This is a genomic window from Rhodococcus sp. NPDC006774, assembly GCF_040636045.1.
In the GTDB taxonomy this organism is placed as follows: Bacteria; Actinomycetota; Actinomycetes; order Mycobacteriales; family Mycobacteriaceae; genus Rhodococcoides.
Genome location: NZ_JBEYIW010000011.1, coordinates 115,344 through 171,202, shown reverse-complemented (window position 1 = coordinate 171,202; position 55,859 = coordinate 115,344). Strand labels below are relative to the sequence as shown.

At 64.7% G+C, this 55,859-nt stretch carries 59 protein-coding genes (2 of these 59 cut by a window edge); 42 read left to right on the top strand and 17 right to left on the bottom strand.

What is annotated here, in order from left to right; translation table 11 throughout:
* The 3 genes in view from ABZ677_RS18130 to ABZ677_RS18120 are tightly spaced (at most 17 nt apart) and all read left to right on the top strand, a layout consistent with a single transcriptional unit that may run on beyond the window.
* A protein-coding gene (locus tag ABZ677_RS18130; protein WP_358371771.1) for an MlaD family protein crosses the window boundary here: on the top strand, positions 1-1,014 show its 3' portion. The gene continues 486 nt to the left of window position 1, outside the view; only the last 1,014 of its 1,500 coding nucleotides appear in the window; the start codon falls outside the window, past its left edge; the stop codon is at positions 1,012-1,014.
* Between the two features lie 17 nt (positions 1,015-1,031).
* A complete protein-coding gene (locus tag ABZ677_RS18125) occupies positions 1,032-1,562 on the top strand; it encodes a hypothetical protein (RefSeq protein ID WP_358371767.1) in 531 nt (176 codons plus the stop codon).
* Positions 1,559-2,065, top strand: coding sequence for a hypothetical protein (locus ABZ677_RS18120; protein WP_358371764.1), 507 nt, complete (start codon positions 1,559-1,561; stop codon positions 2,063-2,065). The genes ABZ677_RS18125 and ABZ677_RS18120 overlap by 4 nt, the downstream gene beginning before the upstream one ends.
* A gap of 1 nt (position 2,066) precedes the next feature.
* On the opposite strand, the gene ABZ677_RS18115 is transcribed toward ABZ677_RS18120, so the two are convergent.
* Positions 2,067-3,116, bottom strand: coding sequence for an MBL fold metallo-hydrolase (locus ABZ677_RS18115; protein WP_358371761.1), 1,050 nt, complete (start codon positions 3,114-3,116; stop codon positions 2,067-2,069).
* Positions 3,117-3,268: 152 nt separating this feature from the next.
* On the opposite strand from ABZ677_RS18115, the gene ABZ677_RS18110 reads away from it, so the two are divergent.
* Positions 3,269-4,132 carry an SDR family NAD(P)-dependent oxidoreductase gene (locus tag ABZ677_RS18110; protein WP_037194368.1) on the top strand — a complete coding sequence of 288 codons (864 nt, stop codon included), beginning with the start codon at positions 3,269-3,271 and terminating at the stop codon, positions 4,130-4,132.
* Positions 4,125-5,273, top strand: coding sequence for a CaiB/BaiF CoA-transferase family protein (locus ABZ677_RS18105; RefSeq protein ID WP_032367171.1), 1,149 nt, complete (start codon positions 4,125-4,127; stop codon positions 5,271-5,273). Before ABZ677_RS18110 ends, ABZ677_RS18105 begins: the two co-directional genes overlap by 8 nt.
* Here the strand turns inward: ABZ677_RS18105 and ABZ677_RS18100 are convergent.
* Positions 5,264-5,875, bottom strand: a complete 612-nt coding sequence (locus ABZ677_RS18100) for a TetR/AcrR family transcriptional regulator (RefSeq protein ID WP_052047992.1) — start codon at positions 5,873-5,875, stop codon at positions 5,264-5,266. The genes ABZ677_RS18105 and ABZ677_RS18100 overlap by 10 nt on opposite strands.
* Before the next feature lie 206 nt (positions 5,876-6,081).
* Here ABZ677_RS18100 and ABZ677_RS18095 point away from each other — a divergent pair, with 206 nt between their 5' ends.
* Genes ABZ677_RS18095 through ABZ677_RS18060 form a run of 8 tightly spaced genes read left to right on the top strand, consistent with a single transcriptional unit; the run spans position 6,082 to position 15,153 of the window.
* Entirely contained in the window at positions 6,082-6,483 is a 402-nt protein-coding gene (locus ABZ677_RS18095; protein ID WP_032367170.1) for an SCP2 sterol-binding domain-containing protein, read from the top strand.
* Positions 6,484-6,500: 17 nt separating this feature from the next.
* Positions 6,501-8,048 carry an acyl-CoA synthetase gene (locus ABZ677_RS18090; protein WP_052073953.1) on the top strand — a complete coding sequence of 516 codons (1,548 nt, stop codon included), beginning with the start codon at positions 6,501-6,503 and terminating at the stop codon, positions 8,046-8,048.
* On the top strand, positions 8,045-9,304 hold the full coding sequence (locus tag ABZ677_RS18085) for a cytochrome P450 (RefSeq protein ID WP_358371756.1): 1,260 nt from the start codon (positions 8,045-8,047) through the stop codon (positions 9,302-9,304). Before ABZ677_RS18090 ends, ABZ677_RS18085 begins: the two co-directional genes overlap by 4 nt.
* Positions 9,305-9,323: 19 nt before the next feature.
* Entirely contained in the window at positions 9,324-10,115 is a 792-nt protein-coding gene (locus ABZ677_RS18080; RefSeq protein WP_358371753.1) for a coniferyl-alcohol dehydrogenase, read from the top strand.
* 6 nt (positions 10,116-10,121) lie between these two features.
* Positions 10,122-11,516, top strand: a complete 1,395-nt coding sequence (locus ABZ677_RS18075; RefSeq protein WP_358371750.1) for an aldehyde dehydrogenase family protein — start codon at positions 10,122-10,124, stop codon at positions 11,514-11,516.
* A 54-nt stretch (positions 11,517-11,570) separates the two neighbouring features.
* Entirely contained in the window at positions 11,571-12,578 is a 1,008-nt protein-coding gene (locus tag ABZ677_RS18070; RefSeq protein ID WP_037194373.1) for an ABC transporter ATP-binding protein, read from the top strand.
* Between the two features lies 1 nt (position 12,579).
* Complete coding sequence (locus tag ABZ677_RS18065; RefSeq protein WP_358371747.1) at positions 12,580-13,917, top strand: FAD-dependent oxidoreductase; 1,338 nt, start codon at positions 12,580-12,582, stop codon at positions 13,915-13,917.
* Positions 13,918-13,974: 57 nt separating this feature from the next.
* Positions 13,975-15,153 carry an acyl-CoA dehydrogenase family protein gene (locus ABZ677_RS18060; protein WP_358371744.1) on the top strand — a complete coding sequence of 393 codons (1,179 nt, stop codon included), beginning with the start codon at positions 13,975-13,977 and terminating at the stop codon, positions 15,151-15,153.
* A gap of 200 nt (positions 15,154-15,353) precedes the next feature.
* Here ABZ677_RS18060 and ABZ677_RS18055 read toward each other — a convergent pair whose 3' ends face one another.
* Positions 15,354-15,740, bottom strand: coding sequence for a VOC family protein (locus ABZ677_RS18055; protein ID WP_358371741.1), 387 nt, complete (start codon positions 15,738-15,740; stop codon positions 15,354-15,356).
* 42 nt (positions 15,741-15,782) lie between these two features.
* Here ABZ677_RS18055 and ABZ677_RS18050 point away from each other — a divergent pair, with 42 nt between their 5' ends.
* Entirely contained in the window at positions 15,783-16,754 is a 972-nt protein-coding gene (locus tag ABZ677_RS18050; protein ID WP_358371738.1) for a WYL domain-containing protein, read from the top strand.
* 16 nt (positions 16,755-16,770) lie between these two features.
* Here ABZ677_RS18050 and ABZ677_RS18045 read toward each other — a convergent pair whose 3' ends face one another.
* The 4 genes from ABZ677_RS18045 to ABZ677_RS18030 all read right to left on the bottom strand — a co-directional run bounded on the left by ABZ677_RS18045 (position 16,771) and on the right by ABZ677_RS18030 (position 21,259).
* The gene (locus ABZ677_RS18045) at positions 16,771-18,276 is read right to left on the bottom strand and encodes a protein adenylyltransferase SelO (RefSeq protein WP_358371735.1); all 1,506 of its coding nucleotides are present in this window, start codon (positions 18,274-18,276) and stop codon (positions 16,771-16,773) included.
* 60 nt (positions 18,277-18,336) lie between these two features.
* Entirely contained in the window at positions 18,337-19,158 is an 822-nt protein-coding gene (locus ABZ677_RS18040) for an ABC transporter ATP-binding protein (RefSeq protein WP_358371732.1), read from the bottom strand.
* Positions 19,155-20,120: an iron chelate uptake ABC transporter family permease subunit gene (locus tag ABZ677_RS18035; protein WP_358371874.1), complete on the bottom strand. Its 966-nt coding sequence runs from the start codon at positions 20,118-20,120 to the stop codon at positions 19,155-19,157. Before ABZ677_RS18035 ends, ABZ677_RS18040 begins: the two co-directional genes overlap by 4 nt.
* 92 nt (positions 20,121-20,212) lie before the next feature.
* A complete protein-coding gene (locus ABZ677_RS18030; RefSeq protein WP_358371730.1) occupies positions 20,213-21,259 on the bottom strand; it encodes an ABC transporter substrate-binding protein in 1,047 nt (348 codons plus the stop codon).
* 165 nt (positions 21,260-21,424) lie between these two features.
* Between ABZ677_RS18030 and ABZ677_RS18025 the strand changes: the two genes are divergently transcribed.
* Positions 21,425-21,844: a nitroreductase/quinone reductase family protein gene (locus ABZ677_RS18025; protein WP_358371728.1), complete on the top strand. Its 420-nt coding sequence runs from the start codon at positions 21,425-21,427 to the stop codon at positions 21,842-21,844.
* A gap of 15 nt (positions 21,845-21,859) precedes the next feature.
* Here ABZ677_RS18025 and ABZ677_RS18020 read toward each other — a convergent pair whose 3' ends face one another.
* Positions 21,860-22,528, bottom strand: a complete 669-nt coding sequence (locus ABZ677_RS18020; protein WP_052047995.1) for an NAD(P)H-dependent oxidoreductase — start codon at positions 22,526-22,528, stop codon at positions 21,860-21,862.
* A 78-nt stretch (positions 22,529-22,606) separates the two neighbouring features.
* Here ABZ677_RS18020 and ABZ677_RS18015 point away from each other — a divergent pair, with 78 nt between their 5' ends.
* The 5 genes from ABZ677_RS18015 (at position 22,607) to ABZ677_RS17995 (ending at position 27,192) form a co-directional block, all read left to right on the top strand.
* On the top strand, positions 22,607-23,179 hold the full coding sequence (locus ABZ677_RS18015; protein ID WP_037194388.1) for a TetR/AcrR family transcriptional regulator: 573 nt from the start codon (positions 22,607-22,609) through the stop codon (positions 23,177-23,179).
* A 58-nt stretch (positions 23,180-23,237) separates the two neighbouring features.
* Complete coding sequence (locus ABZ677_RS18010; protein ID WP_358371725.1) at positions 23,238-23,768, top strand: hypothetical protein; 531 nt, start codon at positions 23,238-23,240, stop codon at positions 23,766-23,768.
* A gap of 181 nt (positions 23,769-23,949) precedes the next feature.
* Positions 23,950-25,425, top strand: a complete 1,476-nt coding sequence (locus tag ABZ677_RS18005) for a PepSY domain-containing protein (RefSeq protein WP_358371722.1) — start codon at positions 23,950-23,952, stop codon at positions 25,423-25,425.
* Complete coding sequence (locus ABZ677_RS18000; protein ID WP_358371720.1) at positions 25,422-25,976, top strand: copper chaperone PCu(A)C; 555 nt, start codon at positions 25,422-25,424, stop codon at positions 25,974-25,976. The genes ABZ677_RS18005 and ABZ677_RS18000 overlap by 4 nt, the downstream gene beginning before the upstream one ends.
* Positions 25,969-27,192: a Dyp-type peroxidase gene (locus ABZ677_RS17995; RefSeq protein WP_094656922.1), complete on the top strand. Its 1,224-nt coding sequence runs from the start codon at positions 25,969-25,971 to the stop codon at positions 27,190-27,192. The genes ABZ677_RS18000 and ABZ677_RS17995 overlap by 8 nt, the downstream gene beginning before the upstream one ends.
* Before the next feature lie 28 nt (positions 27,193-27,220).
* On the opposite strand, the gene ABZ677_RS17990 is transcribed toward ABZ677_RS17995, so the two are convergent.
* The 3 genes from ABZ677_RS17990 to ABZ677_RS17980 are packed head-to-tail and all read right to left on the bottom strand — an operon-like array spanning position 27,221 to position 29,751.
* Positions 27,221-27,823 (bottom strand): TetR/AcrR family transcriptional regulator, encoded by a 603-nt coding sequence (locus ABZ677_RS17990; RefSeq protein WP_037194399.1) that lies wholly within the window; start codon positions 27,821-27,823, stop codon positions 27,221-27,223.
* A gap of 26 nt (positions 27,824-27,849) precedes the next feature.
* On the bottom strand, positions 27,850-29,010 hold the full coding sequence (locus tag ABZ677_RS17985; RefSeq protein WP_358371716.1) for a TIGR03364 family FAD-dependent oxidoreductase: 1,161 nt from the start codon (positions 29,008-29,010) through the stop codon (positions 27,850-27,852).
* Positions 29,011-29,037: 27 nt separating this feature from the next.
* Entirely contained in the window at positions 29,038-29,751 is a 714-nt protein-coding gene (locus ABZ677_RS17980; protein WP_037194403.1) for a GntR family transcriptional regulator, read from the bottom strand.
* 108 nt (positions 29,752-29,859) lie between these two features.
* Here ABZ677_RS17980 and ABZ677_RS17975 point away from each other — a divergent pair, with 108 nt between their 5' ends.
* Genes ABZ677_RS17975 through ABZ677_RS17950 form a run of 6 tightly spaced genes read left to right on the top strand, consistent with a single transcriptional unit; the run spans position 29,860 to position 35,815 of the window.
* Positions 29,860-30,558: a phosphonatase-like hydrolase gene (locus ABZ677_RS17975; protein WP_358371713.1), complete on the top strand. Its 699-nt coding sequence runs from the start codon at positions 29,860-29,862 to the stop codon at positions 30,556-30,558.
* A gap of 56 nt (positions 30,559-30,614) precedes the next feature.
* Complete coding sequence (locus ABZ677_RS17970) at positions 30,615-31,583, top strand: phosphate/phosphite/phosphonate ABC transporter substrate-binding protein (protein ID WP_358371710.1); 969 nt, start codon at positions 30,615-30,617, stop codon at positions 31,581-31,583.
* Complete coding sequence (phnC, locus tag ABZ677_RS17965; RefSeq protein WP_358371708.1) at positions 31,583-32,389, top strand: phosphonate ABC transporter ATP-binding protein; 807 nt, start codon at positions 31,583-31,585, stop codon at positions 32,387-32,389. Before ABZ677_RS17970 ends, phnC begins: the two co-directional genes overlap by 1 nt.
* Positions 32,386-33,978 carry a phosphonate ABC transporter, permease protein PhnE gene (gene phnE, locus ABZ677_RS17960; protein WP_358371705.1) on the top strand — a complete coding sequence of 531 codons (1,593 nt, stop codon included), beginning with the start codon at positions 32,386-32,388 and terminating at the stop codon, positions 33,976-33,978. Before phnC ends, phnE begins: the two co-directional genes overlap by 4 nt.
* The gene (locus ABZ677_RS17955) at positions 33,954-34,970 is read left to right on the top strand and encodes a zinc-binding dehydrogenase (RefSeq protein WP_358371703.1); all 1,017 of its coding nucleotides are present in this window, start codon (positions 33,954-33,956) and stop codon (positions 34,968-34,970) included. The genes phnE and ABZ677_RS17955 overlap by 25 nt, the downstream gene beginning before the upstream one ends.
* A 47-nt stretch (positions 34,971-35,017) precedes the next feature.
* Positions 35,018-35,815 carry a DNA-formamidopyrimidine glycosylase family protein gene (locus ABZ677_RS17950; RefSeq protein ID WP_358371700.1) on the top strand — a complete coding sequence of 266 codons (798 nt, stop codon included), beginning with the start codon at positions 35,018-35,020 and terminating at the stop codon, positions 35,813-35,815.
* Positions 35,816-35,934: 119 nt separating this feature from the next.
* Here the strand turns inward: ABZ677_RS17950 and ABZ677_RS17945 are convergent, their stop codons facing one another.
* On the bottom strand, positions 35,935-36,654 hold the full coding sequence (locus ABZ677_RS17945) for a GAF and ANTAR domain-containing protein (protein ID WP_358371698.1): 720 nt from the start codon (positions 36,652-36,654) through the stop codon (positions 35,935-35,937).
* Positions 36,655-36,874: 220 nt separating this feature from the next.
* Positions 36,875-37,045, bottom strand: coding sequence for a CsbD family protein (locus tag ABZ677_RS17940; protein WP_027495724.1), 171 nt, complete (start codon positions 37,043-37,045; stop codon positions 36,875-36,877).
* Positions 37,046-37,194: 149 nt separating this feature from the next.
* Here ABZ677_RS17940 and ABZ677_RS17935 point away from each other — a divergent pair, with 149 nt between their 5' ends.
* From ABZ677_RS17935 to ABZ677_RS17880, 12 genes are all read left to right on the top strand, one after another.
* Positions 37,195-38,178 (top strand): YhjD/YihY/BrkB family envelope integrity protein, encoded by a 984-nt coding sequence (locus ABZ677_RS17935; RefSeq protein ID WP_037194691.1) that lies wholly within the window; start codon positions 37,195-37,197, stop codon positions 38,176-38,178.
* A 558-nt stretch (positions 38,179-38,736) separates the two neighbouring features.
* Positions 38,737-39,735, top strand: coding sequence for a substrate-binding domain-containing protein (locus ABZ677_RS17930; protein ID WP_358371693.1), 999 nt, complete (start codon positions 38,737-38,739; stop codon positions 39,733-39,735).
* Positions 39,736-39,769: 34 nt separating this feature from the next.
* A complete protein-coding gene (locus ABZ677_RS17925; protein WP_037194422.1) occupies positions 39,770-40,759 on the top strand; it encodes an ABC transporter permease in 990 nt (329 codons plus the stop codon).
* Positions 40,756-41,538, top strand: coding sequence for an ATP-binding cassette domain-containing protein (locus ABZ677_RS17920; protein WP_037194425.1), 783 nt, complete (start codon positions 40,756-40,758; stop codon positions 41,536-41,538). The genes ABZ677_RS17925 and ABZ677_RS17920 overlap by 4 nt, the downstream gene beginning before the upstream one ends.
* Positions 41,519-42,442, top strand: coding sequence for a PfkB family carbohydrate kinase (locus ABZ677_RS17915; protein ID WP_358371690.1), 924 nt, complete (start codon positions 41,519-41,521; stop codon positions 42,440-42,442). The genes ABZ677_RS17920 and ABZ677_RS17915 overlap by 20 nt, the downstream gene beginning before the upstream one ends.
* Positions 42,432-43,082 carry a nucleoside/nucleotide kinase family protein gene (locus ABZ677_RS17910; RefSeq protein WP_358371687.1) on the top strand — a complete coding sequence of 217 codons (651 nt, stop codon included), beginning with the start codon at positions 42,432-42,434 and terminating at the stop codon, positions 43,080-43,082. Before ABZ677_RS17915 ends, ABZ677_RS17910 begins: the two co-directional genes overlap by 11 nt.
* A gap of 45 nt (positions 43,083-43,127) precedes the next feature.
* Complete coding sequence (locus ABZ677_RS17905) at positions 43,128-44,162, top strand: LacI family DNA-binding transcriptional regulator (RefSeq protein WP_358371684.1); 1,035 nt, start codon at positions 43,128-43,130, stop codon at positions 44,160-44,162.
* Positions 44,163-44,170: 8 nt separating this feature from the next.
* Positions 44,171-45,193, top strand: a complete 1,023-nt coding sequence (gene fbaA / locus ABZ677_RS17900; RefSeq protein ID WP_358371681.1) for a class II fructose-bisphosphate aldolase — start codon at positions 44,171-44,173, stop codon at positions 45,191-45,193.
* Between the two features lie 93 nt (positions 45,194-45,286).
* The gene (locus ABZ677_RS17895) at positions 45,287-45,694 is read left to right on the top strand and encodes a YciI family protein (RefSeq protein ID WP_358371678.1); all 408 of its coding nucleotides are present in this window, start codon (positions 45,287-45,289) and stop codon (positions 45,692-45,694) included.
* 8 nt (positions 45,695-45,702) lie between these two features.
* Positions 45,703-46,854, top strand: a complete 1,152-nt coding sequence (locus ABZ677_RS17890; protein ID WP_358371675.1) for a DUF6596 domain-containing protein — start codon at positions 45,703-45,705, stop codon at positions 46,852-46,854.
* A 124-nt stretch (positions 46,855-46,978) separates the two neighbouring features.
* On the top strand, positions 46,979-47,941 hold the full coding sequence (locus tag ABZ677_RS17885) for an alpha/beta hydrolase family protein (protein WP_358371672.1): 963 nt from the start codon (positions 46,979-46,981) through the stop codon (positions 47,939-47,941).
* A gap of 63 nt (positions 47,942-48,004) precedes the next feature.
* Complete coding sequence (locus ABZ677_RS17880; RefSeq protein WP_037194440.1) at positions 48,005-48,220, top strand: DUF2945 domain-containing protein; 216 nt, start codon at positions 48,005-48,007, stop codon at positions 48,218-48,220.
* Positions 48,221-48,276: 56 nt separating this feature from the next.
* On the opposite strand, the gene ABZ677_RS17875 is transcribed toward ABZ677_RS17880, so the two are convergent.
* Both ABZ677_RS17875 and ABZ677_RS17870 read right to left on the bottom strand, forming a co-directional pair.
* Complete coding sequence (locus tag ABZ677_RS17875) at positions 48,277-50,283, bottom strand: hypothetical protein (protein WP_358371871.1); 2,007 nt, start codon at positions 50,281-50,283, stop codon at positions 48,277-48,279.
* A 41-nt stretch (positions 50,284-50,324) separates the two neighbouring features.
* Positions 50,325-51,566 carry a carboxylate--amine ligase gene (locus ABZ677_RS17870; protein ID WP_094739900.1) on the bottom strand — a complete coding sequence of 414 codons (1,242 nt, stop codon included), beginning with the start codon at positions 51,564-51,566 and terminating at the stop codon, positions 50,325-50,327.
* A gap of 178 nt (positions 51,567-51,744) precedes the next feature.
* Between ABZ677_RS17870 and ABZ677_RS17865 the strand changes: the two genes are divergently transcribed.
* The 3 genes from ABZ677_RS17865 (at position 51,745) to ABZ677_RS17855 (ending at position 53,708) form a co-directional block, all read left to right on the top strand.
* On the top strand, positions 51,745-52,086 hold the full coding sequence (locus tag ABZ677_RS17865; protein WP_358371668.1) for a GNAT family N-acetyltransferase: 342 nt from the start codon (positions 51,745-51,747) through the stop codon (positions 52,084-52,086).
* Positions 52,087-52,168: 82 nt separating this feature from the next.
* Positions 52,169-53,104 carry a pirin family protein gene (locus ABZ677_RS17860; RefSeq protein ID WP_037194448.1) on the top strand — a complete coding sequence of 312 codons (936 nt, stop codon included), beginning with the start codon at positions 52,169-52,171 and terminating at the stop codon, positions 53,102-53,104.
* A 28-nt stretch (positions 53,105-53,132) separates the two neighbouring features.
* The gene (locus ABZ677_RS17855; RefSeq protein WP_037194450.1) at positions 53,133-53,708 is read left to right on the top strand and encodes a hypothetical protein; all 576 of its coding nucleotides are present in this window, start codon (positions 53,133-53,135) and stop codon (positions 53,706-53,708) included.
* A 13-nt stretch (positions 53,709-53,721) separates the two neighbouring features.
* Here the strand turns inward: ABZ677_RS17855 and ABZ677_RS17850 are convergent, their stop codons facing one another.
* On the bottom strand, positions 53,722-54,654 hold the full coding sequence (locus tag ABZ677_RS17850; RefSeq protein WP_358371663.1) for a hypothetical protein: 933 nt from the start codon (positions 54,652-54,654) through the stop codon (positions 53,722-53,724).
* A gap of 80 nt (positions 54,655-54,734) precedes the next feature.
* Between ABZ677_RS17850 and ABZ677_RS17845 the strand changes: the two genes are divergently transcribed.
* Positions 54,735-55,349 (top strand): TetR family transcriptional regulator, encoded by a 615-nt coding sequence (locus ABZ677_RS17845; protein ID WP_052047997.1) that lies wholly within the window; start codon positions 54,735-54,737, stop codon positions 55,347-55,349.
* Positions 55,350-55,364: 15 nt separating this feature from the next.
* On the opposite strand, the gene ABZ677_RS17840 is transcribed toward ABZ677_RS17845, so the two are convergent.
* On the bottom strand, positions 55,365-55,859 hold the 3' portion of the coding sequence (locus ABZ677_RS17840; protein WP_052047998.1) for a YoaK family protein. It continues 231 nt past the right edge of the window; the window shows 495 of its 726 coding nt (coding positions 232-726); its start codon lies off the right edge, out of view — the gene reads right to left on this strand; it ends in the stop codon at positions 55,365-55,367.

Here is a 55,859-nt window from a genome sequence, read left to right as displayed (position 1 = left end):
TCGTTCGACGCCTTCAACGGTCTCGGGCCGGATCTGGCGCGGCTGCTCGACTCGTCGCAGTCGTTGGTCTCACTCGCGTTGGCGAACGTCGATCCCACGGTTCGCCTGATCGAGGACTCGGAACCGTTGCTGGACACCGGCATCGACGTTCGCCCACAGACGCTGTCCTCGGTGTCGGATCTGAACGGGTTCTCCGAGCAGTTGGTGGCGAACGACGCGCAGATCCGCGACACCCTCGACGTCGGTCCCGGCTTTGCCGACACGGTGAGCTCTGCGTTCACCCAACTCCAGCCGGCCCTACCGATGATGCTGGCGAACCTGCAGACCGTCGGTCAGGTTGCGCAGGTCAATCTCCCCGGGATCGAACACGTTCTGGTCGTCTACCCGGCACTGTCCTCGGCTGTGGGCAACGTGTTCCGCGAATTCCCGCTCGGGGGAGATCCCGATCGGGGTCAGGGTCCACTGGATGTCAAGCTCGGCAGTACACAGCGGCCCGCACCCTGCACGGAGGGGTTCGGTGGTATCGAGCGCCGCGACCCGTCCGACACCTCGCCCATGGACCCCGACACCAATGCGTATTGCACACTCCCTCAGGATGATCCGCGTGCGGTGCGCAGTGCGCGAAACCAGCCGTGTGCAACCGATCGGTCGGTGCGGACAGCAGAGGTGGCCAATTGCCCCCGCGGGCTGCCCTCGACCTGGGCCGAGATGTTGGCACGCCCGAACGGTGCCACCGGCCCCGGCCAGACCGTGCCTGCGCCCGTGGTCGCTCCGATCGCTCCGGCTGCGCCCGTTGCCGAGTCGGTACCGGCCGCAACGGAACCCACGACCGAAGCGGAGGAGGGAATGTTGGGGTTCCGTGACACGGGTGAATCGGTGCCGTACGACCCGTCCACGGGCAACTTCTTCGCTCCCGACGGAAAGATGTACACGCTCTCCGGCGTCGACGACACGAACAATGGAAAGGAGCTTCGAACATGGCAGGATCTGTGGTTGACCCCACTGAGGAAGTAGCGACACAGGATGAGCCGGTGGAGGATTCGAGTGCAGAGAGCACGTCCACCGCAGGCAACGGCGCCGGCCGACGGCTGACCGCGCTGTGCGCGGTGTTGCTCGTACTGTTCGTGAGTGCAGTGGCCGCGGCGGCGGTGTTCACCGTCCAGAGCCGCGACGGTCGTGAGGTCACCGCTCGCAACGACGCGGTGCTCAGCACTGCCCGCGCCGCTGCGGTCAATCTCGTCACGCTTCGATATTCGTCCGCTCGTGACGACCTGGACCGCATTCTGGCATCGACGACGGGTGATTTTCGGAACCAATTCTCCGATGTGTCCGGCAGTTTCGAGGAGGTGCTCGGTGACGGGCAGGTCGACTCGACGGGACAGGTGAACGAAGCAGGCGTCGTCACGTCGGACGAGAACGCCGCGACGGTGTTGGCGGCAGTGACGTCCACCGTGAAGAACACGGAAGCTCCCGATGGGGAGGAAAGGACGTATCGCATGAAGATCAGCCTGGAACACATCGACGAGTCCTGGCTCGTGTCGAACGTGGAGTTCGTCGCATGAGGCGTCCTGGGCGGTGGTCGCGACGAACCGCGAAGGTCACCGCGTCGATTCTCGGAGTGCTGACGGTCGGAGCGATCACAGGAGCGGCCTGGACCTGGTCCGAGGCGCGTACGGACGAGCAGATCAGTGCCGCACGGACAGCGGCGACGGCGGTTGCAGGCGAACAGGTTCCGCGTCTGCTCTCCTACACACCCGACACGGTCGATACTGCCTTGACCGACGCGTCCGATGCTCTCACCGGGGAGTTCAAGGACCAGTTCGGTGAGCTCTCGACGACGGTGATCGCTCCGACCTCCAAGGACAAGAGCGTGACGACCGACGCCACCGTGGTGGAGACCTCGATCGTCGACGTCGACGTCGATTCCGCGACCCTGCTCATGTTCGTCAACCAGACGACGACCACCACCGCGGATCCGGCACCCGCTCTTGCCGGCAGCAGAGTCGTCGTGGCACTGGTCGATACCGATCAGGGATGGAAGATCTCGGACCTGCACCCGGTGTGAGTCAGAGTGGGCGGTACGAGTCCGTCAGGCCGTCGGTGGTTCGGGAGACGTAGCCGCGCCATTCGAGGAGGTCTGCGTGCGCGACGGCTTCGAGGATCGCCGTCCACTGCTGGTTCGGGGCCAGTTCGGCCAAACCGATGTTGCGTCGTGTCCACTTCATGGCCGACGCGATGGCGAGTCCGGTCGATGCTCCGGCGTCGATCAGTTCGAGTACTTCACGTAGTCGGGCTTCGTGATGGTCGATCAATTCCTGAGCTCGCTCGTGAACGACCGGCTGCGGGATTCCGTGGGCCGGCATCATCTCGGCCGGAGCATGATCGACGAGCAGTCGAAGTGACGTCAGATAGGACCGTAGGGCCATCCGGTCCGGGGAGCGCTCGTAAGCGATCGACGGGGTGATCCGGGGCAGTACGTGATCGCCGCTGAACAACAGGTTGCTCGTCTTGTCGTGAAACACCAGGTGTCCGCGTGTATGTCCCGGTGTGGACAGTACTTTGACGACGGTTCCGGACAGTCGAAGGTTCTCGTCCCCGTCGAGGTACTGGGTCGGATGCCCGTACGCCGTGTGTTTCTCGGTGTCGGCAACCGGCGTGGCTTCGAGTCGTCTCGCATGTTCGTCCGCGCCTGCCCCGTCGAGCAATCCGACCTGGTTCGGGAATGCCCCGTCGAGTTCGGCCCACGCGCGAATGCTGTGTTGCTCGTTCCGTCCGAGCAGCAGGGTGGTTCTACGCTCTCGGTGCAGTGCGTATGCCTGGGTGTAGTGGTCCCAATGCGAGTGCGTGACAAGCATTGTCGAGACCTCGTCCATCGAGGAGCCGGCCTCTGTCAAAGCGGCGTTCAGCGACTTCTCGGTGTCCTCGGACACCCAACCCGGGTCGATCAGGGTGACTCCGTCGGTGCCCAACAGGGCGTAGCAGTTGACGCTCTTCAGTTCCGGTATCGGAAGGGGCAGAGGTATTCGCAGGACGTTGTCGGCCACGAATTCCCACTGGCCCACCTCGATCGGAGGTGTGGTGGTGGTGCACTCCGGTGCTCGAGTGGATCCATTCACGGCCGGTACTCCCTCGCTGGTGAAACGGGTCGGGCATTCTCATCGAATTTAACATGTGATAAAAAGTGTCGACGATGCGAGGTTCGCATCGATGGACGCCGTCGATCGGCCGGTGATCTCGAACATCAACTCGAATGCCAAGGAGAATCGACATGCCAGGAGTCAAGGACCGCGTCGTGGTCGTCACGGGAAGCGGCGGCGGACTGGGCCGCGAGTACGCATTGCTGTCGGCCGCGGAAGGCGCTCGGGTCGTCGTCAACGACCTCGGCGGATCCAAGGACGGTTCGGGACGCGGTTCGGCGATGGCGGACGACGTGGTCGCCGAAATCCGCGACGCGGGCGGTGAGGCGGTCGCCAACTACGACGACATCTCGACCACCGACGGTGCCCAGCGGGTGATCGATACTGCGATATCGACTTTCGGAGCGGTCCACGGGATCGTCAACAACGCCGGAATCCTCCGTGACGGGTCCTTTGCCAAGATGACCCCCGAATCGTGGGATGCCGTGATGAAGGTGCACCTGTACGGCAGCTTCAACATCACTCGCGCAGCGTGGCCGCACCTGAAGGAACAGGGATTCGGGCGAATCGTGATGGCCACCTCGACGAGTGGCTTGTTCGGGAACTTCGGTCAGGCCAACTACGGCGCCGCCAAAGCAGGGCTGGTCGGGTTGCTCAACACGCTGGCGATCGAGGGGGAGCGAAGCAACATTCTCGTCAACGCTGTCGCGCCGATGGCCGCAACCAGGATGACCGAAGGCATCGCTCCGCAGGACCTTCTGGACACGCTTCCGCCCGCCTTCGTGGCACCGGTGGTCGGATATCTGCTGACCGAGGAGTCGACCACCACGGGCTCGGTTTTCGTCGCGGGCGGCGGAGCGGTGTATCGGGTTGCTCAGTTCCAGAACGACGGCGTCAGGTTCGAGACGCCCCCGTCGGTCGGTGTCGTCGCCGAACGGTGGTCGGAGATCACCGATCTCAGCGGCGCGCGCGTGGGATCGAACCCTCTTGGCTGAGCATCCCGGACCCCTCTCGGGCATCCGGGTTCTCGAGATCGGGGGAATGGGACCTACCCCGTTCGCCGGAATGACTCTGGCGGACATGGGTGCCGAGGTCGTTCGGGTGGAACGTCCAGGCGGACTCGGAGTGTTCCCGGGAAAGCCGGAGCAGGACATCCTCAATCGAGGCAAACGCTCGGTCGGTCTGGACCTGAAGTCTCGCGATGCGGTCGATGCCGTGCTGACGATGGTGGAGCGTGCCGACATTCTGATCGAAGGTGGGCGGCCGGGTGTCGCCGAGCGGCTGGGAATCGGACCGAACGACTGTCACGCACGTAATCCCGCGCTGGTCTACGGCCGGATGACCGGTTGGGGTCAGGACGGTCCGCTGGCCACCAGCGCCGGACACGACATCGGCTACATCGCCATCACCGGCGCGCTCCACGCCATCGGTGATGCGGGCGGCCCTCCGCAGATTCCGCTGAACCTCGTCGGCGACTTCGGTGGCGGCAGTACCTATCTGGTGATGGGCGTCCTGGCGGCATTGCTGGAATCGAGGGTGACCGGGCGTGGTCGCGTGGTGGACGCGGCGATCGTCGACGGCACTGCGCACCTGCTGGCCGGCACCCACGCGCTGATGAACACCGGTACGTGGTCCGATACCCGCGGGGTGAACATGCTCGACGGCGGAGCGCCGTACTACGGGGTGTACGAGACCCGGGACGGCCGACACATGGCAGTCGGAGCCATCGAGCCGAAGTTCTATGCGCTGCTGCTCGACGGACTCGGCGTGACGGCACTGGACCCAGGTGCTCAGAACGACAGGAGCACCTGGGCGGCAACGGCATCGGTGATCGCGTCTGCGTTCATGACTCGGACGCAACGGGAATGGACGGCGGTGTTCGGCGGTACCGACGCGTGCGTGTCGCCCGTGCTGAGCATGCTGGAGGCGCTCGATCATCCGCACATCCGCGGCCGTGGTTCTGTGGTGCGGGACAACGGCCTGGTGCAGCCGATGCCTGCGCCGAGATTCTCGGGCATCGAACCGGCCGTCACGGCGGGGCCGCCCGCGGTCGGGCAGCATACCGAGGACGTACTACTGCAGTGGGGTGTCGATCCTGAGCCGTTGCTCGAGTCCGGAGCGGCCTTTCAGGGCTGAGGAGTCGACGGCGCATCCCGGCGGGCGGCGTCGAGCAGAAGTCGCAGTGACCATTCGAGGTCCGCGGCATCCTCGTCGTGCAACACCGATTGTTCGAACCCGGTGAGCATCGCGACCCCGGCGAGCGCGTAGCGGCGCGCGAGCTGCGGGTCCGACACGACGTGCTCGAACGCTTCTTCGGCGACGTCGTACCGCTGCAGGTCGACCGTTCGTTGAACGCGCGCCGCGGTGGGATCGACTGCGGCCCAGGCGCGGATGGCGGCCTCGGCACGGTGCGGGAGATTTCCGACTGCCTCTACGAGCATTCCCAACCGTTCGACCGGATCGCTGTGCGCCTGAGCGGTTTCGGCGATCCGCACGGTTCGTTCCTGATACCAGAAGTCGAGGAATTCGGTGCAGAAATCCTTCCACCCTCCGAAGCTGTGGTAGAACGCGCCGGTCGTGACACCGAGGGATTTGCACAGGGCGGCTTGCTTGAAGCCTCCGTAGCCGACCGTGGCCAACAGCACGAGGGCATGTTCGAAGAACGGCCGCTTCAGGTCGCCACCGGCTCGGGGCGGTGGCCCGGGCCGGTGCTCCGGGACGGATGTTCGTTCGTTCACCGTTCGATGATACGGGGCAGGCATCGTCCTGCCGGAACCTCGGCCGTCCGAGGCTTGCGTAATTCCGTAAGTCGAGTTATGTTCGTGTGACGCACCGCACAGGTGCGCCAAGGTGTGAGGGTTTCCGACTCGCTTGTCCAGAATCTGTTTCTAATAGAACAAAGATTAAAAGAGATGATTCTGGCGGTCTACCAGGAGGTTTAGCAGTGAGCTTCACAGACTCGAACGAGGTCAAGAAGTATCTCGGAGGAATCTTCGAGGCCGCGTTCGCAGACGCGGAGATCGGTCCCAAGCTGAGGGACACCGGCATCGTGCTCAAGACGATCTACACCGATCCGGAGTCGATCCTGGTCATCGACACCACGACCGGAGAGGTCACGGGCGGCGACGAATCGTCCGCCTCGACCGCGACCATGCGGATGTCCGCAGACACCGGCAACGCGTACTGGCAGGGGAAGGTCAACCTGCCGCTGGCCATGGCCAAGAGCAAGATCAAGGTCGAGGGCAACGTCGCGTCCCTGCTGAAGTTGGCACCGCTGGGCAAGAAGTTGTATCCGAGCTACGTCGCGGCCCTTCAGGCCGACGGCCGCGACGACCTGCTGGTCTGAAGGGGCTGAGAACAGACATGTATCCCGGCATCCATGCCAAGTCCAACCCGGACAAGCCGGCGGTCATCCTCGCAGGCAGCGGGCAGACCGTCACCTACGGCGAACTCGACCGGCGTTCGACCGTCCTCGCCTCCGCTATGCATCGCCTCGGTCTTCGGAAGGGTGACGGCATCGCGATCCTTGCCGACAACGCCGCAGAAGTATTCGAGATCTACTGGGCTGGAATGCAATCCGGTTTCTACATCACGCCGGTCAACAAGAATCTCGCAGCCGACGAGGTGGCGTACATCGTCACCGATTGTGATGCCAAGGTGCTGTTCGTGTCCGGTGCTCTCTCCGGATTGGGCGCAGACGTTCGCGCACTGTTGCCGACGCTGACGCACGCCTACGCATTCGGTGACGCGATCGAGGGTTACGAGTCCTACTCGGACCTGCTGAGCGAGGGCGGCATTCCGCTCGTCGATCGTCCGCGCGGCGCAGACATGATGTACTCCTCCGGCACCACCGGTCGGCCCAAGGGCATCCGCTCGGCGATGCTTCCGATCCAGGTCGATCAGCCGGGCGACCCGATCGTGGGACTGCTGGGCCACATGTTCAAGGTCGGCCCCGACGACGTGTACCTGCAACCGGCACCGATCTATCACGCAGCTCCGCTGAAGTGGTCCGGTGCCGTCCACGCGCTCGGCGGCACGGTCGTGATGATGGAGAAGTTCGATGCGGAGGGCGCGCTCGCGGCCATCGAGAAGTACGGCGCAACGATCGCGCAATTCGTTCCCACGATGTTCGTTCGCATGTTGCAGCTCCCCGAGGACGTGCGGACGCGCTACGGCCATTCCAGTCTTCGGCTGGCCGTTCACGCCGCGGCACCGTGTCCACCCGAAGTGAAGCAAGCGATGATCGATTGGTGGGGCCCGGTGCTGTTCGAGTACTACGGATCCACCGAGCAGAACGGCATGACGTTCGTGTCCTCGGCCGAGTGGCTGCGCAAGCCCGGATCGGTCGGTAAGGCGGTCGTCGGAGACCTCCACATCTGCGACGAGGAAGGCAACGAGTCGAATCCGGGTGACATCGGAACGGTCTACTTCGCGCGCGAGACCATGCCGTTCGTCTATCACAAGGACGAGAAGAAGACCGACGAAGCACGCCACCCGCATCATCCGACGTGGACGAGCGTCGGCGACCTCGGATACGTCGACGACGACGGTTACCTGTTCCTCACGGATCGAAAGTCGTTCGTGATCATCTCCGGCGGGGTCAACATCTACCCGCAGGAGATCGAGAACGTACTGGCCATGCACGACAAGATCTTCGATATCGCGGTCATCGGGGTCCCGGATGCGGAGATGGGCCAGTCGGTCAAGGCTGTCGTTCAACTCAAGCCGGGCGTCGAGCCGTCGGACGAGTTGGGGCAGGAGATCATCGAGTACGTGCGCGCCCGCATCGCTCGATTCAAGGCACCACGTTCGGTCGATTTCGTCGACGAACTGCCTCGCACACCCACCGGCAAATTGGTCAAGCGTGAATTGGAAAAGTCCTACCAGGTGCAAGGAGCGGTGTCGTCATGACGTCTGTCGTCGAAAGTCCTCGTAGGTCGTACGATCCGCTGTCCGTCTCGCACCTCGGTTTCTGGGCGTCGACTGCCGACGAACGCGAGAAGACGTTCTCGGTGCTCCGTCGGGAACGACCGATCAGCTGGCACCCTCCGCTCGAGGGTGGCCTCATGCCGCCGGAGAACGACGGTGTGTGGGTGTGTACCTCACACGAGTTGATTGCCGAGGTCAGCAAGCATCCGGAGCTGTTCTGCTCGGGACAGGGCTTCCAGTTCGAGGAAGTCCCGGACGACATCCTGGAGGCAGCTGGGTCGTTCCTCGGGATGGACTCGCCGCGCCACGGCGCTCTGCGCAAACTGGTCAGCGCAGCGTTCACCCCGAAGCAGGTCTCGAAGATCCACGATCAGATCAAGCGTCAGGCCGCCAGCATCGTCGACGACGTTCTGCAGACACCGTCGGGAGACTTCGTCACGCAGGTGTCCAAGCGTCTGCCGATGTGGACCATCTACGAAATGATGGGTCTCGACGACGAAGACAAACGCAACGAGGCTGCACACCATGCCGACGGAATGGTCTCGTGGGCGGACGAGGACGTCGCTGCCGGAAGAGAACCGGGTGAGGTACTCAACGACGCCCTCGTCAGTCTGTTGATGTTGGGAATGGACCTCGCCGCCGAGCGTCGGGCGCACCCGCGCAGCGACCTGATGACCAACCTGGTCAACGCCGAGGTCGATGGCAAGAAGTTGACGGACGAAGAGATCGGATCGTTCTTCGTGTTGTTGTCGGTCGCAGGAAACGACACGACGCGCAACACGATCAGCCTCACTCAGCGCGCATTGCAGCTGTATCCGGACCAGCGAGACTTCCTGCTCGGAGATTTCGACGGCCGAATCGGCACTGCGATCGAGGAATTCGTTCGCTACAACTCTCCGGTCATGACATTCCGGCGTACCGCCACCCAGGACACCGTGCTCGGTGGAGAGAACATTCGGGCAGGGGACTGGGTCGCGATGATCTACTCGTCGGGCAATCGAGACGAGAAGGTCTTCGATCGTCCGGACCTGTTCGATCTGTCGCGAAACCCCAACCCGCACCAAGGGTTCGGCGGTGGTGGCCCGCACTTCTGCATGGGAAATTTCGTGGCGAAGATGCAACTGCGCGAGATCTTCGATCAGCTGCTGCATCGCGCTCCCGGCCTCACCGTCGGCGAACCGACGTATTTGGCCGGCAACTTCGTCCACGCAGTGAAATCACTGCCGTACTCCCTCTAGCTTTTCGGAAGGTCAAGACATGTCAGAATTCGCGGGAAAGCGCTACGTCGTCACCGGTGCCGCATCAGGGATCGGCCATTGCGTGGCCGAGAAGCTTCTTGCCGAAGGTGCCGAGGTGTTCAGCCTCGATCGCAACACCCCGACCGCAGCGGTCACCGGGCACATCGAGGTGGATCTGGCGAATCCATCCAGCATCGATGCGGCCATCGAACAGCTCGACGGTACCTTCGACGCGCTGCTCAGCGTGGCCGGCGTCCCCGGAACCGCGCCTGCCGACACGGTTTTCGCGGTCAACTCGCTCGCGGTCCGGCACCTCACGGAATCGTTCCTCGATCGGCTTGGCGAGCAGGGCAACGTGGTCGTGGTCTCGTCCACGGCGGGCTTCGGTTGGCCACAGCGTCTCGAGACCATTCGTGAGGTTCTCGCCACCGACACCTTCGAGGAGGGTGCACAGTGGCTCAAGAGCAATCCGCAGCAGGGCAATGCCTACAACTGGTCGAAGGAAGTCACCACGGTCTACGTCATGTCCATGGGACTGGCATTGCACGAGATGGGATTTCGTATCAACGCCGTCCTGCCGGGCCCGGTGAACACGCCGATCCTGAAGGACTTCCGCGAGACCATGGGTGACGACACGATCGACGGACTCGAAACGATGCTCGGCAGGCACGCGAACCCGGAGGACATTGCGGATGTCGTTCTGTTCCTTGCCTCCGACTCCGCGAGGTGGGTCAACGGCGAGACGATCACGGTCGACGGCGGAACCGGTGGCGCGGTTCTGTCCGGCTCGGTGCCGGTACCGGAGTTCTGAGCCGACATGACAACGACAGAGACTCGCGAAATGTCCTCGCCTGCACTGGAACGACGTGTGCAGGCGTTGCGGGCAGTACATGCGTCGGGCCGGACACGGCCGATCGAATGGCGACTGAAGCAGCTCGAGGGCATCGTTCGCCTCGTCACCGAACGGGAGGCCGATGTCGCCGCGGCGTTGGCGGAGGACCTGGGTCGCAGTCCCGTCGAAACCTGGCTCGGCGACCTGACGTCGACCAAGGGTGAGGCCGAGTACGCGATCAAGCACCTGCGCCGATGGATGAAGCCCGAGCGAGTTCGTTTGCCGCTCAATCAACTTCCGGGCTCGGCGTGGGTTCAGGACGAGCCGCTCGGAGTCGTTCTCGTCATCGGACCGTGGAACTACCCGGTCTACCTCACGCTGGGACCGCTGATCGCGGCGGTTGCCGCAGGCAACTGCGCCGTGGTCAAGCCCTCCGAGCTTGCACCCGCAACCTCGGCACTGTTGGCGACACTGTTGCCGCAGTACGTCGATCCCGACGGCGTCATCGTCGTCGAGGGCGACGGAGCGACAACTCAGGAATTGCTCGCGCTCGGATTCGACCACGCGTTGTTCACCGGTGGCACCGAGGTCGGCCGCAAGATCATGGCAGCCGCGGCACCGACTTTGACGCCGGTCACTCTCGAGCTCGGAGGGAAGAGTCCGGCCATCGTGACCGCCGATGCGGATCTCGACGTGGTCGCACGGCGGATCGCGTGGGTCAAGCTGCTCAACTCCGGGCAGACGTGTATTTCACCCGACTACGTTCTGGTCGACGAGAAGGTGCGCGACCGATTGGTCGAGAAGTTGGTTGCGACCGTGGCACAGTTCAGGTCCGATCAGGTCGGTGGCCAGCGCATCGTCAACAAACGACAGTTCGACAGACTTGCCGGGTACATCGCGGAAACGAAGGGCAGAATCGTAACGGGCGGTGGCGTCGACGAGGGTGCTCTGACCATCGAGCCGACCATCATCGTCGATCCCGATGTGGCGGAACCGGCGATGTCGGACGAGATCTTCGGTCCGATTCTTCCGGTTGTCGGCTACCGTACGACCGAGGATGCGATCGCATTCGTCAACCGGAGACCGAAGCCGTTGGGGCTGTACATCTTCAGCTCGTCGAAGAAGGCCGCCCGAGACATGACCGACAGAATTCCCGCGGGCGGAGTCGTCATCAATCACGTTGCGCTGCATTGCCTCGTGGCCGCGCTTCCGTTCGGCGGTGTCGGTGCCAGCGGTATGGGTGCGTACCACGGTGAATGGGGTTTCCATACCTTGAGTCACCGCAAGTCCGTGCTGTCGAAGACCCTCAAGCCGGACATTCGAGTCATCTATCCGCCCTACACCGAGCGGGCCAAGAAGATCATGCGAAGGATCTTCTGACGCTCGAAGTGCAAGTGGTACAGACGGTTTCACTGGAAAACGAAGGAGCACTGGATGGGCGTCGAGGTCTCGGTGAGTGGACTCACCAAATCGTTCGGTTCGCAGAGCATCTGGAAAGACGTGTCTCTGACATTGCCGGCGGGTGAGGTGAGTGCACTGCTGGGGCCCTCGGGCACAGGTAAATCGGTGTTCTTGAAATCGTTGATCGGACTGCTACGCCCCGAAGAGGGTTCGATCGTCGTCGACGGCACCGACATCATGCAGTGTTCCTCGCGGGAGCTCTACGAGATTCGAAAGCTGTTCGGCGTGCTGTTCCAGGACGGCGCATTGTTCGGCTCGATGAACCTGTTCGACAACGTCGCCTTTCCGCTGCGCGAGCACACCAAGAAGTCCGAGTCCGACATCCGCGCGATCGTGATGGAGAAGCTCGAACTGACGGGTCTGCTCGGTGCGGAGGACAAGCTGCCCGGTGAGATCTCGGGCGGCATGCGCAAGCGGGCCGGATTGGCGAGAGCGCTCGTTCTCGACCCGAAGATCATTCTGGTCGACGAGCCCGATTCGGGGCTCGATCCGGTCCGCACCACCTACATCAGTCAGTTGCTACTCAACATCAATGCCCAGATCGATGCGACCACGCTGATCGTCACGCACAACATCAATCTCGCTCGGACGGTGCCGGACAACATCGGCATGTTGTTCCGCAAGGAGTTGGTGATGTTCGGGCCTCGAGAGGTGCTCTTGACGTCGGACGAGCCCGCGGTCAAGCAGTTCCTCAACGGAACGATGATGGGTCCGATCGGAATGAGCGAGGAGAAGGACTCTTCGCAGATGCGCGAGGAGATCGCACTGATGGAGGCCGGTCATCACCTCGGCGGCGTCGACGACATCGAGGGGATCATGCCGCAGATGGAGCCGACGCCGGGAATGCCGCGCAGACAGGCAGTCGATCGACGCAGGGAACGAGTACGGCTCATCGTCGACACCCTCCCGGCCGATGCCAGGGCGGCAGTCATGCGCAGTCTCGACGAGGACACACAGGAATTCGGGATGGTGAGGGGCTGAGATGCGCGTTGCCGTCATCGGTGCGGGTGTCGCGGGCGCTGCCGCCGCCAGAATCCTGAAGCGCGAAGGGCACGAGCCCGTCGTACTGGAAGCGGCCGACGGAATCGGTGGCCGGGTGCGGACCGTCGAGCACAACGGCTTCGAGATCGATTCCGGGGCCATCTTCGTCATGGGTTCGTACGCACGGACCCGCGCCGTCCTGCGGGAGCAGGGGCGAATGTCGATGATGCGGAGATGGCATGCGCGAACCGCAGTGCTGGACGGCGCAGGTCGCAAACACCGAGTGCGGCTCGATCGTCCATGGACCTTGTTGAGGTTGCCGCAACTCACCATCGGCGATCGTCTGCGCGCCGTACGACAGATCGGACGCTTGGCACTGGGCCGCGACCAGGGGCCGTTCGATATCGACGACCTTGCCGCGGCCGACGACGGCCGCACACTGGACAGATGGTCACGGGATTCGCTCGGTGATCGAACGTTCGAGTACGTCGTGCGACCCTTGATGGACCCGTTGACCGGAGCCGATCCGAGGAAGATCTCGGCCGGATTCGTCAAAACCCTGCTGACTCAGGTGCATCGGACCCAGTTGACCGTTCCCGATGGAGGCCTCGGACGCATTGCCGAGTGGCTGCTCGACGGCGTCGACGATGTACGGATCGGTACGCCCGCACTCTCGCTCGAACGCCACACCGACGGGATCACCGTGCTCACTGCGGACGGTCCGGTCCACGCAGACGCAGCCGTACTCGCCACCGATGTTCGAACCGCCGCGGCCCTGCTCGACGGGGTCGTCGATTCCGCCATCACCGATGCCCTGTCCGCCGTGGTTCCGGTGACGGCCCATCACGTCGTGTTCGGATATCACCGGGATCCATGGCCGGACGTGCCCTACGACCTCGTCGTGCACGGCGCTCCGGGAGTGCACCACAACTACGGAGTTCTGCTGAACGGCAGACGCGCTCCACGATCGGTGCCGACGGGTGCTCAAACGGCCAGCGTGTGGCTCGACGCGGCTCAGACGGACGGCCTGTCGGAGGTCGAGGTGGTCGCCAGAGCCCGTCTGGCAGTGGCCATGGCATTCTCGGATGTCGAGCCTGATTTCACGCGCATCTTCCCGATGGATGTAGCGCTGATCGCTCCGGTTCCCGGGCACTACGCCGCAATGCGCACCGCCAGGGATTCGATGCCTGCGAACCTCCGACTCGCGGGCGACTTCCTCACCCACTCGGGCATCGAGGCGGCACTGCTGGCAGGAGAGCGGGCCGCGAAGGACCTGCTCGGTGCCGGAGCCGACAACGTCCGGCAACTCCGCCGACGGGGGGAAATACGCCCCGCCTAGCAGGAAGTGCGTTCCACGTAGTGGACGCAGGAGCTCGCCCTCCTCGATAGTGGTCCTATGGACACGCTGAATCCCGATGTACCGGATGACGTCTTCGCGGACGTGTTGAAGCAGATCTCGCAGTTCGTGCGATCGCGTGTTGTGCCTCGCGAGCTAGAGATCATGAACACCGATTCGATTCCCGAGGATCTGCGGAAGCAGGCCTCGGAGATGGGACTGTTCGGCTACGCGCTTCCGCAGGAGTGGGGTGGGCTGGGCCTGAACCTGATTCAGGACGTCGAGTTCGCGATGGAGCTCGGGTACACCTCGTTGTCGCTGCGATCGATGTTCGGCACCAACAACGGGATCGCCGGGCAGGTGCTCGTGGGGTTCGGTACCGAGAAGCAGAAAGCGACGTGGTTGCCGGGCATGGCATCGGGCGACATCGTGGCGTCCTTTGCGTTGACCGAGGACGGGGCAGGGTCGAATCCGGCGGGCTTGAAGACGACGGCGACGGTCGACGGCACCGGGTGGGTCATCAACGGCAGCAAGCGATACATCACCAATGCGCCGATTGCGAACATGTTCGTCGTGTTTGCCAAGTTGGATCCGAAACCGCAGAGTGGCAACGGTATCGCGGTATTCCTGGTCCCTGCCGACACCGCCGGGATCGACGTGGGCGTCAAGGACGCGAAGATGGGGCAGCAGGGTTCCGGGACGGCCGATGTGAACTTCGCCGACGTGCGGGTCGAGGCCGACGCACTGGTCGGCGGCAATGGCGACATCGGCTACAAGGCGGCGATGACGTCGTTGGCGCGGGGGCGGGTGCATATCGCGGCGCTGGCCGTCGGTCAGGCGCAGCGTGCGTTGGACGAGTCGGTGTCCTATGCCGCGGCGTCCACTCAGGGCGGTGAGTCGATCGGTAACTTCCAGTTGGTGCAGGCGATGATCGCCGACCAGCAGGTCGGTGTGATGGCGGGACGGGCGATGGTGCGTGAGGCTGCGCGGGCATGGGTGCAGGAGACCGATCGACGTATCGCGCCGTCTGCGGTGAAGTTGTTCTGCACCGAGATGGTTGGCAGGGTCGCCGATCTGGCGGTCCAGATTCACGGCGGTGCCGGGTACATGCGGGAGGTTCCGGTCGAGCGCATCTACCGGGATGTACGGCTGCTTCGGTTGTACGAGGGCACGAGCGAAATTCAGCGGTTGATCGTCGGCGGTGGCTTGATCAGAGCGGAACAGAAGCGGACCTCGTGAGCATCGGAACGCACGAGTTGGGCTGCGACGAAAAGTAATTCACGTCGCAGCCCAACTCGTCATTCGGCGTGCGCGGGCGCCACGTCGAGGGACCAGGTCACACCGAACCGGTCGGTGACCATCCCGAAGCCGGGGCTCCACGATGACGCGGCGAAAGGTTCGATGATCTTTCCCTCGGTGCAGAGAGCGTCCCAGTAGCCCTATACCTCGTCGATGGTGTGGCCGCGGACCGAGACGAAGAAGGGCTGATCGGTGACGGTGGTGCCGTGTTCACGGTAGGTGTGGCCGGTGACCTCGGTCGAATCGGCGGTCCGGCCGGGAATGTCGTAGGCCATGATCCGAAAGCCGTCCTGGTTCTCCACCTGACCGAAAACGACTTTGTCGGCCCCAGGAAGGTCCTTGGGCATCCCGAAATCGCCGTAGGTCGAGATTGCCGTCTGTCCACCGAATACCGACGCATAGAACTCCAGGGCCGCTCGGGCGTCACCGCGAAAGTTCAAGTGGGTGGTGGTGAGGATGCTCATCGTGTACTCCTGCTGCTGTCGACGTGCGGGGGCGTTCCCCGGTGATTCGACTGTGGCAGTCATGTAGGTCAGTTTCTGTCCTCCACTCCGCCTACGATCGAAAAGATGACGGCGACCACCTCCCGACTGCTGACCCTGTTGTCGTTGCTGCAGACCACTCGGGACTGGCCGGGCAGCGTGCTCGCCGAGCGCTTGGAGGTCAGCCCACGCACGGTTCGACGCGACGTCGACCGCCTCCGCGAGCTGGGATACAACATCGCTGCGTCGATGGGTCCCGAGGGCGGCTACCGCCTCGACGCGGGAAACCAGTTGCCGCCGTTGCTCTTCGATGACGACCAGGTGGTAGCGCTCACGGTGGCGCTGCGATCGGTCGGCGCGGCATTGGAAGAACCGGCAGTGCGCGCCCTGTCCACGGTCCGGCAGGTGCTGCCTTCCCGGCTGAGGCATCGCGTGGATGCACTCCAATTCACGTCGATCACTCATCCACCGGGCGGTAGCGATCCGGCCCCGGTGTCGACGGACGTACTCGTTGCGTTGTCTGCCGCGGTGCGGTCTCGCGTAGTGCTCAGATTCGATTACGGGGGCCGGAGCGACGCCGAGGCGCGACCGCCCCGCACAGTGGAACCGCACCACCTCGTCACCTCGCTGGGACGGTGGTATCTGGTCGCGTGGAGTCGCGATCGCGCCGATTGGCGCGTCTTCCGTGCCGATCGCATCACCTTACGAACGCCCGACGGCCCACGGTTCGAGCCGCGACCGATCCCGGGCGGCGATGCGGCGGAATTCGTCTCGGCCAGGTTCAAGGGCTCCGATTCGGTGAACCGATGGCCGTGCGTCGGTACCGTGATTCTGCACCGACCGGCCCGTGAGGTTCTGCCGTTCGCCGGCGTGAGTGTCGTCGAGGATCTGGGGCCCGACCGATGTGGTCTGACGGGCGGGTCGTGGTCGTGGATAGCTCTCGCGGCAACTCTGAACCATTTCGACGCCGATGTCGACGTGGTCGGCCCCGCGGAGTTGAGAGACGCTTTTGCAGTACTCGCACAACGAAACTCGGCCTCGGCAGGCGTGCCGAAGTAGTGGTCGACGATCTGATTCAGGTACCGCAGAAGGTCTGAAATCCTGCACTGAACTTCTCGGGCGCAGGCAGGGCGTAGTCCGACCGGTCCTCGCGTCGGTCGAACGGTGACGTGACGACGTCGAGCAGACGCTCGAACGGCTCGAGATCGCCCGCTGTGGCGGATCCGAGTGCGGCGTCCACCAGATGGTTGCGAGGAATGTACGCCGGGTTCACGCGGTCCATGGCGTCGGCGATCGACGAGAAGTTCTGTCCCCGTGCCGAAACCGCAGTACGCCAACGATTCAGCCACGTCGAGGACGCGTCCGGCGGAACGAGGGAGTCGAACGGTGACGAGTGCCCGCGTAGGTTGTCCGCGAGCGCGCGGAAGGCCAGGGTCCAGTCGACGCGGTGGTCCGTGAGCACCCGGTGCAGGTCGTCGACCAGCTCCGCGTCGACGACCCCGTCTCCCAGGCCGAGTTTGGCGGACATCGCGGCCGCGTAGTGTCGGCGGTAGCGTTCCCCGTACGTGTCCAGGACCGCTGTGAGAGCTGTGATTGCGGTATCGGGCGTCGAATCGACCAGTGGCAGTAGTGTTTCGCCGAATCTGGCCAGATTCCAGCCGAGCACTGCGGGTTGATTGCCGTAGGCGTAGCGTCCGCCGTGGTCGATGGAGCTGAACACCGTAGCCGGATCGTAGGCGTCCAGGAAAGCACACGGCCCGTAGTCGATGGTCTCGCCGGAGATGGTCGTGTTGTCGGTGTTCATGACACCGTGTACGAATCCGACCGACATCCATTGCGCGACAAGCGATGCTTGGGCTTCGACGACGGCCTCGAAGAATGCGAGGTAGCGATCCTCGGCAGGCAGCTCGACGAGTGCGGGGTAGTGGCGGGCGATGGCATGGTCGGCGAGGGGCTGTGTGAGCCCCTCACGCCGGGCAGCGAACTCGAACGTGCCCACCCGCAGATGGCTGGACGCGACCCTGGCGAGTACCGCTCCGGGTTGCGGACCTCCTTCGCGCACCACCTGTTCCCCGGTCGTGACCACCGCGAGTGAGCGGGTGGTGGGGATGTGCAAGGCATGCATTGCCTCGCTGATCAGGTACTCGCGCAGCATGGCTGCGACCACAGCCCGTCCGTCGCCACCACGTGAGAACGGCGTTGCTCCGGACCCCTTGAGATGCAGATCGATTCGACGCCCCTGCTCGTCGCGAAGCTCGCCGAGCAGCAGTGCTCGGCCGTCGCCCAGCAGTGGTTGGAAGCTGCCGAACTGATGACCCGCGTACGCCATCGCCACGGTGGCGGTCCCGGCCGGAGGAATGGACCCGGACAGCACGCCTGCCCCCTCGGCGGTGGCCAAGGACGCCGGGTCGAGCGCGAGTGACCGGGCCAGGCCGTCGTTGAGAATCAGCACGCGAGGGTCAGGTGCGTGGGCCCCCTGCCACGGCAGGGTGACGCCGGGAACCTCGTCGGCCAACGTCGACTCGAACCCGAATGCGGGCAGGCTCGTGGTCGACACTTCAGGCCTGATGGATTCGCTCATGGTTCAGGGGTACCACGAATCGTGGCACCCAATCCCCGGGGGACTGCAATCCGATGCCGATCAGAGGCGAGAAACCGCTGTCACGCTGGTGTCCTGCTTCCCATCGACGGTCTCGTACCCGGCCGCTGCATCGAAGCGGATGTGCACTCGTCCGTCGTCGCCGTCCACCGAAACGCGCGCCCGCACTCGATACACCTCGGCGATGAGTTCTTCGGTCAGCACGTCCGCAGGTGTGCCTCCTGCGACGACCTTGCCGTCGTGGAGCACCAACACCTCGTCGCAGAACATCGCGGCCAGGTTCAGGTCGTGCAGCGCAACGATGCTGGTGATCGGCAGACGAGCGACGAGGGCCAGTAATTCGAGCTGGTGATGGATGTCGAGGTGGTTGGTCGGCTCGTCCAGCAACATCTCGCGGGGCTGCTGGGCGAGAGCGCGTGCGATATGCGCCCGCTGCTGCTCACCGCCGGAGAGCGTGCGCCACAATCGATCCGCTTTGTCGGTGAGTCCGGTCTGCGCGAGCGCATCGTCCACGGCGATGTCGTCCAGGTCGCTTCCACCGAACGCCCCCCGATGCGGGATGCGTCCCAGACGCACGACATCGCCGACCGTCACGTCGACGTCGGTGTGCGCGTGCTGTCCGACGACCGCGACGGCGCGGGCAATGTGTTTGCGCTTGAGCGAAGCGAGCCCGGTGCCGTCCAGTTCGACGGTGCCTGAGGTGGGCGATACCGCCCCGGCCAGCAGGTGGAGCAGTGAGGACTTTCCGGAACCGTTGGGCCCCAACAATCCCACCGTTCGGCCGGGCGCGGGGTGCAGCGTCACTCCGTCGACGACCAGAGCGCCGCCGCGTTTCCAGGAGACGTTCGACGCGTGCAGTGTCATCGAATTCCCCTCTTACGGGCCATGATTGCGATGAAGGCGGGAACGCCGACCAGCGCGGTCCCGACGCCCACGGGCAGTGGGGTCGGGGCGAACGCGACTCGGGAGAGGGCGTCGACCCACACCATGAAGATCGCGCCGATTACGGCAGTGGTGGGCACGAGGCGGCTGTGGTTGGGACCCACCAACAGTCGCGCTGCGTGCGGAAGGATGAGGCCGACGAAACCGATGGCACCGGCCACGCTGACCAACGTCGCGGTGATCAGGGCGGTGCCGACGAGCAGAGCCGAGCGGACCCTCTTGACATCGAAGCCGAGCGAAGACGCCACCGAGTTGCCGAACGCGAACGCGTCGAGCACATACGCGTAGTAGCAGCACACCACCGCGCCGATGCCGGCCACGGTCACACACAGCACGACGTCGTTCCATCGCACACCCTCGAACGAACCGAGGAGCCAGAACATCACGCCGCGCGTCTCGTCCGAGTCCGCGAATGCAAAGATCACGAAAGACGTCAGGGCCGAGAACAATTGAGTGGTCGCGACACCGGCGAGGATGACGCGATCGTTTCCACTGCCGGACATTCGGGCGAGAAACAACACCAGTCCGAACGCGACGAGCGCCCCGATGAACGCACCACCGGACAGCCCGAGTGCGGCCCCGCCGATACCGAGAACGCCGACCACGACGGCACCCGTCGAGGCGCCCGAGGAGACACCGAGCACGAACGGGTCCGCCAGCGGATTACGCAGGAGCGACTGCATGATGACACCGCAGATGCCGAGTCCGACGCCACTGGCCGCAGCGACGAGTGCTCGGGGGAGCCGTTCCTCCCAGACGATCGCGTTCTTCGACACTTTCACCGGCACATCGGTGACGCCGAGATGGTTGAGCACCACATCGCGAACGTTGACCAGCGAGATGTTCGCGGGCCCGAGCGTGATGGCGACGAGAACAGACACCACACACAGCACGACACCGCCCAGCAGAGCCAACCCCCAACGCCACAGGTCGGTGTGCGATCGCTGGGCGGTCCGCCGCGGGGTGATGGTCGCGGTCAGGACGACAGTCCCAGGTCGCGCAGTCCGGCCGACACCTTTTCGACGCCGTCGACGGCCCGGATCGACGGGTTCATCTCCGCGCCGTGCAGCGAGATGTAGCGCTTGTCGCGGACGGCGGCCATCGTGCTGGTGACGGGGTCGGACTCGAGGAATGCGATCTTGTCGGCGAGCAGGTCACCGGGGAAGCGATTGCGGGCCAGGTCACCCAGTACGAGGACGGTCGGATCCCGATCCACCATGGTCTCCCAGCCGACGGCGGGCCAGTCGTCGTCGGTATCGGCGAAGACGTTCGTCATTCCGACCGTTCTGGCGAGCAGATCGGCCGAGCCGCGTCCGCCTGCGACGTAGGGGCTCTTGGTGTCCGCGAACCAGAAGGCCACGGACACATCGGCATTTGCGGTTCGCGCGGTGGCGTCGGCCATGCGGGTCTTCAGTTCTTCGACGAATTCGGCACCGCGCTCGTTGACGTCGAAGATCGCTGCGAGTTCGGTGATCTCCTGGTATAGCGACTCCATCGTGAGTGGCGTCGTTCGGGTGTTGCCTCCGTTGACACTGCGGCCGGCGTCGCAGTCGGTGGGGGAAAGATACGTGGCGGCACCGGTTTCGGTGAAGCGCGAACGCTGCGCGACGCCGCCCTGCTCGAAGTGGCGTCCGAACGAGGCGGTGACGAGGTCGGGTTCGGTATCGACCACGACCTCGTAGGTGGGGGCGTTGTCGGCCAGTCGGGGAACCGAGGCGTTCGCGTCGGCGAGGTTCTCGCGGACCGGATCGGTCCAGGACGCGGTGCCCACCATACGGTCCTGCACACCGAGTGAGAGAAGGATTTCGGTGGAGTTCTGGTCGAGCGAGACCACGCGCTGCGGGGCGGAGTCGAAGGTGACCGTTTCGCCGCAGTTCTCGATCGTCAGCGGATAGGACGTCCCACCATCGGTGGCTTCCGCGGCCGCGTCCGGTACCTCCTCGGATGCTCCGCACGCGACGAGCGATCCGACCAGGGCGGCAGCGGCGGCGAGGGTGCCTGCGCGGCGACGAACATCGAGCATGTGAGATTGTCCTTCGGGTTCAGACAGCAACGAGCCGTCGGGGATCGCCCGACGGCGGTGCGCACCGAGGTGCGTATGAGCACAGGCTAACCTTTGGTTCTCGTCGATGGAAATCGCAGGATGCGATCACGTCCGGTGCGACGTGCTGCGCGTCATACTCGTTGTATGGCCGACTTCAACCAGATGATCATCGACGAGTTCCGCAGCAACGGCGGACATGTGTCCACGGCGGGGTTCGGCGATGCGCTCGTCGTTCTGCACTCCATAGGTGCCAGGAGCGGCGAGGTTCGGTTGAACCCCTTGATGGCGATCCCGGAGGGCGAAAGCTGGCTGATCGTCGGGTCGGCCGCCGGCTCACCCAAGGATCCTGCCTGGGTGCACAACCTGCGCGCACACCCGGCAATCGACGTCGAGGTTCCCGGAGACGGTGCCGTCCGCACCATCTCGGTGACCGTGTCGGAAATCCCCGACGACGAGTGGGACGCGAACTGGCAGAAATTCTTGGACGCGTCCGAGGGCTTCGCGAAGTACGTCGAGACAGCCGAGGGGCGACGGTTCCCGATCTTTCGGTTGACGCCGGCCTGACCGGACGATGCCTCCTTACCGGTTCTGCATCGCAGCAACTCGATTCGAGTCGGCCAGTGCCGGCGTGTGACGAGTGTCGACGCTCGGTGGCCGATGTCGTGTCCGACCGGCAACAGCGATACCGATATCGGTGATCTGGGCAGCGAGGTCGTCCCGGTCTCTGGTGTCCGACTCGTACACGAATGTGGTGGAACCGACTGTGGCTCCGCAGTATTCGACGATACCGCGCTCGATCTGTGTGCGGAATGCGTCGTACACACCGTGGCGTTCGAAGCTCTCGGCGTCGTCGCCTGCGATCACCACCAGGTGGACGGTGAGGCGATCCAGCTTCTTGACGAACTCGACTCCCGGGCTGTACTCGTACGCCCATCCGCTGACGAAGACGCGATCGATCCACCCTTTCAGCAGGGCGGGCATCGACCACCAGTACATCGGGAAGACCAGAACCAGGTGGTCGGCTCGGTCGATTCTCTGTTGCTCTGCAACTACGTCAGCAGGCACGGTTCCGTTGCCGCGGAACAGATTCAGGTCGGCTGTGGAAAATCGGGGATCGAAGTTCTCCGCAGCGAGGTCGGCCGTCTCGACCGTGTCGCCCGCGGTGCGGATCGCGTCCGAAATGGATCCGGCGGCACGGTGGGTGAGGGAGTCGGGATCGGAATGGGAAACTACGACAAGTGTGGTCATGGCTGGTTCCTTCGATGAGGCAAACGGCTATGTACCAAGAGTATGTTACTATTCGTATATAGCGCAAGGAGGCCCGTGATGGCTCGGACGAGACTGTCCCGATCGGACAGATACGACCAACTGGTCGAGGTCTCGTGGGCTCTCGTGCGGGCCGAGGGCGCCGACGCGCTGACATTGGGCCGGCTGGCTGAACACGCCGGTGTTGCAAAGCCCGTGGTGTACAGCCACTTCGGCTCACGTGCGGAATTGCTCGCAGCGTTGTTCACGGAATTCGACGACCGGCAAACGGCCATGCTCGAGGAATCCCTCGACGCCGCATCGGTGTCGCTCGACGGCCGCGCACGGGCGATTGCGAACTCCTACGTGGGTTGTGCTTCGGCTCAGGGGCGGGAGCTGACGGGTGTGCTTGCTGCGCTGGAAGGTTCACCGGAACTCGAACAGGTCAAGCGCGCTGCCGAGCGGGCGTACTCCGAACGTTGCCGAGCGATACTCGAGCCGTTCGGCATCGGTGGTATCTCGACGCCCGCGCTCACGGCGATCTTCGGTGCTGCGGATGCGTTGTCACATGCCGCTGTCTCGGGGTCACTCACCCGTGACGAGGCAACCGAGGAGCTGACGGAGTTGATCGTGGCCGTCGTGGGTAAGTCCTGACTGCTCGCCGGCCCGCTGCGTGCTACTACGGCGAGTAGTTGGTAGTAGTATCCCGTTCATGTCTGCCACCACGGATGGGTTCGCGCCTCTGCGCGGTGCCTCCGTGGGCGCTCTGTCCGCACTGGTCACAGCCACGGCACACACCTTCGGCGGTGGGATGTTCCCCTCGGACGCGGCGATAGTGCTGCTGGTGCTTGTGTGCGCGGCGGCCGGATACGCGACATCGGTGGCACCGACAGCGGGAGCACCCCGGGCGCAGCTGCTGGTCGTTCTGGCCACGGCGCAGGCGATCGGTCACCTGCTGCTCACCGCCGTCGACGGTCACCATCACGGTTCGATGCTCACCCAGCAGATGCTCGCCGCGCACGCCGTTGCCGTCCTGCTCGGCGCACTTGCCATCCGCGGAGCCGAGCACGGAATCCGGCGCGCGGTCACCTCGCTCCGCGAAACACTGCCGATGCTGGCAGCGCTCGTCGTCGACGACAATCGCATCGCCCCACCACTCCCGGTGTACCGGATCCCGGGATCACCACGACTTCTCGACCTTTCGGGCTGCGGAAACCGCGGACCACCGGCTCGAACTGCCTGAGCACACCCCACCGTCTCGCCCGCCCTGCTCGTCAGGCGTCGGGTAGTGGGTTGCTGCCGCATTCGACACCGCACATCGCACTCTCGGTGATTCACGCTGCCTCCGCGGGGCCCGGTCCCGTAGGCGATGCCACCTCGCGCACATCCGCGCGCCCACTCATCTCTTCACGAAACGAGACCTCGTGTCCACACCCGAAATGGAACGCGTCGCCGATCCTTCCCCGCCCACCCGTCCGACAAGCCCTCGCAGCTGGCGTCCGCTGATCCTGCGGCTGCACTTCTATGCGGGCATTCTCGTTGCACCGTTCATTCTCATCGCCACCATCAGCGGCGGGCTGTACGCCGTCGCACCGACCATCGAACAGCTCATGTATCGGGACTACCTGCACGTCGACGCCACCGGCCCGGCCGTGCCGGTGGCGGATCAGATACGCGCAGCGCAGGCCGAACGACCCGATCTCACCGTCGCCGCCGTTCGCCCCGCAGCCGAAGCAGGCGACACCACCCGAGTGATGTTCACCGACCCCACCCTCGGTGAATCGAAGCGGCTGGCCGTCTTCGTCGATCCCGCGACCGCGACGTCCGTGGGCGAGCTGACGGTGTACGGCTCGTCCGGCTCATTGCCTGTGCGTACCTGGATCTCCGAGCTGCATCGCCATCTGCACCTGGGTGAACCCGGTCGCCTCTACAGCGAACTCGCCGCCTCGTGGCTGTGGGTGATCGCGCTCGGCGGCCTCTACCTGTGGTTCGAGCGCTATCGACGCAACCGCGACAAGGCACGACTGCTCACTTTCGATCGAAAGTCGAAGGGGCGCAATCGGTCTTTGAACTGGCACGGAGTGGCGGGAATCTGGATCGCTGTGGGTCTGACCTTCCTGTCCGCCACCGGACTCACGTGGTCCACCTACGCGGGCGAGAACGTCACCGACCTCCGCACGGCGCTGAGCTGGACCACCCCCGCCATCACCAAGACCATCGGTTCCTCCGAGGCGACGACGACGGGTGACCACTCCGGTCACGGCGGTCATTCGATGGACATGTCGGCCGACGCGTCGATGACCGACGACAACGTCGGTCGCATCGATTCGGTCCTCGGCATCGCGAAGGCCAACGGTATCGACGGGGCGGTGGAGGCGTCGATCCCGGCGTCGGACGACGCAGCGTTCGTCGTCGCCGAGACCCGTCAGCCCTGGGTGATGTCGAACAACTCCATCTCGATCGACGGCAGTAACGGCACGGTGATCGACACCCTGTACTTCTCCGACTGGCCCCTTGCTGCCAAGCTCTCGGCCTGGGGTATCCAACTGCACATGGGGACTCTGTTCGGTGTAGCCAATCAGCTTGCGCTGCTTGCACTTGCGGTCGCTCTGGCATCGGTCATCGTCCGCGGTTACATGATGTGGTGGAAACGCCGTCCCACCAAGGCAACCGGCCTCACCGCGGGGCGTCCCCCGCTGCGCGGCGGCATTCGCCGAATCTCACCGATGTCCGTCGTCGCACTGACGGTTGTCGCGGTTGCTGTCGGCTGGTTCGTCCCACTCCTCGGGCTGAGCCTGGTGGCGTTCCTCGCCGTCGACGTGGTCCTCGGCTCGATCCGTCGAGCACGGACCAGAACCGCCAATGCTGCTGCCTCTCGACACGAAAGCGAACTCGCATGACACTCTCCCGACGTACCTCGACCTTGTTGGCCGCACTGTCGGTCACCGGTCTGATCCTCACCGGATGTTCCAGCAACGAGCCGGCCGCCGCGGCGAAGGAGTCCGATTCCGTTGTCGTCCGGGAGCAGTGGGTCAAAGCCGCCGACTCCGGTATGACCGCGGCGTTCGCCGAATTGCAGAACACCGGCGACTCCGATGTGCACGTGGTCGGTGCGTCGTCGCCGGCGTCGAGCACAATGGAACTGCACGAGATGGCAACCGGGGCCGACGGAGCGATGGTGATGCGTCCGAAGGAGGGCGGCTTCGTCATTCCGGCGGGCGGAACGCATGTGCTCGCCGCGGGCGGCGACCATTTGATGCTCATGGATGTGACCTCTCCGCTCACTCCAGGAGCCGACGCGGAGTTCACCCTCGAGTTCGAGGATGCGTCGAGTACGACGTTCACCGCGCAGGTTCGTGACTTCTCCGGTGCCCAGGAGAACTACGAGCCGGGCAGCATGGACATGGACATGGACGGGTCGGCAACCCCTGCCCCGACACCCGGTGGCTGACAACGACAACCGGTCACCACGCTCGCTGAGCCGGCGACGTCTCCTCGGTGGAGGCGTCGCCGCGCTCGGAGTCGCGGGGGTGGGAGCCGCGACCGGTTACGGAATCATCGGCAACCGGGCCGAGGAGACGGCCACCGGAGGTGACACGGTGCCGTGGCGTGGCCTGCATCAAGCGGGCATCGATACGGTTCCGCCACAGGCACACTCGACGTTCGTCGGGCTGACCTTGCACGATCGAGTCGGGCGCGACGAGCTGATCGGGATTCTGAAGGTCTGGACCGAGGACATCGGACGGCTCACTGCCGGTGCACCCGCGCTGGCCGATACCGAAGCCGAACTGGCGCTTCGGCCCGCACGCCTGACGGTGACCGTCGGACTCGGCCCCGGGGTGTTCGATGCGATCGGTCTGCCGGATCGGCGGCCGTCGTGGCTGGCACCGCTTCCTGCCTTCGGAATCGACCGTCTGGAACCGGAATTCACCGGTGGAGATCTGCTGCTGCAGGTGTGCTCGGACGATCCTGTCACCGTTGCACACGCCCTTCGGGTACTCACCAAGAACGTTCGCTCGTTGGTGACGATCGCCTGGACGCAGCGCGGGTTCCGGCGCTCGCGGGGTACCGAGGAATCGGGCACCACGATGCGCAATCTGATGGGGCAGGTCGACGGTACCGTCAATCCGAAGGCCGGAAGTACCGACTTCGACGGCCTGGTCTGGGACGACGGCAGCGACCAGCCCTGGATGCAGCACGGAACGTCGATGGTGTTGCGTCGCATACGAATCGAGATGGACACCTGGGACGAACTGGACCGACCGGGCCGGGAGTTGTCGGTGGGGAGAACTCTCGACACCGGTGCCCCGTTGACCGGAACCGCAGAGTTCGACGAGGCCGATTTCGACGTGACCGATCGATTCGGCATTCCGGTCATCCCGCCGTCCTCGCACATCGCGAGGGCACGGCACCTTCACGACGGCGAGCGAATCTTCCGGCGGGCGTACAACTACGACGATCCACCTGCTCCCGGTTCGGTGTCGAACTCCGGGCTGCTGTTCGCGAGCTATCAGCGCGATGTGCTGACCCAGTTCCTACCGATTCAGCAGCGCCTCGACGAGTTCGATGCACTGAACGAATGGACGACGCCGATCGGGTCCGCGGTGTTCGCGATACTGCCGGGAGTGGTCGACGACGGCTATCTGGGTCAGAGCCTGCTCGGGTGACTGCGCCGACAGGTGCGGATCCCGCGACTCAGAACGAGGTTGCCAGGGCGACGCCGAGCGCGGTCAACGTGTCGACGAACTCGGCTTCGGTGAATGTCAGAGTGCCGCGCAGCCATCGGTCGAGAAGTTCGGTCGTCCCGGCGATCATCAGCACGGTGGCTGCCTCGGCGCGGGGGTCCGCAGGATCGGCGTCGAGCACTGCTTTCATCAGCAGTGGGGTGAACCTGTCGACCATCTGTCGGCGCCGGTCCTCGAGTGCGGGATTGGCCGACGCCTCGGTGTACAGCAGGGAGGACCGTGGATCGGCGGTGAGAGCGCGCACCAAGGCCGCGGCGGTGTGTGCGACGCGTTCTTCCGTCGATCCATGTTCCTGCTCGAGCTCGTTCAGTGCGGTTCCCACGGTATCGATCACGTCGTCGAGTGCAGAGACGAGGATGGCGTCGCGGTCACCGAAGCTCTCGTAGAAGTAGCGCTTGGAAAGGCCGGCGCGGGCACAGATGTCGTCGACCGTGACGGTGGAGACACCGGACTCCGCTACCGCGTCGAGGCACGCGTCGAGCAGCTTCTCGCGTCGCTCACGTCGACGTTCGTCGGCGGCGACGCCTCTGTAGGGACGAACGACGGGCGGCATGGCTACATCTTGACACGAAGATGTGCTCAGTTGTGCGCGGTGAGCCGAGGGCGGGTCTCTCGCCGCGCGACCGGGGTCAGAGCGCTGTCGACGTTGGACAGCGCAAGGCCCATGCTGGTCGTCATGCCTATTCCGGTGGTGACGGTGGCGACGTACACGCGATCGACCGGTTCTTCCAGCAGGAACTCCGAGCCCGGTGCCGAGCAGTACGTTCCCTGCCACCGCTCCGTGACGTCCACGCGGTCGACCCCGAACAGGGCCTTCGCTTCGGTGACCAACACCTCGAAGCCGCGCTCGCTCTGGAACGGCGACGCGGTGATCTCGCGAACATGTGTGTCGCCCAGCAGGATCGAGCCGTCCGATTGCGGGGTGTACATCTGGTGCAGGTCGAGTTCGACGTACTCGGGATGCTCGGCCTGCAGGCGGGCGGCGACGTCTGCGACGGCCGGCAGGTTCTCGAAACCCGAGTACCGGAGCAGGGACCAGCCGGTGAACAGCGGGGTGGGCAGCGGCGCACGCAGCGGCAGCGTGGCGCGCAGCATGTGCAGCCTGCATCGCACCAGTCCGCCGCGTTCGGCGCTCTCGGGAAACAGGCGATCGATGTCGTGGTTGACGGTGACGAACGTGGTGCCGGCATGCAGTTCGCCGCGCGAGGTGTGGACGACGCCCGGGGTGAACGACGTTGCAGCGGTGCGCCAGTGGAAGTCCACCCCGGAGTCGGCGAGCCAGCGCGCGATGGCAGGTGCGGCGGCACGCGGGTCGACCTGAACATCGGTCGGCATGTACATGCCGCCTACGACGTCGGCGTGCGCGATGGGCAGTCGGCTCGATATCTCGGCGCGGTCGAGCAGTTGTACCTGCTCTTTCCCTCGCAGTTCGGCGAACTGCTCGAGCACCGTGTATTCGTCCTCGTGCCGGGCAACACAATGCGTCCCCGCTTCCGCAGCCCAGAAGCCGGCCTTGCCTGCAAGGTCGAGCCAATGACTGCGGCCGACTCGAGCGTATTCGAGTGCAGTGCCGGATTGCGCAGTGATGCAGGCGTGTCCGAAATTCTGCACCGAGGCACCTGCGACACGATCGGCATGATCGACCACCGCCACGGCGAGTCCGCGCCGATGGGCGTGATAAGCGTGTGCGAGACCGACGATGCCGGCCCCGACGACCACGACGTCGTACGTCGATGTCATGTCAGGCGTCTTTCTCGAGAGGTCATGTCAGGCGTCCATGACAGCGGTGAAGGTCATCCGGTCTCCGCGATAGAGCGATCGTCGGTGTTCGATGGGAACCCCGGCCGTGTCGTAGGAGACGCGGCCGAGCAGAAACATCGGTGTCCGGGTGTCGACGGTGAGCAGTGCGGCTTCTCGGGCATCGGGGAGGACGGTTTCGATGGTGTCGACTACGCGTCCGAAAGCGATTCCCCGTGCGGCCAATTCGGCGTACAGCGAGGAACGGTGATCGAAACTGTCCTGCAACCCGGGAATCCGATACGCGGGAATGCGAGTCGTCTCCAGTCCGACTCGGACGTCGCCCGTGGTGAAGACGCGTTCGAGTTGGACCACCTCCGAACCGGTCTCGATGCCGAGTAGTTCCGCCAGAACGTCGTCGGCTCGGAACACGTCCCAACCGACCAGGATTCGGGTAGCGCTCATACCCTTCTCGCGCGCGGCCTCGGTGTACGAGCCGACGGCCAGCGGCAGCACCACTTTGGGTTCGGCCACAACCGTCGCACGGCCCCGTCGTTCGATTCGACCGGCTACCAACAGTTCTCGGATGGCTTGACGCAATGTCTCGCGGGACACGTCGTATCGATCGGCGAGATCGCGCTCGGAAGGAAACGCATCGCCCGCCGACATGCCGTCGAGCATGGCGTCGAGACTTCTGCGGACGATCTGGTGCTTGAGTACGCGAGGTTCGGTGTCCACGACCATGGACCAACCATAGCAGCAATTGGTCTAGACCTATTCGTCGCACGACGTTCACGGCCTGTTCACCCGAGTTCCACGTATTGGTCTATACCAAACGGCAGTGTCTTCCTCATGCCGAACTCCACCAGCCCGAACACCCGCACGGCCTTCGAACTCGTCGTTCTGGACATGGCCGGAACCACGGTCACCGACGACGGTCTGGTCCTCGAATCGTTCGATGCCGCTGCCACTGCCGTCGGACTCGCCGACGCCGGTCCCGAACGTGACGAGGCCCGCCGCTATGTCCTGGACACGATGGGGCAATCCAAGATCGAGGTGTTCCGTGCACTGTTCGGAGCAGAGGACCGTGCTCAGGCCGCCAACCGTGCCTTCGAGTCGGCGTACGACGCTCGCATCGACGACGGGGTCTCACCCGTACCCGGTGCGGCCCAGGCGATCACGAAGCTTCGCGAATCCGGAGTCGCCGTCGTTCTGACGACCGGATTCTCGGCACCCACCCAGAACCGCATCATCGACGCGCTCGGCTGGCGGGATCTGCCCGACGCGTTCCTCGCACCCGGGAGCGTCGGTCGCGGCCGTCCGTACCCCGATCTCGTCCTGTCGGCCGCCCTGCTCGCCGAGGTGACCGACATGTCCGCCGTCGCCGTCGTCGGTGACACCTCCAGCGACATCCTGTCCGGCCGCCGCGCCGGCGCATCTCTGCTGATCGGTGTGCTCACCGGAGCTCACTCCGAGAATCAGCTGCGCGAGGCGGGTGCCACCCACGTGCTCGACAGCGTCGCCGACCTCCCGCCCGTCCTTCTGCCCTGAACAGCTCTGCCCCGAAAACCCACCACACTCGAACGTCACCGAACGGAAGCCATGCCATGATCACCACCTCTCGCCGTCGTGCCGGAACCGCCGCAGCCGTGCTCTCTGCCGCGGCTCTGGTCGTAGCCGGTTGCTCGGGCTCCTCCGAGGGAGCCACCACCGAGCAGGGATTCCCCGAAACCATCACGCTCGCTGCAATTCCCGCCGAGAACTCGACGGATCTGAAAGCCAGTTACGACCCGGTCATCGAGCGGCTCGAGAACGAGACCGGAGCGACCGTCGACTTCGTCCAGGCCTCGGACTACGCCGGTGTGGTCGAGGGCTTGATCGCGGGCAACGTCGACATCGCGTTCTTCGGCCCCTTCGCCTACGTCGTTGCCGGAATCAACGGAGCCGACATGACGCCGCTGGGTGCCGTCGTTCAGGACGAGGCAAGTCCGCCCGGCTACCAGTCCTACGGAATCGCCCGTTCGGACAATGCCTCGGTGAACGGTCTCGCCGACTACGCAGGCAAGAAGGTCTGCTTCGTCGACCCGAGCTCGACCTCCGGGTTCCTCTATCCGACAGCGGGACTGATCGAGGACGATGTCATCACCTCGGGTTCGGAGGCAGACATCTCCGCCGCCATGAACCCGATCTACGCGGGCGGGCACGACGCATCGGCACTTGGAGTCAAGGCCGGTGACTGCGACGCCGGGTTCGCATTCGACACCATGGTCGACCGCACGATGATCGACAACGGCGAGCTCGCACCGGGTGAGCTCAAGACGGTGTGGAAGTCCGAGATGATCGCCGGATCGCTCTTCGCGGCCAACAACGACCTCGGCAGCGAGGCCATCGCGAAACTCCAGGACGTGTTCAGCGAGGGCATGAACTCGGATGCCTTCATCGCCGACGGCATCTGCGCCGAGGAATGCCGCATCACCGACGAGGACGCCTGGGGCGTCGTGCCGGCACAGGACAGCGACTACGACGGCGTGCGCCACGTATGCGAGGTCACCGGTTCCGAGAAGTGCCAGGGCTGATGAAATCCGCACCGATGGACCCGCGCAACGTGGTGGTCAGCGTCCGTAACGTCACCAAGAAGTTCGGGTCGACCACCGCGCTGCAGGACGTGAACCTCGACGTGCACCGCAGTGAAATGCTGGTACTGCTCGGGCTTTCCGGCTCCGGCAAGTCGACGCTGCTGCGATGCATCAACGGTCTGCATCCCGTCACCTCGGGGAGCGTCACTGCACTCGACATTCGCGTCGACCTCGCGAACCGGCGCCGAGTACGCGAACTGCGCCGAGACGTCGGATTCATCTTTCAACACTTCAATCTCGTGGGCCGGTTGAGTTGCATCGAGAACGTACTCGTGGGTGGTATCGGCCGCCTGTCGATTCCGCGCTACGGCGCGCTCACCTACCCGAAAGCGATGCGGGAGGAAGCCAGGGCGTGCCTCGACCGAGTCGGGTTGGCGGACTTCGCCGAACGCCGCGCCGACACTCTGTCCGGTGGACAGCAGCAACGGGTGGCAATCGCGCGAACCCTGATGCAGCGTCCGCGGATCGTGCTCGCGGACGAGCCCGTCGCCTCACTCGACCCCGAGAACGCAGGTGTCGTCATGGACCTGTTGCAGCGAGTGTGCAGTGAAGAGAAGCTGACCGTGGTGTGCACCCTGCATCAGGTCGATCTCGCGCTCGGCTGGGCGCATCGCCTCGTGGGTCTGCGAGACGGCCGGGTGGTGCTCGATCGCCCCGCCGTCGGTCTTCGGCGCGATGACATCATGCCGATCTATCAGAGGATCGCGCCCGACCCAGGGAACATGACCGCGGTGGCACCGACATGACCGTCACCGTGGAACCGAAGCCCACGAACGTTGCAGTACAGGATCATCCGCGGCGACGTCGATGGCTGTTCCCGGCGCTGGGTGTCGCCGCCCTCGTTCTCACCGTGCTCTCGGCGGGCTACATCGACTTTGCGCCTACGACCTTGATCGACGGTCTGGAGGATGTCGGCAACCTACTCGAGCGGATGCTGCCGCCCCGCGTCGACGACACCGGCAGGATCGTCTCCCTCGCGCTCGACACACTGCTCATGGCGGTACTGGGCACTGTGCTCGCCGCGATCGTCTCGGTACCGCTGGCGTTTCTCGCGGCGCGGAACACCTCGCCGCACCCGATCCTGTACAGCATCGCTCGCGCCGTCATCACCTTCTGCCGGGCGATGCCGGATCTGCTGTTCGCGGTGCTGTTCGTCAGGGCGTTGGGAATCGGTGTGCTGCCCGGCATCCTCGCGCTCGCACTGCATTCCATCGGCATGCTCGGCAAATTGTTCGCCGACGCCATCGAAGAGACCGATGTGGGACCGCGAGAGGCGCTCCGTGCCGCTGGCGCCGGTTACTACCGGGAGATGATCAACGCCGTTGTTCCGCAGGTTGTTCCGGCCTGGATCGGAGCCTTCGTCTATCGAATCGACATCAACCTGCGCATGTCGGTGGTCCTCGGCTTCGTCGGGGCAGGCGGTATCGGCTTCGCCCTTCAGGACGCTCTGCGCGGACTGATCTACCCGCGTGCTCTCGGAATCGTGCTGGTGATCCTGGTGATCATCGCCGCGATGGAATTGGCGGCGATGGCTCTTCGCCGCATGCTGCTGGTGCCGTCCGCGGCAGGCCCACAGCGCGATCGACTGATGCGAATCGGGGCGTCGGCCGGGCTCGTCGTCGCGGTCGTGGCGTCCTTCGTCGTCCTCGAGCTGGATCCGCGGTCGCTGCTGACGTGGATCGGACCGTCCGTCGAGGTGTTCGGGCGAATGGTCCCACCGGATTTCTCCGCACTGGGAGCGGACCTGATCGACGCCGCCGTGCAGACCGTCGCCATCGGAGTCGTGGCCACCGCAATCGGAATCGTACTGTCCATACCCGTCGGAGTCCTGGCTGCGCGCAACGCAACTCCGCATCCCGCGGTGTACTGGGTCGCGAGATCCTGGATCCTCCTGGTTCGCGCCGTCCCCGAACTCATCCTCGCCGTTGTGTTCGTTGCAGCGCTCGGACTGGGTCCGGTGGCGGGAACCTGCGCACTGGCCATCGGATCCGTCGGATTCCTGGGCAAGCTCGTCGCCGATGCGATCGAGGAGATCGACCCCGGTCCCCTCGACGCGGTGGCGTCGGTCGGTGGCGGGTGGTGGAACCGGACTCTGAGTGCCGTTGTTCCTCAGGCCATTCCGTCGATGGTCGGTTCGAGCCTGTATCTGCTCGACGTGAACATTCGGACCTCCACGATCCTGGGGATAGTCGGTGCAGGCGGTATCGGCTTCCTGCTCTTCGAGTCGATTCGTACCCTGAACTTCGACGTCGCCGGTGCAATCGTTCTCGTCATCTTCGTCGTCGTGTACATCGTGGAAAGGATCTCCGGATGGATCAGATCACTGTTGGTCTGACACAGGCCGCTGTCTGGACGGGGAGCGGGATCGAGATGTGGGACATAGGAATTCCCGCTCTCGAGCCGGGAGGCCTGCTGGTGCGAGTCGACCTCGCCACGGTGTGCGGCAGCGACCTGCACACCGTGTCCGGGCGACGACACGGTGCGTGCCCGTCCGTACTCGGGCACGAGGCCGTCGGTCGTGTGGTTGCCGTCGGTGACGCGACGTCGGCTGCGGAGGTGGGGGATCGGATCGTCTGGTCGGTGACCGTGCCGTGTGGCCGGTGCCCCCGGTGCGCGTCCGGCTTCACGGCCAAGTGCTCGTCCGTGCGCAAGGTGGGTCACGAGTCTGCCGAGAGCGCATGGGTTCTCAGTGGCTCCTACGCTCGACACATCGTGCTCCCGCGCGGAACCGCAGTGGCCCGGATTCCCGACACCATGCCCGACGCCGTGGCCGCGCCCGCAGCGTGTGCGACGGCGACGGTGATGGCCGCTCTCGACGCCGCCGGTGTCGTCGACGGCCGACGGGTCCTGATCGTCGGGGCAGGAATGCTGGGGGTCACCGCCGCCGCGGCGGCGAGCGAGCGAGGAGCAGCGGTGTCGGTTCTCGATCGAGACCCGGAGCGGCAGAGACAAGCTCGTGTATTCGGGGCCGCGGAGGACGACGGTGGACGGACGGATGTGGCTATCGACTTCTCCGGATCGCCCTCGGCCGTGCAGGCGGCCCTGGGGCGACTCGACATCGGTGGGCGGCTCGTGCTCGCCGGATCCGTCGCGCCGGGTGCACCGATCGCCGTCGACCCCGAAGCAGTGGTGCGGAACTGGCTGACCATCACCGGGATCCACAACTACGAGCCCCGTCACCTCCACCGGGCCGTCGCCTTCCTGCACGACACCGATGCGAAGTATCCATGGGAGACCCTCGTCGAGGCACCGGTGCCCTTGGCGGAACTCGCGTCGGTGCTGCGGCCGACGCCGTCGGGCATCCTTCGGTCGTCGGTTGCGCCGTGAGGAGCGGCGTCGGATTGCGTTTTCCGTAGCCGGGATACACAGCACGCATGCCCGAAGGTGACACCGTGTTCGTATTGGCCGCGAGATTGCGTCGAGCATTGGACGGCGCATCGTTGCGGGCCGGAAAGCTTCAGGTGCCCGCGCACGCAGTGGAGAATCTGGCCGGCCGAACCGTCGTCGCGCATCGGACGCACGGCAAACATCTGCTCACCGATTTCGACGACGACACCACGCTGCACACGCATCTGCGGATGAGTGGATCGTGGACGGTCGTGCGGGCCGGTCGCTCGATTCCGCAGCGCGTTCGACCCGACGTGCGCGTCCGGCTTGCTGCGGTCGACGGGCCCACCGCGTACGGAATTCTGCTGCCGGTCGTCGACTACGGACACACGCGGGACATGAACGCGCTGATCGCGCATCTCGGACCGGACCCGCTGCATCCGACGTTCGACGCCGAGCGCGCAAGTGCCAACATTGCCGCCCAGGGACGGCGGCCGATCATCGCGACGTTGCTGGACCAGCGGGTGATTGCCGGGCCGGGAAATCTGTGGGCGAACGAGCTCTGCTTCCTCCGAGGAATGTGGCCCTGGACGCCGTCGAGTGATGTCGACGCGCAGAGATCGGTCGCGTTACTCGAGCGAGCGATGCGTCATTCGGCGACAGTTCCCGGTGCGATGCAGGTGACCACCGGAGACACACGAAAGGGCCGTGCGCACTGGGTCGCCGGCCGAGCCGGAAAGCCGTGTCTGCGATGTGGAACGTCGATTCGGGTGGTCGCGGAGGTTCCCGGTGACCCCGATCGGCGTCGGACATGGTGGTGTCCGAGGTGCCAACCGGAGCAGTAGCGACGAGCGGTCGATCGCTGTTGTCTCAACGACATAACCGCCCGCGGGTATCGCGTGTTGTCTGCCGATACCACTGACAGCCATTCCTCGTGAGCAGAGAATCGAAACCCGTCGGGTCGTCAGAAGGTCGAGTTCGTCGGGTGATCGGTCTCCACCAGGTCACGAGCCACACGGTGCAGAGGGAGATTCTGTTGCTGTGACAGCTTGGCCAGAAGATCGAACGCCTGCACCGCGTCCAGGTCGTAGCGCTCCATGATCATGCCCTTGGCCTGGCCGATGATGTCTCGACTGGCCAGGCCGGTCCGGAACTGTTCGTTGTCGCGGGCGCTGAGCATCGCGATGGCGGCATGCGCTGCGAGGGCTTCACCGATCTCGACCGCGTCGGTGTCGAAGGCTCCCTGCTCGTCGCTGTAGAAAATCAACGCACCGAGGTCATCGGCATTGCTGAAGAGCTGAAACGCCGCCAAGGACTTGAAGCCCTCTTTCACGGCCAGAACCGCGAACTCCGGCCACCTCGGTTCCGCCGTGAGGTCGTGCGATACGACGACGTCGAAGTGGTGAACCTCGGTGGGAATCGGGCCTTCGTCGAGCTCGTACTGAAGCCGACACAGCTTCTCGGCAAGGGGGTCGGTGGACGCTACGACGGTACGCACGCCTTTGCGCACCGTGGTGACACATCCCACGGTCGCGCCCGGGATGAGCCGGATCGCTGTGCGCAGAATCTCGCTCACCGTCTCCGGCATCGACCGACGGGTGTCGCGCAGGGAGCGCGCGAATTCGGCGAGCGACGATGCGGGGGAAGACCCGGGAAGCTGTACACCGGTCGATGGTTGCGACATTCAGAGAGTCCTCTCGCACAAGACCTCCGCCGCCCTTCGCCGGAGAGATCCACGAACACGCCTTCTGCTGGACGCCCGTATCGGCCGACAATGTCGACTCCGTGCACTTTATACGTTGTCATCAGGAGGTTGTACCTAGAACCGAAGTGCATCGGCAGCGACACCCGAGAATGCAGCGAGGGCCGTCGATCCGGAGATCGACGGCCCTCGCGAATGCGACCTACTTGAAGGTGTCCTTGATGTTCTCGCCGACCTTCTTCACGCCTGCCGAACCCTGGTCCTTCTTGCCCTCGGCCTCGAGGTCCTTGTTGTTGGTGGCGTCGCCCACAACTTCCTTGGCCTTGCCGATGGCGTCTTCTGCAGCGTTCTTGGCCTTGTCGATGAAGCTCATGTGAGTTCCCTTCTCGTTTCGTGCGGTGTCAGAAGTTGGTCGAGGCTCGAACCGGAAAGCGCACGCCGGGTCGCTGAGATCTGGGTCACACCGAATACGTGCGCGGGCAACGTTTCCAGCAGCGGCGCGGCGGATACATTCGATCGATGATGGTCGGCAAGGTGGACAGCTTTCAGCGCAGACACCCGTCGGCGGGTTTCCCGCTCGCGGTTCTGTACAAGTTTCTCGACGACCGAGGTGGATATCTCGCGGCTCTCATCGCGTACTACTCCTTCCTGTCGTTGTTCCCGTTGTTGCTGCTCTTCACCACCGTGCTGGGAATTGTTCTGGCCGGTGACCCGGAACTGCAGACCCGCATCATCGATTCGGCAATGAGCCAGATCCCCGTCATCGGTGATCAACTCGGTCAGCCGGATCGACTCAGCGGCGGAACAACGGCCATCGTCATCGGCGTGGTGGGGTCGCTGTACGGCGGACTCGGGGTGTCACTGGCCGCGCAGTACGCGATGAACACCGCATGGTCCGTCCCGCGAAACGAACAACCGGATCCGATCAAGGGTCGGCTGCGGGGGCTGCTGCTGCTCAGTACCGTCGGCACCGCCATCATCGGCCTGACCGTTCTCAACGGAGTCGCATCCTCGGGCGTGTTCGGGTTTGCCGGCGGTGCACTGGCACTCGTCGGAGCGGTCGTGGTCAACGCCGTGGTCTTCACCGCTGCGTTCCGAATCGGGACCGCTCGCGCCCTGAGCGTGCGCGAGGTTCTGCCCGGTGCCGCGATCGCCGCCGTGATCTGGCAGGCGCTGCAATCGTTCGGCGGCATCTACATTCGCTATGTCGTCGGCAATGCCAGCGCCAGCAACGGCATCTTCGCGATAGTCCTCGGTCTGCTCGGTTTTCTCTACGTCTCGTCTGTGCTGATCGTGCTGTGCATCGAAATCAACGCCGTACGCGTCGACCACCTACATCCCCGGGCACTGTTGACACCGTTCACCGACAACGTCGAACTCACCGAGGGTGACAAGAACTCCTACACCGGCCAGGCAGAAGCGCAGCGTAACAAGGGATTTCAGGACATCACCGTCACGTACGAAGAGCCTGATTCGGTGACGGAAGAGGACTCGCCGAGTAAGTGAGCCGACCGCTCGGCGGGGGCAGGTGAGGCAAACGCGCGCGCATTCGTTGGGTGCGCGCGGAATAGCGAGGTGATCGGGCGCGAAATCGCGCGCGGATGGCAAACGCGCGCGCATTTGCGGGGACTGGCGGCGGCGAGAACTGGCGGCGGCGAGAACTGGGGAGGCGGGTACTTGGGCGTCGGAGGCTGATCGGCGGCGATCGCAAATGCGCGCGCATTCGCCAGGTGCTCACGGAATAGCCACGTGATCGGGCACGAGTTCGCGCGCGGATGGCAAACGCGCGCGCGTTTGCGGGCACCGGGGCGGTGACGGGCGGCGTCCGAGGCCAGACGATCGCGCGTCTGCGTGTGCGTGTGCGTGTGCGTGTGCGGGGGCCCGGGGCGCTGCGCGGGGCGGGGCTCGACTATCGCGTGACCCCCGTCACGAACCGGTCAGCCGGTCGGTTAGAAAAAGACTCCGAGTTTGTTTCGCGAAAGCGCATGCGCAAGCGCTTGTATCGGTCTTAGGCTCCTGCAATCGAGCGACGCGACCGCGTGGCTAGGGGACAAGGGAGTCCACATGTTCAATAACCGTCGGAAGTCTGCGCTGACGATCGGGACCGTGCTCATGGCCGGTTCGCTCGTCTTCGGCCTCACCGCGTGCAGCAGCTCGGACTCGGACAGCGTCAAGGTCGGGCTCATCACCAAGACGGATTCCAATCCGTACTTCGTGAAGCTGCGCGAGGCAGCGCAGGCGCAGGCGGATTCCAGCGGAGCCGAGCTGGTGGCCCTGGCCGGCGCATTCGACGGTGACAACGAGGGTCAGGTCGCAGCCATCGAGAACCTGGTGGGGCAGGGTGTGAAGGGGATTCTGATCACCCCGAACTCGTCCACCGGAGTCCTGGACGCGATCAAGAAGGCACGCGACGCCGGCGTCGTCGTCATCGCCCTCGACACCGCAACCGATCCCGAGGACGCGGTGGACGCCACCTTCGCGACCGACAACAAGGCCGCAGGCGTCAGCCAGGGCGAATGGGTCAAGGGCACGCTCGGAGCCACTGCACCCCAGGTCATCATGCTCGACGGCACCGCGGGCGGCACGGTCGACACCTTCCGTCACGACGGCTTCCTCGAAGGCATGGGCCTGACCGACAGCTCGTCGGAGATCGTCGGCCAGGAGAACACCAACGGCGACCAGACCAAGGCGCAGACGGCCATGGAGAACCTGCTGCAGCGCGCACCGGGCGTCAACGCGCTCTACACGATCAACGAGCCCGCCGCGGCGGGTGCGTACCAGGCGATTCAGTCCGCCGGCCGCGCCGATCAGATCACCATCGGCTCCATCGACGGTAGCTGCACCGGCATCGCGAACGTCAAGTCCGGCATCATCGGCGCGACGGTGCTGCAGTTCCCGGCGAAGATGGCCGAGCAGGGCGTCGACGCGGTCGTCAAGTTCGCCCAGGACGGCACCAAGCCCAGTGGCTTCAACGACACCGGCTCGCAGCTCGTCACCGACAAGCCGGTAGCCGGCATCGAATCCCAGGACACCGCGTGGGGCGAAGCGAATTGCTGGGGCTGATCGCGACGCACCGGCGAACACAGGGATCTGATTCGTGAGTACCGACACCGCTGCGCCTCCCAAGGCTCCGAGCCGGTTCAACGTGGGAACCATCCTGCGTGAACCGCTGCTCGGGCCGATGGCCGCGCTCCTCATCGCCGTCATCGTCTTCAGCTCGATCTCGAGCTCGTTTCTCAACCCGCAGAACGTCTCTCTGATTCTGCAGCAGTCGGTGGTCGTCGGCATTCTCGCTGTCGGCCAGACGCTGATCATCCTGACCTCCGGTATCGATCTGTCGATCGGTGCGGTGGCGGTGATGGGCACCATCGTGATGGCGCAGTCGGCAGGCGCGAACGGTCCTGTGGTCGCACTGGGTTCCACGCTTGCCGTGTGTGTGGCGTTCGGTGCGATCAACGGCGGATTGGTGACGATGCTGCGACTGCCACCGTTCATCGTCACACTCGGCACGTTCACCGCGATCCAGGCAGCCACCAGGTTGCTGGCCGGCTCCGAGACCTACCAGGTGCCGAGCGGACCACTGACGCTGCTGGGTACCTCGTTCAAGATCGGCAGTTTCTCCACGACCTACGGCGTGGTGGTGATGCTGCTGGTGTACGCCGTGATGTGGTACGCGTTGTCCCAAACCTCTTGGGGCAGGCATATTTACGCAGTCGGCGGTAGCCCGCAGGCCTCGGACCGCTCCGGCATCAAGTCCGGACGCGTGCTGTTCTCGGTCTACATCGTGACCGGTGTCATCGCGGCGATCGCGGCATGGGCAGCGCTCGGACGGATCCCCAACGCCGATCCGAACGCCTATCAGAACGCCAACCTCGAAACGATCACCGCGGTCGTCATCGGTGGAACCAGCCTGTTCGGTGGCCGCGGCACCGTCATCGGCACTCTCATCGGAACTCTGATCGTCGGTGTGCTCCGCAACGGGCTCACACAGGCAGGCGTCGACAGCCTGTACCAGAACGTCGCGACCGGCATTCTCGTCATCGTCGCGGTGGCCGTCGATCAATTCGCACGTAGGAGGTCACAGTGAGTGCCACCCTCGCTCTGGAAGCGCGTGGTCTGGTCAAGACCTACGGCAGCGTCACGGCCATCAACGGTGCAGACTTCGAGTTGCGGGCCGGTGAGGTGCTGGCGGTGATCGGCGACAACGGTGCCGGAAAGTCCAGTCTCATCAAGGCCTTGGCCGGGGCTGTCATTCCGGATTCGGGTGAGATCCTGATGAACGGCTCGCCGGTGTCGTTCAAGAACACGCGCGACGCACGAGCGGCAGGCATCGAGACCGTCTATCAGGACCTGGCCGTCATTCCGGCTCTCGACATCGCGTCGAACGTCTATCTGGGACGCGAGATCAAGCGTAAAGGCATCAGCGGCAGTCTTTTTCGTCGACTCGACATGCCGCGGATGCGCGAGGAATCCTCGAAGCACCTGCAGGATCTCAAGATCGGCATCAAGTCGGTCAATCAGGCGGTCGAGACGCTCTCCGGCGGTCAGCGTCAGGGCGTTGCAGTTGCCCGGGCGGCAGCGTTCGGACGCGGAGTGATCATCATGGACGAGCCGACGGCCGCACTCGGCGTGCGGGAGTCGGGCATGGTGATCGATCTGATCCGCACGATCCGCGACCGAGGCATTCCGGTGGTGCTCATCAGCCACGACATGCCGCACGTGTTCGAGGTCGCCGACCGGATTCACATCCACCGTCTCGGCAAGCGGGCGGGCGTCGTGGATCCGAAGAACCGCACCATGTCCGAGGTCGTCGCGCTCATGACCGGCGCGGAGGAGCCGACCGACGATGAACGTGCCGGACTCTGAATCGACAAGTCCGGTCGGTGTTTTCGTCGGGCTGGCGACACTCGACATCATTCATCGAGTGTCGGCAGCGCCGGCACCCAACCAGAAGATCACCTCGAGTGCCCAGTTCGTCGCGGCGGGAGGTCCTGCCGCCAACGCGGCAGTGACATTCGCTGCGCTGGGTGGGACGGCTGTGCTCGTCACCGCGCTCGGAGACGACCCGGTGGCAGCGCTGGTCAAGGCCGACCTGGCGGAATTCGGAGTGCGGGTGATCGACGCGGCCGAGGGCTCCACCAGGTCCGTGCCCGTCTCGGCGGTAACGGTGATCGAATCGACCGGTGACCGGTCGGTCGTCTCGGCCGACGCCGTCAACTCCGACGCCTCGCCGCCGGAGGGTCTAGAGGCCGTCGTTGCCGGTGCCGACGTCGTTCTCGTCGACGGGCACCACCCCCTGATCGCCTGCGCCGCCGCGGAACATGCGGCGGCGCGGGTCACCACGTTGGTCGCGGACGCCGGTCGTTGGAAACCGGTGATGAGCGAGTTGATTCCGCATGCCACGGACATGGTGTGCTCGGCGGACTTTCGCGCCCCCGGCACCTCGGACACAGCGGACTCTGCCGCGGCGCTCGTCGGATCCGGCGTACGAACCGTCGTCACCACCCACGGCGGCGAGCCCGTCGAATGGTGGTCCGAGGGATCGTCGGGATCGGTCGAGGTGAAGCCGGTCGCAGTGGTCGATACTCTGGGTGCCGGGGATGCGTTCCACGGCGCGTATGCCTACTACTCCACGCAGCCAGGCTCTCTTTCCGAGCGCATCGACAGGTCGGCTCGGGTTGCCGCACTGCGCTGCTCGGTGATCGGCCCCAGAGTGTGGCTACACGAACTTCCCATCCGCGGACTCGAAAGCGACAACGGTGAGCATTGACCAGGACGTACAGGAAGCCACCCTCGAAGAACTCGTGGAGCTGGCACGAAAGCTGGCCGTGTCCGGTGAGCGGCGCATACTCGGCCTGACCGGTGCACCGGGTGCCGGAAAGTCCACTGTGGCCTTGCAACTCGTCGACGCGCTCGGGCCGGAGCTCGCGGTACTGGTTCCGATGGACGGATTCCACCTTGCCAACGAGGTATTGATCGAGCTGGGCCGGCTCGATCGCAAGGGTGCCCACGACACGTTCGACGACGGTGGCTACGCGCGGCTCATCGCGGCCGTGCACGATCAGCAACCAGGTGGTCCCGTCGTGTACGCGCCGAGATTTCGCCGAGAGATCGAGGAATCGATCGGGTCCTCGATCCCGGTGCCGTCGACTGTCCCGCTCGTCATCACCGAGGGCAACTACCTGCTGATGGAGTCCGACGCGTGGCCGTCGGCGCGGGCGATGATCGACGAGGTCTGGTTCCTGGCTCCGCACACCGAGGTTCGGCACCAACGGCTGGTGGCTCGGCACGAGGCCTACGGAAAGTCGCACGAGGATGCGGAGTTCTGGGCTCTCGGATCGGACGAGCGCAACGCGGAACTGATCGGGTCGACTGCGCGCCGCGCCGATCGAATCCTGCGGCTGACATGACGATTCCACAAAGCCACGAGACCCGACAGCGCTGGGCGCTCTGACATGCCCACGATGGACGATGTCGCCCGCCTGGCCGGGGTATCGGTATCGACTGTCTCACATGTGCTCAACGGCACCCGCAACGTCAATCCCGCCACCCGGCAACGCGTCGACGCGGCGATTCTCGAGATCGGCTACCGGCGCAACGTCGTCGCTCGATCGCTCGCGGCAGGTCGGACTCACACCGTGGGACTGTCCATCGCCGCATTGACCAACCCGTACTTCGGCAGCCTGGTCCATGCCGTCGAGGAGCGGTTGTCCGAGGCCGGTTACGTACTGATCCTCGGTGATTCGCACGACGAGCCGCGTTCCGAGCGCAGAGTGACGGACTCGTTGCTGGACCGTCAGGTCGACGGCATGATTCTCGCGCCTGCAGCGGGCTCGGAGTTCTCCACGATTCCCGAGATCGTGCGTAGCGGAACGCCTCTGGTGCTGATCGACCGGATGCTCGACGTCGCGTGTGATCAGGTGGGTCCGGAGAACGACGTGTCGGCGTACGAACTCACGACCCACCTTCTCGACGCCGGACATCGCCGCATCGCGATCGTTCGCGGCATCGAGGGGATCTCCTCCACCACAGAGCGATTCGACGGCTATACCCGCGCACTGGCCGATCGAGGAATCGAGTTGGATCCCCGGTTGATCCTCGACGGTCGGTCCAGTGTCGAGGTGGCCGAGTCTCGGGTGCGTGGACTGATGTCGGGTCCGGATCGGCCGACGGCTCTGGTGTCGATGAACAATTCGATGACCATCGGATCACTGAAAGCCGTTCGTGGCCTGGGTTTGTCGATTCCCGCCGATCTTGCCTTCGTGTGCTACGACGACTTCGAGTGGTCGGATCTGTTCGAGCCCCGGCTCACGGCCGCGGCTCAGGACGTGCAAACGATCGGCAGAACCGCAGCCGACCTACTCCTCGGCCGCATCGAGGGGCGCGAGGACGCGCCCCGATCGATCCGCGTACCGACCACCTTCACCCACCGAAATTCCTGCGGCTGTACGGCAACCTCAGTCGACATGCCGGCCGCACCCGAAAGATAGGACAGCTCATGCCGATTGCCAGTCCGGACCAGTATGCCGCCATGCTGGATCGCGCCAAGGAGGGTGGATTCGCCTACCCGTCGATCAACGTCACCGGCTCGCAGACTCTCAACGCAGCTCTGCAGGGATTCGCCGAGGCCGAGAGCGACGGCATCATTCAGGTATCGGTCGGTACCGCGCTCTATTTGTCCGGCAACGCCGTGCAGAACCGCTTCGCCGGGTCCAAGGCGCTCGCGCAGTACGCCCACGAAGTGGCGCAGCACTATTCGATCTCGGTGGCGCTGCACACCGATCACTGCCCCGCCGAGAATCTGGACGACTGGGTGCGGCCGCTGTTGGCCGACGCCATCGACCGACGCGGACGCGGACTCGACCCGCTGTATCAATCGCACATGTGGGACGGTTCGGCCGTGCCGCTCGACGAGAATCTGCGTGTCGCTCGCGAATTGCTCGATCTGTCGGTGCAGGCGAACACCATCCTCGAAATCGAAGTGGGCGTGATCGGCGGGGAAGAGGACGGGGTGTCACACGAGATCAACGAACAGTTGTACTCGACTGTCGACGATGCGCGCGCCACGATCGCCGCGCTCGGCGCAGGGGAGCGCGGTCGGTACATGACTGCCCTGACCTTCGGCAACGTACACGGTGTCTACAACCCTGACTCGGTGCACCTACGCCCGGAAATTCTTGCCGAGATCCAGGCCGTCGTCGGGGCCGAGACCGGTAGGGACAACCCGTTCGATCTGGTGTTCCACGGTGGATCGGGATCCAGCGCAGAAGACATCGCCTCCGCCGTCGCCAGCGGGGTTATCAAGATGAACATCGACACCGACACCCAGTACGCGTTCACCAGATCCATCGCGGGTCACATGCTGAGCAAGTACGACCAGGTTCTCAAGGTAGACGGCGAGTACGGAAACAAGAAGGCCTACGACCCGCGATCCTGGGGCAAGCCGGCCGAGACGGCGATGGCGGCTCGGGTGGTCGAGGCGACACAGATGCTCGGCTCGGCAGGGCGCACGATGCACTGATCAATTTCCGTCGAGCATGTAGAAATCGGCGGACCGGCTTCGTCCCAGGGTCGAATGCGGCAAGAATGGCCGCACCGACTGTCAGGAGACACCATGGCGAAGTACCTCATGCTCAAGCACTACCGCGGAGCCCCCGAGCCGGCCGACTGGGTTCCCATGGACCGGTGGACCCCTGCCGAAGTGAACGACCACATCCAGTTCATGCAAGATTTCGCCGCCGAGCTCGAGAAGACCGGAGAGTTCGTCGATGCGCAGGCCCTGGCCCCCGAGGGAACGTGGGTGCGCTCGGACGGGGAAGGGAAACCACCCGTCACCGACGGTCCGTTCGCGGAGACCAAGGACCTGATCGCAGGCTGGATGGTCATCGACGTCGACTCCTACGATCGCGCGCTCGAGCTGGCCGGACAGCTGTCGGCTGCGCCGGGCGCAGGGGGCAAACCGATCGACGAGTGGCTCGAGTTGCGCCCGTTCATGGAGGCTCCTCCCACGATCGCCGACTGACGATCACCATGGACCCCCAGGTGCTGCGGGCATTGACACCCGCGGTGATCGGCGTCCTCGTCCACCGCGGAGCAGATTTCGCGTCGGCCGAGGACGCCGTGCAGGAGGCGTTGGTACAGGCGAACTCGACGTGGGTCGACGCCGAGCCGACGGACCCGAAGGGTTGGCTGGTGACTGTCGCGTGGCGACAGTTTCTCGACGCGCAACGGTCCGAGAAGGCGCGACGAGCGCGCGAGGATCGAGTCGCTGCGCAACCGGATCCCGGCAGCGTGGGCGGCGTCGACGACACGTTGCAGTTGTTCTTTCTGTGCGCGCATCCGTCGCTCGGTCCGGCGGCAGCGGTGGCGCTGACGCTGCGTGCCGTCGGGGGATTGACGACGCGGCAGATCGCGCAGGCGTACCTGGTTCCGGAGAAGACCATGGCGCAACGCATCAGCCGAGCCAAACGCACAGTGCGCGACGTGCGTTTCGACGCGCCCGGGGATGTCGGGACGGTGCGACGGGTGCTGTATCTCGTCTTCAACGAGGGGTACACCGGCGACGTCGATCTGGCGGCCGAGGCGATCCGGTTGACCCGGCAGTTGGCCAGGCTGTCCGACGACGAGGAAACATCCGGGCTGTTGGCGCTGATGCTTCTGCACCACGCACGCCGTTCGGCCAGGACCGGATCCGACGGCCACGTCATCCCGCTCGCGGAGCAGGACCGATCTCGTTGGGACACAACGCTGATAGCGGAGGGAGTGTGGATTCTGCAGGCAGCGCTCGCGCAGGATCGGTTGGGCGAGTTCCAGACGCAGGCGGCCATTGCCGCCCTGCACGCCGATGCGCCGACTGTGAACGAGACCGACTGGCCGCAGATCGTCGAGTGGTACGACGAGTTGCTCGCTCTCACCGACAGTTCCGTCGTGCGACTCAATCGAGCGGTGGCGATCGGGGAGGCGGACGGTCCGGCGGCGGGGCTCGAGGCGCTCGGCGAGGTCGATCCGGCCGTCCCGCGGCACACGGCGGCGGCCGCGTACCTGTGCGAGAAGGCCGGTGATCTGCTGCGTGCTGCCGACCTGTACGTGCAGGCGGCGGAGCAGGCGTCGTCGATCCCCGAGCGGCACCATCTGACGCTGCAGGCCGCGCGGATACGGGCCGGCCGAGACCGCCGCGAGTGAACGGACCGATCGGTTTCGTAATCCGATCGTTAGCGGTAGGAAGCGAAATTCGTGCGACCCTCGATTGGTGCTGATGTTGCGTGTGGGACAAAAGAGAAAGAAGCGAACTCGATCCGCTGTGGTCGTGACGGCCGCCGCGGTGGCGTCGATGCTGATGCCCGGAACGACGGCGCACGCGCTGCCGGGGAACTCGGGATCGGCCGACGCGGCTGCCGGAGCGGTCGGCATCCATCAGGTGTCGGCGACTCGCGCTGTGCTGAACGTGTTCTCCCCGTCCATGAATCGCGTCATCTCCAACGAGGTGCTGCATTCCCCCGACGGTGGACCCGCACCCACTCTGGTGCTGCTCAACGGCGCACTCGGCAACGAGGACGGCGTCGGGTGGCTCAACAACTCCGGCGTCGAGAATTTCTTCCTGGACAAGAACGTCACCGTCGTCGCACCGATCGGCGGCCGCTTCAGCTTCTACACCGACTGGCAGACAACGGATCCGGTGCTCGGCAGCAACATGTGGCAGACCTACCTCAGCCGCGAGTTACCCGCCGCTGTCGACGCGGCCTACGGATCGACCGGCAGGCGCGGCGTGGCGGGGCTGTCGATGAGTGGTGGTCCCGCACTCGACCTGGCGATCCAGGCCCCGGATGTGTTCGACGCAGCCGCGTCGTTCAGTGGGTGTCCGGCACCCTCCAACCCGCTTGCCACTGCGGGCATCTCGGCGATGATCGCCGGCGGACTCAACAACCCCTTCAACATGTGGGGCCTGCCGGGAAGCCAGGGGTGGCGCGATCACGACCCGTCGCTCAACGTCGAGCGTCTACGCGGAACCGCGGTGTACGTCAGCTCGTCTCGAGGGCTCCCCGGACCTGTGGATCGCATCCCCGAGGGCGCGATCCCGCCGTTCGGAGGAATGGCGGTCGAAGCGATGGTCAACCACTGCACATCGATCTTCGTCGACGCCCTGCGCCGAGCCGATGTGCCGGCAACGGTCTCCATGCGCGAGGAGGGCGCGCACACCTGGCCGTTGTTCGAGGATCAGCTGCGCGAAGCCTGGTTCACCACGCTGGCACCGGCTCTGGGAACCAGCTGATTGCGCCGCCACTCCCGCGGGTAAGCGCACGTGAGACATCACCGGCGAAAGGACACCCTGACCATGGCGAAAGACGAACTGCACAAGGGCGACAAGGTCGAATGGAAGACCCACGGCACCACGACCGAGGGAACGGTGGTGGAGAAGATCACCTCCGAGACCGAAGCCGCGGGCCGCACCGTGAAGGCATCGAAGGACGAGCCGCAGTACCGCGTCGAGAGTGACAAGTCGGGCAAGGACGCGGTGCACAAGCCGGACTCGCTCGACAAGAAGGACTGACGCCCGACCGAACAGCGATGCGCCCCGAGTCACGGACTCGGGGCGCATCGTGCATCTCAGGCCTCGGGCACCGAACGTTCTGCGCCCCAACTCCGCTCGATGTATCCCCGGATCCGCTCGATCTCCTCGGCGGGAATCCTCTCGGGCTCGCCGTTCTCGAGGGGATCGGTGTGGAATATGTACAGCCGTGAGGCGAACTGGTCGAACGGCAGCGAACCCTCGCCTGCGCGTTCGCCGTTGCCCGCCGTTCCCACCACGACGCCGTCACCCCAGTCCTGGCCGCTGTCGTTGTTCGGGTTGAAGAAGTACACCCGCATGACGCCGTCGGGATCGGTGTTCACGCGCAGGATCGTGATGGCGTGCCACCCCACATACCGTGCGGCACTGTCGGTTACGGCCACACCTGCCGGTTGCGGATGGATCAACGGTTGGTGCCCGTTGTACTCCGGGTGGTACGCGGCATAGAACTGCCGCAGAAATGCGTCCAGGTCGACGAGATTGCCGGTCTCGACATCGACGTCGATGTGGAACTCGCGCGCCGACCACCATCCGTGGAACTCGGGATTGACCCAGCGGTGCGGATCGCCGGGACGATCGGCGCAACGCCGGACCATCTCGGCGTAGATGCGGTCGAGGTGCGGAACCAGCAACAGCGACGCGGGATCGAGGTCCACCGGATCGGACGTGGCGACGCCGCTGACACTGTCGGTCGACGAGATCGACTGCCCCTCGAAGTGCATGACGATCTCCTCGTCACGCGCCGCCCACACCACCATCTGCAGCAGGTAGTCGGGATCGTTGTAGGCCCACATCGACAAGGCCCGCGCCGACTGACACGTCGGGTTGTCGCCCTGGCCCACACCGAGGGGCTGCCCGAGCATCGAGAGCAAACCGCCGAGCAAGCGTGACTCCGGCGCGGGGACCGGCCCGAACGTGGTGATCAGTCGTTCCCGCACCGCAGGGGCGAGCTTCAACGAGATCTGCCGCCACAGGGACGGCACGATCGGCGGCTGATGCAGAATCCCGCGATCGAGCAGCAGCGCCAAACCGTAGAGGCACTGCGCGGTTTCGGGGTACACCGTTTCTTCGATGAGGCGATGGACCAGTTCGGGGTACCGCGTCAGGCAGGTCCGGCCGGTGTCGGACAGACCGAGGGCCTCGGGCAGAACGTACGAGTAGTGGTCGACGAGATACTGCGTCAGCGTCGCGTGGTACGGCGAGACCAGTCCGGTGTCGTGCATCGCTCGCGCGAATCCGCGGGCCTCGAACTGCAACGCCTCGACGTCCATCGCTTCGAGCCGCGACCGGTACACCTCGACGCCCGGATCCTCTCGGCACGCATCGGTGGTTCCGAACAGGGCCGTGATCAACCGATCCAGGCCCTGCCCGGAGTTGCCGAGGTCGACGGTCGGATCGTCACGATAGATCGCGATGCGGGTGACCATGTCCTTGATGGTGTCCACCTGAATCGGGCGCTGCCGCAGGATCCGCCAGATTTCTTCGACCAACTCGTCGAGCACACTGTCGTAGCCGATCTGCCCGGCCACGTACCCGAACAGATCACGGATCAGATGCGCGGTACGACCCAGGCGAACTCGCTCCGACTCGGACGGGGGTGTGAACAGCACGTCGAGATTGACCGCGAGAACCTGAGAAAGGAACCGACGGGCATCCTCGGCGGTCACCGCAGCATGCTCGTACTCGCCCGCAACGATCGCGACCATCCGCAGTTCGCTGGTCGCCTCGAGCACGAAGGTGTCGTCGTTGCCGCTGCGCAGGCTGGGCCCCACGAACCCCGGAACTAGAATGTCCGGCTGGGCCCAGTCGGTGCCCGCGAACAGCCCCGCATTCTCGAGCATCTCGGCGCGTTCGCGAATTGCACCGCAACCACCGGGCTGCAACAAGACTCGATGCAACGCATCGAGAACTCGCCGCACCTTGGTGTTCTTGCTGAACTCGGGTGCATCGGCCAACGCGTGCATCGCATGGTCGAGCTGCGCCAGACGTGATGCCAACGCTCTGTCCACGGCCGTGGTCGCGTTCGTCGGTGCCGGCTCGTGCATCGTCTGTGACGGTGGGTTGGTGTCGTCCCCGAGTTGCTGCTTCACACGTAGAAGTCCAGTTCTTCCTGTTGCTTGAGCAGATCGCGCATTCGGTAGGGATCGTCGCCGAAGAAGTACAGCAGGCCCCAGTGCGTGCCGAATGCCGTTCTCTTGGTGACGGTTTCCTCGACCGGAGCCGACAGGTCGTTGGTCTCGTAGTAGTCGTCGTCCGCGGTGACCTCGGGGATGACGAGATCGCTGACGACGCGTCGACGCGGGTAGACGCCGAAGCATCCGGCGTGACCGGTGGCGTCGACCACCTCCTTCGGGAAGAAGGCGTCGATCTCCTCCTCGGTGGTCTTCGGGTCGAATGCCAGCGCGAGGCCCTGGTATGCGTTGAACCCGTAGGCCCGCTCCAACAGCTCGAAGACCTTGAAACCCGGTGGGCGGTAAGCAACTTCGCCGAAGTACATCTCGCCGTCACTGGTCACGAAGTACTCGGGGTGAATGAAACCGAACTCGATGTCGAAGGTCTTGATCAGCTTCTCGATCTGCACCGTGATCTGCTCGCGGTACTTCTCCAGCTCGGGTGTCGCAGGAACGAACACCGAGTAGCCGAGCGTGACGTACTCCGAGATGTTGAGAAACTTGATCTTGCCGTTGTGAATCCATGCTTCGACAGCGAACTCCCAGCCGTCGAGGTGAGATTCCATCAGCGCCGGAAATTCCTCGTCGGGAATGGAGTCGACCTCGTCAGGGGTGCGAATGACGCGGTGGCCCAGGCAACCGGCCTTGTCGAAAGCCTTGACATGAATCGGGTCGTTGGGATCGCCGTCGAGCTTGAGTAGCGTTTGGTTGACACGTTTGAGGAATCGAATGACGTCCTCACGGTCGTGGGCTTCCTCGAAGATGCCCACCCGAATGCCGCCGAGCTGAGCACGGCGCTTCATCAAGGACTTGTCGCGCAACAGCATTGCCTGACCGAACAGGCGTGGGTTGCCGAGCAACACCGAATTGATGGCGCCGGCCCACTCCACTGTCTCCTCGTAGAGCGGGATCGCGACGTCCACGCCTTTGCTCTGCAGTGTTTCGGCGATCTCGAGCGAGCGATCGTTGAGTCGCTCGAAGTTCCACGGTAGGTACGGAATGTCGTGCTCGGTGCAGTACGCCTCGGCCCACTCCGGGGCAACGACGACGTAGCGCCGATCGAACTTGTCCAGTGCTTCCACCGCGGCCAAACTCCACCCCAGCAGGGCCACGAAACCCTTGTTCGGGTCTTTCTCCAGCCTGTCTGGCTGAGCCATGAAGTTCCTTTCCCTGGATGATTCATCGGTCGAGGTCCTTCGCTCCACCGTACAGAGGCGGTATCGGTCGCTCGGCACCCCTGTCCGCGGAGGCGGATCTCGAACCCGCCGTACGCAGGTGTTCGGTACCGTGAGCAACCGGGTGCGGTTCGCGCCACCGAGGAACGAGGAGCACGAGATGACAGTCGACAAAACGGGTGCCGAGGTCGAAATCACCCAGCAGGCAGATCGTTTCACCGTCTCGGTCGACGGCACGCAGGTCGGCTTCACCGAGTTCGTCGACGACGAGGATGCGCGACGGATCTTCTTCCATACCGAGGTCGACGCGGCCTACGGCGGACGTGGACTGGCAACGATTCTCGTGCAACAGGCGCTCGACGCCACCCGCGCCGACGCCAAGCGCATCGTGCCGATCTGCGAACTGGTTGCAGCCTTCGTGGGCAAGCACTCGGAATTCGACGACATCGTCGAGCAGCCGACCGACGAGATCAGGCAATGGCTGGCCGACCGGCAGGGCTGACCGCGGGAATACCGTCGGACACCGTCGGGTTGAGGTCGGTATAGTAGTTGCAGAGTCAACTACATTGCCGAAAGGGACGCCCATGCCCGCAGTGACCGTCGACAACATCCTCGCGTTGCCCCGAATCCCCATGCCCGACGCCACCGCCGTCCCTCGGCCGGTCCGGTCCGTCACGACGGCACCGACGGGATACGAGGGCGAAGGCTTTCCGGTCCGTCGAGCGTTCGCCGGGTTGGATATGTCGTCCCTGGATCCGTTCATCCACATGGACCAGATGGGCGAGGTGAACTACGCGCCCGGTGAGCCGAAGGGAACGCCGTGGCATCCGCACCGCGGATTCGAGACGGTGACTTACATGATAGATGGCATCATGGAGCACAAGGACTCTCACGGCGGCGGCGGAATCATCAGCGGTGGCGACACCCAGTGGATGACGGCGGGCGGTGGCATTCTGCACATCGAGGCCCCGCCGGAGCATCTGGTGATGTCCGGCGGGCTGTTCCACGGTGTTCAGCTCTGGGTCAATCTGCCGCGTGAGAACAAGATGGCGCACCCGCGTTACCAGGACATCACCGGTAGCAAGGTCGCGTTGGCGTCGAGTCCCGACGGTGGTGCGTTGGTTCGCGTCATTGCCGGCGAGATCGCAGGAATGCAGGGGCCGGGTTCGACATACACTCCGATTGCGCTCTCGCACAGCACGATCGCACCGGGCGCGGCGCTGACGCTGCCGTGGAATCGTGAATTCAACGCACTCGTCTACGTTCTCGCGGGCGAGGGCACGGTAGGCGCGGAGAAGCGTCCGATCAGGATGGGGCAGACTGCGCTGTTCGGCCGCGGCGACACCATCGAGATGTCGGCCTCGGCGGTGGGGGAGTCGCTCGAGGTGTTCGTTCTCGGCGGCAAGCCGATCAGGGAACCCGTCGCGATGGCAGGCCCGTTCGTCATGAACACCAAGTCCGAAGTGCTGCAGGCGTTCGAGGACTACCAGGCCGGTCGGCTCGGCGTTCCCGTCGAATGATCTCGCCCACCGTGCAACGATCTCCTGCATGAGCGACGCAGAACCCCGTATTCGCAGAACACGGCTGTATCGCCGATTGGTCACCCGCGCCGACGGCCCTTTGGAGCCGGCGCGGGCGGCCAGGAGGCTGTCCGCCTACGTCTACGGAAACATCCTGGTCCTCGCGGCGGTCGCTGCATCGACGCCCAGCTCGATCGAACACGGAACGGCCGCTGTTCTGGTTCTGGCCACTGCGGTGACGACGTTCCTGGCGCACGTGTTCGCGGATTTCGTCGCAAGCAGTCAGATTCCCGAAGCGCACGGTGATGCGACCGACGAGCAGCGCACGTTCAAGGCCTTCGAGGAACTGCGCGACGCCGTGCCCATCCTGAGCTCCGGCACCATCCCCGCGCTGATGTTGGCACTCGGTTGGTTGTCGGTGCTTCCTGGGCAGTGGTCGGAACTGCTGGCCGGTGGCGTCATCGTGGTGCGCATGGCCACGATCCAGCTGGTCACGGAGCGAATTCGTGGCAACCCGTTGACCTTCCGCGCGATTCTGGGTGGGTTGGCCACTGCCGCGGTCGCCGCGCTCATCGTGCTGGCGAAAGTATTCTTCGGCCACTAGCCGCCGAGAACGATCAGCCCCCGAACTCCTCGTACAGCTCCGGTAGGAAGCCGGCGAGGTGGTTCATCTCCTGTCCGCAGTGCAGCAAGAGATCTCGGGCGAGGTCGAGTCCGAGAACCAGGTCCGTCGGGTCCACCGACGCCCCACGGCGGACGGCGCACGCGGCCTGCTTCAGGTCCGGAACATGCAGCCCTCGTAGGTTCAGGAAGAAGCGGCTACGCATCTCGGCACCGCCGTCGACGGGGCGCACCTGGTGCGCCAGCCAGCCCAGGTCCACCGGTGCGATGGAGCTGCCCACTCGGCCGAAGACGATCGTCTGATCCGCGGGAACGTCGAATCCGTGCGCAATCGGATCGCGAAAAGCGATACCCAGCTGCTGCAGCTTCGGCCCGACGTACTCGTCCACGAACGTCGTGTTGCCGATGTACTTGGCCTTGTCGGGGATGTCGAGTGCGGTGCGATCCTCGGCAAGTGCGGCATGTAGATGGGCGTCGGGATGCCACAGTTTGTAGCGTGCGGCCTCGGTGGAATGCCAGCCGAACCACCAGTCCCACATCGCCGCGGTCACGCGCGGCATCGCGGTGCGGACCGCCACGAACGTCACTCCGTCGGTGCGTCGACCGTATCCGGTTTCGATCGTGGAGTAGCCGGTGGGCGCGAGATCGGTTGTGATCGAATCGAATCCGGGAATGGAATCGGGCGCGAGCGCGGGGCCCGCGCAGGTGTCCGCGACGACGGTCGGTGCGGGTGTCGTTCGCTGCGCCATGTATCGGGCGTACGGCAGATGTCGATCGGCGTCGCGATAGCCCTGATAGCGCTCGCCGCACTCGTTGCTCGAACCGGTCGCCGGCACCGCTGCTGCCCTGGCTACCGGGCCGACGACGGCGATGGTGGCCGCGGCGGCTGCTCCGATCATGATCTGGCGTCTGGAAGGCCCCCGGCTCATGTCCCCACCCTGCTCAACATTCGTTGAGGCTAGGGCCAGGAATCGGCGGATGTCAATGGCCTGGCACTACACTGCGCGGTATGAGTCCGGCACACCCCAAGGACGATGAGTCGAGAGTGCGTCGGCGCGACGAGATCGCCACCGCCGCTATCGAGGTGCTCGCCACCCAAGGGCTCCGTGGCTTGACGCACCGGGCAGTGGACGCGGCAGCAGGACTCGGTCCCGGGTCGGTGAACTACCACGCGCCCACCCGGAGTCGGCTGCTTCACCTGGCTCTCGGCCAATTGTTCGTCCGCGACTTCGAGGTGGCCGGAGCGACGTTCGGCAGCCTGGTCGACGTCAAACCACTCACCGCCGATGTCGTGGTGTCCCGCATCATCGATTTCATCGACGCCATGACGTCGGGAGATGCCGTCAAACGGGTGATCGCTCGCCACATCATGCTCGGCGAGGCGCAGCACGACGACGAGATCCGCGAGTTGTTCGACAGTCAGCGGGCAGCATTCGTCACGTACACCCAGTGGATCGTCGCCTCGCTGGACTCCGAGGATCCACCGTCCGACGCCGAAACCCTCGTGGTGATGATCGAAGGTCTGGTGCAGCGACAAGTGCTGATCGGATCGCGCCTGTCCTCGAGCTTCACGGAGCAGATGTTGCGCAAGATCGTCGTGGCCTCGCCGCTGGTCGAGGGCTGAACCGGATCGGTGGCTTCACCCCAGCAACGTGCGACGCTCGGTGTGGGTGAAGGTGAAGATCGTCGCGCCCAAGCTGATCAGGGCGGTCAGGAGCAGTACCTGCGGGCCGGTGATGACGACGCCGATGAAGGCACCGATCGCACCACCCAATGCGAAGGATCCGAGAAGGGCTGTATAGCAGAGCCAGTCGTAGCGCGTCCCGCCGCCGAACATGTGCCGCTCGATACCCTGGCCGAGTTTGACCATGGTGCCGGTGACATAGCTCAGGGGAATGTAGGTCTCCTCCTTCTTCGTGAACGCGGTGTTCAGTGCACCGAGTGCGAAGGCCACCAGCAGAATCGGGTAGAAGTTCACGGTGGCCGACGACCATCCGGATATGGCGATGTCGATCGCTCCCGCTCCGGCGAGCGCGATCGTGGTCAGCACCGTTGCTCCGTGTGGGTGGTTGGACCAGTAGCGACGCCGGCAGATCGACGAGACGATCACGCCGGCCAGAAAAGACCCCATGAG

Coding starts and splice junctions, on each gene's coding strand:
- ABZ677_RS18120 (WP_358371764.1), top strand. CDS start 1,559: ATGAGGCGTCCTGGGCGGTGGTCGCGACGAACCGCGAAGGTCACCGCG.
- ABZ677_RS18110 (WP_037194368.1), top strand. CDS start 3,269: ATGCCAGGAGTCAAGGACCGCGTCGTGGTCGTCACGGGAAGCGGCGGC.
- ABZ677_RS18090 (WP_052073953.1), top strand. CDS start 6,501: ATGTATCCCGGCATCCATGCCAAGTCCAACCCGGACAAGCCGGCGGTC.
- ABZ677_RS18085 (WP_358371756.1), top strand. CDS start 8,045: ATGACGTCTGTCGTCGAAAGTCCTCGTAGGTCGTACGATCCGCTGTCC.
- ABZ677_RS18080 (WP_358371753.1), top strand. CDS start 9,324: ATGTCAGAATTCGCGGGAAAGCGCTACGTCGTCACCGGTGCCGCATCA.
- ABZ677_RS18075 (WP_358371750.1), top strand. CDS start 10,122: ATGACAACGACAGAGACTCGCGAAATGTCCTCGCCTGCACTGGAACGA.
- ABZ677_RS18070 (WP_037194373.1), top strand. CDS start 11,571: ATGGGCGTCGAGGTCTCGGTGAGTGGACTCACCAAATCGTTCGGTTCG.
- ABZ677_RS18065 (WP_358371747.1), top strand. CDS start 12,580: ATGCGCGTTGCCGTCATCGGTGCGGGTGTCGCGGGCGCTGCCGCCGCC.
- ABZ677_RS18060 (WP_358371744.1), top strand. CDS start 13,975: ATGGACACGCTGAATCCCGATGTACCGGATGACGTCTTCGCGGACGTG.
- ABZ677_RS18055 (WP_358371741.1), bottom strand. CDS start 15,740: ATGACTGCCACAGTCGAATCACCGGGGAACGCCCCCGCACGTCGACAG.
- ABZ677_RS18050 (WP_358371738.1), top strand. CDS start 15,783: ATGACGGCGACCACCTCCCGACTGCTGACCCTGTTGTCGTTGCTGCAG.
- ABZ677_RS18045 (WP_358371735.1), bottom strand. CDS start 18,276: ATGAGCGAATCCATCAGGCCTGAAGTGTCGACCACGAGCCTGCCCGCA.
- ABZ677_RS18040 (WP_358371732.1), bottom strand. CDS start 19,158: ATGACACTGCACGCGTCGAACGTCTCCTGGAAACGCGGCGGCGCTCTG.
- ABZ677_RS18030 (WP_358371730.1), bottom strand. CDS start 21,259: ATGCTCGATGTTCGTCGCCGCGCAGGCACCCTCGCCGCCGCTGCCGCC.
- ABZ677_RS18025 (WP_358371728.1), top strand. CDS start 21,425: ATGGCCGACTTCAACCAGATGATCATCGACGAGTTCCGCAGCAACGGC.
- ABZ677_RS18020 (WP_052047995.1), bottom strand. CDS start 22,528: ATGACCACACTTGTCGTAGTTTCCCATTCCGATCCCGACTCCCTCACC.
- ABZ677_RS18015 (WP_037194388.1), top strand. CDS start 22,607: ATGGCTCGGACGAGACTGTCCCGATCGGACAGATACGACCAACTGGTC.
- ABZ677_RS18010 (WP_358371725.1), top strand. CDS start 23,238: ATGTCTGCCACCACGGATGGGTTCGCGCCTCTGCGCGGTGCCTCCGTG.
- ABZ677_RS18000 (WP_358371720.1), top strand. CDS start 25,422: ATGACACTCTCCCGACGTACCTCGACCTTGTTGGCCGCACTGTCGGTC.
- ABZ677_RS17990 (WP_037194399.1), bottom strand. CDS start 27,823: ATGCCGCCCGTCGTTCGTCCCTACAGAGGCGTCGCCGCCGACGAACGT.
- ABZ677_RS17985 (WP_358371716.1), bottom strand. CDS start 29,010: ATGACATCGACGTACGACGTCGTGGTCGTCGGGGCCGGCATCGTCGGT.
- ABZ677_RS17980 (WP_037194403.1), bottom strand. CDS start 29,751: ATGGTCGTGGACACCGAACCTCGCGTACTCAAGCACCAGATCGTCCGC.
- ABZ677_RS17975 (WP_358371713.1), top strand. CDS start 29,860: ATGCCGAACTCCACCAGCCCGAACACCCGCACGGCCTTCGAACTCGTC.
- ABZ677_RS17970 (WP_358371710.1), top strand. CDS start 30,615: ATGATCACCACCTCTCGCCGTCGTGCCGGAACCGCCGCAGCCGTGCTC.
- phnC (WP_358371708.1), top strand. CDS start 31,583: ATGAAATCCGCACCGATGGACCCGCGCAACGTGGTGGTCAGCGTCCGT.
- phnE (WP_358371705.1), top strand. CDS start 32,386: ATGACCGTCACCGTGGAACCGAAGCCCACGAACGTTGCAGTACAGGAT.
- ABZ677_RS17955 (WP_358371703.1), top strand. CDS start 33,954: ATGGATCAGATCACTGTTGGTCTGACACAGGCCGCTGTCTGGACGGGG.
- ABZ677_RS17950 (WP_358371700.1), top strand. CDS start 35,018: ATGCCCGAAGGTGACACCGTGTTCGTATTGGCCGCGAGATTGCGTCGA.
- ABZ677_RS17945 (WP_358371698.1), bottom strand. CDS start 36,654: ATGTCGCAACCATCGACCGGTGTACAGCTTCCCGGGTCTTCCCCCGCA.
- ABZ677_RS17940 (WP_027495724.1), bottom strand. CDS start 37,045: ATGAGCTTCATCGACAAGGCCAAGAACGCTGCAGAAGACGCCATCGGC.
- ABZ677_RS17935 (WP_037194691.1), top strand. CDS start 37,195: ATGGTCGGCAAGGTGGACAGCTTTCAGCGCAGACACCCGTCGGCGGGT.
- ABZ677_RS17930 (WP_358371693.1), top strand. CDS start 38,737: ATGTTCAATAACCGTCGGAAGTCTGCGCTGACGATCGGGACCGTGCTC.
- ABZ677_RS17915 (WP_358371690.1), top strand. CDS start 41,519: ATGAACGTGCCGGACTCTGAATCGACAAGTCCGGTCGGTGTTTTCGTC.
- ABZ677_RS17905 (WP_358371684.1), top strand. CDS start 43,128: ATGCCCACGATGGACGATGTCGCCCGCCTGGCCGGGGTATCGGTATCG.
- fbaA (WP_358371681.1), top strand. CDS start 44,171: ATGCCGATTGCCAGTCCGGACCAGTATGCCGCCATGCTGGATCGCGCC.
- ABZ677_RS17895 (WP_358371678.1), top strand. CDS start 45,287: ATGGCGAAGTACCTCATGCTCAAGCACTACCGCGGAGCCCCCGAGCCG.
- ABZ677_RS17890 (WP_358371675.1), top strand. CDS start 45,703: ATGGACCCCCAGGTGCTGCGGGCATTGACACCCGCGGTGATCGGCGTC.
- ABZ677_RS17880 (WP_037194440.1), top strand. CDS start 48,005: ATGGCGAAAGACGAACTGCACAAGGGCGACAAGGTCGAATGGAAGACC.
- ABZ677_RS17875 (WP_358371871.1), bottom strand. CDS start 50,283: ATGCACGAGCCGGCACCGACGAACGCGACCACGGCCGTGGACAGAGCG.
- ABZ677_RS17870 (WP_094739900.1), bottom strand. CDS start 51,566: ATGGCTCAGCCAGACAGGCTGGAGAAAGACCCGAACAAGGGTTTCGTG.
- ABZ677_RS17865 (WP_358371668.1), top strand. CDS start 51,745: ATGACAGTCGACAAAACGGGTGCCGAGGTCGAAATCACCCAGCAGGCA.
- ABZ677_RS17860 (WP_037194448.1), top strand. CDS start 52,169: ATGCCCGCAGTGACCGTCGACAACATCCTCGCGTTGCCCCGAATCCCC.
- ABZ677_RS17855 (WP_037194450.1), top strand. CDS start 53,133: ATGAGCGACGCAGAACCCCGTATTCGCAGAACACGGCTGTATCGCCGA.
- ABZ677_RS17850 (WP_358371663.1), bottom strand. CDS start 54,654: ATGAGCCGGGGGCCTTCCAGACGCCAGATCATGATCGGAGCAGCCGCC.
- ABZ677_RS17845 (WP_052047997.1), top strand. CDS start 54,735: ATGAGTCCGGCACACCCCAAGGACGATGAGTCGAGAGTGCGTCGGCGC.